Origin of the sequence: Roseibium sp. (assembly GCF_048261595.1) — a bacterium.
Classification (GTDB): Bacteria; Pseudomonadota; Alphaproteobacteria; order Rhizobiales; family Stappiaceae; genus Roseibium.
In genome coordinates, this window is the sequence record NZ_JBLXFW010000002.1 from 293,178 (window position 1) to 350,700 (window position 57,523).

The window sequence follows — 57,523 nt, forward strand, 5'->3', positions numbered from 1 at the left end:
GGTAAAGCACGATACGCTTTGCCAGTAATCCCCGGATTGCGTGTTCATAGGTCTTTGTCTTGGCAGGGCTTCATGCCTTGGATTCTGGCAGAATCTAACCAAGAAATCAGCGGAAGGCTTGGTGCGCTTGCTACCCAATGCCGCACTTTCCCACTCAGACAATCTGAGGTTTAATCGACCGCAGGCGCGGCGGACGGGGCCGCGCCTTCAGGCGGAGCGGTACGGCTTGCAAGAGCATTCCGCTCCGCCCGCCCTATCCGCCGATTTGGCGCCTGCATTGCGCCGCAGTTACGCAACTACGCGCCGCATTTTGTTGATCGCTTTCCCGAAACACGTTTAGAACCAAGGCTCCAAGCCATTCCGCCTGCACGAGTTCCGCGATGTCCACGCCCCCCAATTTCCTGATCCTGATGGTCGACCAATTGAACGGAACGCTGTTTCCCGACGGCCCGGCGGACTTCCTGCATGCACCCAACCTGAAACGGCTAGCCGCCCGCTCAACCCGCTTTGCCAACACCTACACCGCCTCGCCGCTCTGCGCTCCCGGCCGAGCCAGCTTCATGTCAGGTCAGCTTCCGCGCCGCACCCGTGTTTATGACAACGCGGCGGAATTTGCCTCCGACATTCCGACCTACGCCCATCATTTGCGCCGCGCCGGATACACCACCTGCCTCTCCGGCAAAATGCACTTTGTCGGGCCGGACCAGATGCACGGCTTCGAGGAGCGATTGACGACGGATATCTATCCGGCCGATTTCGGATGGACGCCGGACTATCGAGAGCCCGGCGAGCGTATCGACTGGTGGTACCACAACATGGGCTCGGTCACGGGATCCGGTATCGCCGAGATCACCAACCAGATGGAATATGACGACGACGTCGCCTTCCAGGCCATTCGCAAGATCCATGACTACGGGCGGGGGAAGTACGACCGCCCCTTCTGCCTGACGGTGAGCTTCACTCATCCGCACGATCCCTATGTCGCAAGGCAGAAATACTGGGACTTGTACGAGGGGTGCGAGCACCTTCTGCCCGAAATTCCGGCCATGGAGTACGACGCCCACGATCCGCATTCAAAGCGCATCTTCGATGCCAATGACTGGCGCAGCTTCAACATCACCGAAGATGACATCCGCCGCTCCCGTCGGGCCTATTTCGCCAATATTTCCTACCTGGATGACAAGATCGGCGAGATCCTGCAGGCGCTCGAAGCGATGCATTTGGCCGAGAACACCACGATCCTCTTTGTCTCGGACCATGGCGACATGCTGGGCGAGCGCGGCCTGTGGTTCAAGATGACATTTTTCGAAGGCTCTGCCCGCGTACCCCTGATGGTCGCCGCGCCACAAATGCCGGCGGGCCTCGTCGAGGCCCCGGTAAGCACCATGGACGTCCTGCCGACGCTCGCTGACCTCGCCGGAATCGACATGAGCGAAATCCAGCCCTGGACCGATGGCGAAAGCCTGGTCCCGCTGGCCAATGGCACAGCCAGAACGACGCCGGTGGCAATGGAATATGCGGCCGAAGCGTCCTATGCGCCCCTCGTCGGCCTGCGCAAGGGGCCGTTCAAGTACATTCATTGCGAGTTGGACCCGCCGCAACTCTTCGATCTGGACAAGGATCCCCACGAGTTGACGAACCTCGCGGCCGATCCGGATCATCTTGAAATCGCCGCAGATCTGGCCGGAGAAGTCGAGCGCCGCTGGGACATGACCGCCTTCGATGCCGAAGTACGTCAGAGTCAGGCCCGCCGCTGGATCGTCTATGAAGCCCTGCGCAACGGCGCCTATTTCCCATGGGACTTCCAGCCGCTACAGCAGGCGTCGGAACGCTATATGCGCAACCATATGGACCTCAATGTAGTCGAGGAAAGCCAGCGCTATCCACGCGGCGACTGAACGTCCCGACCTGCAGGATCACCGTTTGTCCCAATCCGCGCGGGTCCCGCGAACATCGACATGCACGAAGGTCCTGTAGACCCCGATACCGCCCTCGAATGCGCCGGCCGCACGCATGGCATTGAGCTTCTGCGCCCAGTCGCCGGTTGAGCCTGCTGCCGCACCAACGACCTTGAAGTCCGCTGCCGTGAAAGCCATGTGCTGGCTTCGCGACGCGCCGCCGATCTTCTTGTTGTAGGCAGGACTGCGATAGACGCTGGTCAGAACGACCGGCAAGCCGGTCTCCTCCCGCAGACTATCCAGCACCCGTACCAGCGGCAGGATGTTCTCCCAGAGCTCAGGCGGTGGATCGGTGTTCAGACCATTGCTCGCATGCGCGCCGCCCCTGACCAGGAATTCGTGCCATTCGAAGTGCCGTACGTCGGGCAGGTTCTCCTGGAAAAAGGCCTGGAACGGGTGCGAGGGCGGCACATTGTTGTCGATGTTCGGCTGGTTCTCCTCGACGACGACCGTTGCGTCCGCATCCGCATCGCTCTGCCCGCTCTCGTCCTCGGCCACCACATCGAGGCCAAGATCGACATGACCGTTCTCGTGGAGGTACTTCAGGAACGTCGCGCAACCGCATTGCTTCGACACCGCGTTCCGGTTGAACACCCCGTCGCCGATGAACTTGCCCTTGGCGTAGATGGTCGAGAAGCTCCACAGGTAAGGCGTCGGGATCCGCTTTTTTCGATAGCCCCAGCCGTTGTACCGCTCCCAGCGCCAGAGCGCCCGCGGCAGCGACCAGTCGCTCAGCCCGGCAAGCTCGTGATGCTGCAAGGCATCACGTGCACTGGCTTCCCACGAGTTCGGCGGATTCCAGACCTTTGGCCGGCCCGACGGCACGCGAAAAGTCCGGTCTTTCAGCGGGTCGCCGTTGTGAAGATGGGTCGTGAAGTTGAAACTGGATTCCAGCATGTGGATCCCGGCGACGAACCACCACGGGATTCCGAGCGGATTGCCGACCGCCTCATAGCGTGCCTTGTGCTTCAGAGCCTGCAGCGCCTGCTTCTTGATCAACGCGTCGCGGTCGTTCTTGTAGCCCGCCGCGAGGAAAAACCGCACATACTCGTCGGCGATCTGCTCATAGCCGCGTGCGGTCGAGGTTGCCGGTGCGAACAGCATTTCCTTCGGAACCGCGTCCTCCGGAATCTCGACCGGGGTGACGACCGGCGCAATATCCACCTCGTCATTGTCAATGTCCTCCACCTCCTGGTTGGAGGTGTGGGTCGTGCGCATGCCCTCGTCGTCGTGGAACAGGCGCAGCGCCTCGGAAATCCGGTCAATCAAACGGCTTAGAACCGGCGCGGCGTCAGGCTCCCGGAGCGGAGACTTGAGAACGAAAACGTCATCCAGATCGTCGATCAGCGCCTGGAACCGCTCCGTGATGTTCAGGAAGCGGCGCGTGCCTGCCCGAAAGCCGTCAATTGCCTCATCAAGACGTTCATCCGCGAAGGTGAGGCCGAAGTTGGTGATCACCTTCAGTTCCTCTTTGGACTTGGCCTCGTTCTGCATGGCCAGGATCTTGTCAACAGAGGTCAACTCGTCCTTGAGTTCTGCAATGATCGCTTCAGGTGTTGCCATGACACTTCTCCCTTCTGGGCCGGTCACCTGCCCGCGACGGCGGCGCCGGAGCGAACGTCCCGAATTTCCGCCCAGAACGCATCAGACTTTTCCCGGATTTCGGCAGCTTCAATTGCTATCCGAGTAAGGCTCTCGACCGTTCCTGGCTGCTGACCTGCAGCCGCCACCAGTGTATCCAGAGCTTTCGACGTGCTGTTCAGAAGCTGCGCATAGGCAGTCAGGCTGTCGTGAAAATCGGAAATGCTCTGCCGGATCGCATCGACCCTTTTCAAGGCCGCCGCCCGGGCAGTCGCATCCTCATTCAGACGCGCTGCATTGGCTTCGTGGTTGGCAACGATCAGATCCCGCTCACGCGCCCTCAGGAACACCTTGTAGATGTTTGGCGTATCCTCGAGCAGCGCGTCCAGCATCTCCTGCACATCGGTCTTGCTGTCCAGGATCGCCTGTCGCACCGCTGCATTGGCCCGCGCCCTGCTCAGCCGTCCATACATGTCCTTGGCAAAGGTCGCCGATGGCGGCACAAGAGCTGTCAGTCCGCCGCTCGGGACGACCCCAATGGCCGCAACAGCGTTGACCAGGGTCACCAGTTCGTCCAGCCGCTCGTTGAATTGTGCGGCAGACTTTCCTTCTGCCAGATCCACCAGAAGACTGTTGTAAAGCGTGACCACGGCGAGCGCATCCCGGCGCGCCCTGATCGACGGATCCTCGTTGCGGCGAGTGCCGTCATCGCCCAGCGCCACGGCGGGATCGAAACACTGCGGATATCCGAGGCGAGACGTGCCGCAGGTCTTGGCCGTGCCCGTGCCGGCTGAGGACACGATCGGGGAAATTTCGTCAAGCAGCAGGTCACCGGCACTGCGGGCCTGCTGGAAGGCGTCCGAATAGGCGCGCAGGGTCTCGACCGGCACGCCTGCGCAACCCGCCACCGTCAGCAGGGCAAGGGCACATACCATGACAAACGACCGTTTCATTCCCCCTCCCCGAGGCATGACACAAGGTCCGGGCTTTCCGCCGGGACTCAGGCGGAAACAGCTGTAGCCATGCTACCCCCGGACCACAGCCATGGAAAGAATTTCTTCGAAGGACAACCCTCCGGTGCACACCGACACCGCCCTGTCGAAAGCTGGCAGGAACCGGCCCTGACACGGCCAAAATTTATTTTTCGGCGCCGGTTCTTCAGTCCAAATTCCGCCGTAATCCGGGCGCTGAATCCACCTCAGCGGAATGCAACGCGCCCAGCGTAAGCCCTTCCCCGGCAAGCCGAGAATTTACGACGCCGCAATGTCGGAAAATGACGGCACCGTCGAGGACCCAAGCCGCTGACACCCTCTCGGACGGGGAGATGTGTCAGCCGCGCCAGACCGCACCATCAAAACAGTCAACGCCTCTGATCCATGAAGGGATTTTGGGATATGTACGTTCGTACACTTCTGCTTGCCGGCGGCCTCCTGCTTGCCGGTCTGGGTGCATCTCATGCCGCCGAATTCGTGACGGCAAAGGTCCAGAGCTGGGATCCGGCCAGCCGCACCATCACGCTCGAGGACGCAACCACGTTCCAGTCGGTTCCGGCCGCAATCACTCTGCCCGACACGCTCGCCGGCCAGATGGTAACCATCAACTTCAGGGCCACCGAAGACGGTGTCCAGGAAATCTTCTCCGTCGAGATCCAGCCCTAAGACAGTCCAGATCCGTGCGGAGCCCCCGTCCCCACGGAGATTTTTGCCCCCAGGCCGGTTCGCTCCCCCGCGAACCGGCTCCCCCTTTCAGTCAAGACAACCGGAGTACCCAATGAACGCTTCTTCCAAGGCCGCCCGTATTGCCGCCTGCGTTCTCGCCCTTTCCCTGTCGGTCCTGTCGCCGCTGGCGATCAGCCCGGCCAGTGCAGATGAAGCTGCTGGCGCCGTGACCGCGATCGACGCCGACAATGCCACCATCACCCTGGACGACGGCACCGTTTTCGTCCTGAGCGCCGAAGTCAGCGCGGACGGTCTTGAGCTCGGCAGCGAAGTTCTGCTGACCTACAGCGAAGGCGACAACGGCACGCTGATCGTCACCGCAATCGAGATCACCGAGTAACCAGCCTCGGAACACCTGAAAGGACGCCTGAGCCCCCGCCCGGCGTCCTTTTTGTTTTGAACGGGGGGATGCCGTCATCGACGCTTGCATTTCTTGCAGTTGCACGCATAAGCTAAATTGTTTTCAATCACTTATGCTCCTCAATGGCTCAAGCAGTTTTCTACCATAAGCCCAACAGTGACTATGACGACGTCACGGGCGCGCGATATCACTTCCCAAAGTCGTATTTGTCACGCGTCGAGCAGACTATTGACGATTGGATTGTGTACTACGGCCCACTACCACCGCAGAAGGGGCGCTTTTACTCTGGCATTGCGAAAGTGAGGCGTATCGAAGCAGATCCCGCGAAAGAAAAACATTACTATGCATTTCTTTCCGACTATTTGGATTTTGACCGACCAGTGGAATACACGGAGCAAGGCGGCTTCGAGAGAAAGCTAGTTCGGCCAGACGGTTCAATTAATGGCGGCGTTAGTGTTCAAGCTGTGCGGGTTATCGAGAACGCCGAGTTCGCAGCTATTATACGCGCAGGGCTATCGGAAGAAGATGAGTGGCCAGATCGCACTGATCCACCGATAGCTCAGCCGGACACAAGCTTGCAATTATCTGACATACCGCAAGTTCCATTGGATGGATTTCCAGAAGAGCGGAAGATAGTCCCGCAACTCGTGAATCGCCCTTTTAGAGACGCAAAGTTCAAACAGCATATCAGGATACTCTATGACCGCACCTGTGCCTTTACCGGGCTCCGCCTTATCAATGGCAAGGGACGCCCGGAAGTAGAGGCCTGCCACATTGTTCCCGTTGAAGATGGCGGCAACGACTCTGTTCAGAACGGCATAGCGTTATCTGGCACGGTGCATTGGATGTTCGACAGAGGACTTCTTTCTCTAACTGACAGCTATGAAATCTTACCGTCGCGCCAACTGAATTACGATATATCCCATCTTCTGCACGCGGATATGAAAGCCCGTGTCCCAGAAAACCCGATGCATCGGCCACACCCTGAATATCTCGCTTGGCATCGGCGAAACAAATTCAAGGCTTAGCCGTATCCTCCTGACACTCCGCTGTCAGGAAGTCTGCGCGGAAAGCGGAACAAAACCGCAACTGCCTCTTTTCCCTTCGCCGGCCATGGCCCATATTGCGGAGCATGAGCAAGAAGACCGCCTCCCCGTCCGACAAGACCTCCGAAACGCCTGAAACCGACGGCTTCGGCGAAGCCCCGCAAGCTGCCTTCGAAGGCGCGCCGCTCGGCGGTTCCATCTCCGACTGGGCCCAGGAAATCGAGGAGCAGATCGAGGCAGAGGCCGGCAAGCCCGCGCCGAAAGGGAAGGCAGGAAAAACGGCCACCATTCCCGATGGCGCGTTTCAAGAGAACTCTTCCGGCGCAGCCGGCAAGCGCGACCGCGCGCCGGCCGGTCAGGCCGCCCCCGCGGAGGCTAGCGCAAAAGCGCGCTCAGCCGTGAGCGCAAAGAAAGACAAACCTGCCAAGTCCGCCCGTGGCACCAGTATGGGCAAGGCGGAGAGCGCCCGCGAGCGCGCCGCAGGCGGGTTGAACCCGGTGGCCGGGCTGGACATGTCGCTGGAGGAAGCGGAGCAGCTGGAGCAAAAGCTCAAGCAGCACCAGAAGGACAACAAGAAGAAGAAATCGGCAGCCGACGGCCGCTTCGGCGATCTTGGCGGCAACCAGGGCGCAACGGCGACCGTCGAGGCCCTGTCGGCGCTGATCGAAAGCGGCAACCCGCTGCACAAGAACGGCGTGCTGTGGACGCCCCACCGTCCGGAACGGCCGGAGAAGTCCGAGGGCGGCGTCGAGATCGTTCTCAAGTCCGGCTACGAGCCGCGCGGCGACCAGCCGACCGCCATCGCCGAACTGGTGCAGGGCATCGAGACCGGCGAACAGACCCAGGTGCTGCTCGGCGTTACCGGCTCGGGCAAGACCTACACCATGGCGCAGGTCATCTCGCGCACCCAGCGCCCGGCGCTGATCCTCGCGCCTAACAAGACCCTTGCCGCCCAGCTCTACGGCGAGTTCAAGAGCTTCTTCCCCGACAACGCCGTCGAGTATTTCGTCTCCTACTACGACTACTACCAGCCGGAAGCCTACGTGCCCCGGACGGACACCTACATCGAGAAGGAGAGCTCGATCAACGAGCAGATCGACCGCATGCGCCACTCGGCCACCCGGTCCCTGCTGGAACGCGACGACGTCATCATCGTCGCCTCCGTCTCCTGCATCTACGGTATCGGCTCGGTCGAGACCTACACCGCCATGACCTTCGCCATCGAGGTCGGCGAACGCATCGACCAGCGCCAGCTGATCGCCGACCTTGTGGCGCTTCAGTACAAGCGCAACGACGCCGCCTTCCAGCGCGGCACGTTCAGGGTGCGCGGCGACACCATCGAGCTGTTCCCCGCCCACTACGAGGACCGCGCCTGGCGCATTTCCCTCTTCGGCGACGAGATCGAGCAGATCACCGAGTTCGACCCGCTCACCGGCAAGAAGTCAGGCGACATGAAGTCGGTGAAGATCTACGCCAACTCGCACTACGTCACGCCCAAGCCGACGCTGCAGCAGGCGATCAAGTCGATCAAGACCGAGCTGAAGGGCCGGCTGGAGGAGCTGAACGCCCACGGCCGCCTGCTGGAAGCCCAGCGGCTGGAACAGCGCACCATGTTCGACCTGGAAATGCTGGAGGCCACCGGCTCCTGCCAGGGCATCGAGAACTACTCCCGCTATCTCACCGGCCGCGCACCGGGCGAGCCGCCGCCCACCCTGTTCGAATATCTGCCCGACAACGCCCTCGTCTTCGCCGACGAGAGCCACGTCACCATTCCGCAGATCGGCGCCATGTACCGGGGCGACTTCCGGCGAAAGGCGACGCTGGCCGAATACGGCTTCCGCCTGCCCTCCTGCATGGACAACCGGCCGCTGCGCTTCGAGGAGTGGAACGCCATGCGGCCCCAGTCCGTCTGCGTTTCGGCCACGCCCGGCAGCTGGGAGATGGAACAGTCCGGCGGCGTCTTCGCCGAACAGGTCATCCGCCCCACCGGCCTGATCGACCCGCCGGTCGACATCCGCCCCGCCTCCTCCCAGGTCGACGATCTTCTGGGCGAGGTGCGCGAGGTGGCGGCCAGAGGCTACCGCACGCTGGTCACCACCCTGACCAAGCGCATGGCCGAGGACCTGACCGAATACCTGCACGAGAACGGCGTGCGCGTGCGCTACATGCATTCGGACATCGACACGCTGGAGCGCATCGAGATCATCCGCGACCTGCGCCTCGGCGCCTTCGACGTTCTGGTCGGCATCAACCTGCTGCGCGAGGGCCTCGACATACCCGAATGTGCGCTGGTCGCCATTCTGGACGCGGACAAGGAAGGCTTCCTGCGCTCGGAAACCTCGCTGATCCAGACCATCGGCCGCGCGGCGCGTAACGTCGACGGCAAGGTCATCCTCTATGCGGACGGCATGACCGGCTCCATGGAGCGGGCCATTGCCGAGACCAACCGCCGCCGGGACAAACAGCTCGCCTACAACGAGGAACACGGCATCACGCCGGAATCGGTCAAGCGCTCCATCGGCGACATCCTTGAAAGCGTCTACGAGCAGGACCACGTCACCGTCGACGCCGGCTTTGCGGAGGAAGGCTCGCTGGTCGGCCACAACCTCAAGGCCCATATCAACGATCTGGAACGGCAGATGCGGGAAGCCGCCGCCGATCTCGACTTCGAGACCGCCGCCCGCCTGCGCGACGAGGTCAAGCGCCTGAGGGAAACCGAACTGGCGGTGGCCGACGACGCCATGGTGCGCCAGTCGGACGTCGACAGCCAGACCGGCGGCTATCAGGGGACCAAGAAATTCGGCGCCGGCGGCTCAAAGGCCGGCGCGAGCGGCAAGAAGAAGGAAACGGCGCGGGACCGGGCAACCCGAGCGAAGGCCAAGGGCGCTGCCAGCACAAGCCTCTCAGGGGAAAATGCCCGAGCCGAAGGCTCGCAAGGCCGACCGGCCGCCGACGCCGATGCGTCGCCCTCGCGGAGCTCAGGCCGTCAGGCCGATACGAGCGTGAGCGAACAACAACTCGCACCTTCAAAGAAGGTGCGCAAGAACACGCTCGACGAGATGACCGTCGGCCGGACGGAGGTCCCGCTTTCCAAGGGACCGCTGCCGCAAAAGCCGACGCCCATCATCCAGGCCGAAGACGCTCCGCATCACACGCCCCGCGGCAAGATCGGCGCGGGCTCCTATGAGGACCCGGCGGATGAAAAACGACGGCGTGGACGACCGAAGAAGAGCGGTCGTCCGGGTCGGTAGAAACATTTACGCGAAACGATAGCCGCAACCGGAACCATGACTAAGAAAGTTCTCAGCCACCTCCTACCTCCTTCAGTTGAAAAATATATTGACACACCGTTCTTAACTACGAAACTGAACTTATGATTCAGTTCGCCACAGAATTTCCTGTTAAACCTATTTCAGACAAAGCTCATTTCGTAGCACAGATCATCGCTTGGCTACGCGGCACTAATTACAGCACGATTTTTGAAGGTAATAGCGAAACGGACTTCGGTGGTGAAACGGCCTACCTAAGAGCTGAGAGTAGCGAAGAATTACGCATTCGTGAGCTTAGTACCGATAATAGCCTTCAAGCAATTGGTTTCCGTCACGATTTACCCGACAAAGAAGGTCGCTTGTGGCGCACCGAAGCAGTGCTAAAGCGCAGTGCAGGTCCGGACGGACAAGACCTTGTCCGTCTTCGTACTCAATGTATTGCATTAGTCGCGGGGGCCAAATTAGGAACTCCCCGGAAACCCTTTTTGATAAAAACGCTTTTAGGAGACGGCTGGGGAGGTGCAGATGGAAGTCTTGCAGTAGGCGACCAACCAATATGGCTCGCAGACAACAAAGAATCCCTAGAACTAGCTAAAGAAATTACTTTAGGATATGCGAGTCTATATCTACCTATACTATATATATCATCTATCAACGGCACTAAATGGTCACTTTCAAGAGACGAGATAGAAAAACTCGCTTATGATCTTGGAGGCGTTGCTCATATCGCGGTCGAGCCAAGTCGGGCATTCTCTTTCAAATTAAGAGATCAAGCTGATCGCAGTAATGTTTATGGCGGCGTAATTGGACTAGCAATGCCAAAACACGGGATCTTGAGACGATTCAATCTCGGCTGGCGACTTCAAGACACCTCTGAATTGTTAGCCGATATCCGGGTTGCTGCTATAAATCTACGCAGTCTAATGCCTGCGACTGGTTGGGATTGGACGGAACTTCAGGAACAAGCATTACGCAGGCAACGCGAGCGGGATCGAAACCGCTTAACAGCAGAGGAAAAAGAAGAATTATACACCCAGGAAATCATCAATTTACAAGATAGAGTTAAGCAACTAGAGGATTTAATTCAAGCGCGGCCTGTAGATACACAAGAATATCAAGATGACAACGATCTCTTTAGCGAGACATTTGTCAAACTCGTTGGACCAGAGATTTACCCTGGTGAGTTTTCGGACCGTCTGCGCGCAGCCGTGACTATCGCTAGCGAGTATGCAGATCAGATTGGTCTCGATACTCGCTCTAAAGCCGTTCTAACTCAGATCTTACATAAGCTACCGCTATCCCCGGCTCTTTCCGAGTTACGAGAAGATTTGAGACGAGCTACCAAAGATCCGAAGAGATTAGCGGCAGAATTGACAGCTCTTCTTTCGCGACACGGCTATATAGAAAAGTCAGACAACAAACATATCAGATTGAAATCTCAAGATGGATTTATTGGCCTTGAACCAATAACCTTACCAAAAACACCAAGTGACAATAGAGGGCTCAAAAATCAGAGAAAACAAATTGAACGAATTTTAGGAATAGCAAAAATAGACAATCCTACAAAGTAAATACATTATAGAAACACAAATTTATAATAGCTAACGCCCTAGGTTTGTTGTTTCAGGCGCCATCACCCACTCTTGTCTGAGTTGATCACTTTTGCGGCGCTGAGGTAGGTCCATATCTCTGAATTCGGCCCGCGCGGCAATTAAGGTTGTACCGAGGCCGCCACCTTTACCCCAGCTGGCACCCCGGACGCAGCGCAAGCGGAGATCCGGGAACCAGTACGCCGCAGCCTCGCGGCTCCATCACCCCCGCCTGCCACTACTGGATCCCAGCCGGAGTTTATGCTCGCGAATGCGGGTGCTGGGATGACAAGAGGGGACGGAAACGCAGTGCCCACACCGATCCCTTGTGGAAACGAGTGGCTCCCGGACCCCCTCCGGCGTAACGGCGGAGGGTGTGGCATCGCCGTCTCCCCTCCAGTAAAACCGTAATACAGCACCCACTGCCCCATAAGCCGCTGAAATCATTGAGCCGAAACAATCGAACGCCCCATGACCCGGGGCGGGCGTATCCTGAGGGCGTTCACCCCATGCGGGACTGAACCGGCCAAGCCATGGAACGGCCGGGCTCGGTGGGGCGAACCGGAGGTCCGGATCCGGATCTTGAGGCGGGACAGGCGGGCGGCCAGGCGCGCGCCCCTCGCCAGAGCCGAGCCAACTGGCAAACCGGGGGCCTGAGAGCACCCTCGGGGCGCAGCAAGGGCGGCGCGGCAAGAACGGATCGGCTGCCGGCGGATCGCAACCGCCGGACCAGCAGCCCTCGGAGCTCCGGGCAGGCGCGACAGCCTTGTCCCGCGGGGCGCAAGCCCCGCATCAGGAATACCCCTCTCGCGCGACCGGCAAGGCCGCGACGCGCCTGCCATCCCGCCTTTTTTCCGAAAGGCCGCAGACTGCCCGGCCGCCGGAGCCAAGGCCCGGCGCGTCCGGTGCTGCCCGCTCCCCCGCGCCCTCCCCCAAAACAGTGAACGAGGCATCGGCGGCGAGATGCACTCCCGCCACAGCGCCGGATCATGGGTCCGCATCCCGGCACCAGGACTAAACCCTTGATTGCATGATCGTGAGAGAGCCTCAAGAATGTTCAGATACTGTTATTTTTACCAATAAGTAATCGACTTCACAAGTTAAGCAACCGGGCCACAACCTCGGTCGATTTGACAGTTGTTTCCACGATGATGCGCATTTCTGTGCATTTCCCTCGATGATTCCTGCAATTTCCACTGGCGCCACAAGTCAAAAAGTTAACAATATATTAACGTTCGTCTCCGGGCCGGGAGGAGCGGCCGAGTAATCAGTAAGGCAGGAGCTGCGGAATGGGACTGTTTTCCAAGACATCGCGTCCGGTTATCGACACGTCGGTTTCGGGCAGAAGCGGGACACCGGAAGCGAAGGGCTTTGAAGCTGACGACATGGCACATCTCGACACCACGCCGGACGAGCCGTCCAACATCCAGCACCTGTCTCCCTTCGCCCTGAAGATGCAGGAGAAGATGCACCAGCTCGACGGGCTGAAGGCGCGCCTCGGCGGCCTGGGCCAGGGCTTCGAGCAGATGCATGCCATGGCGGCCGAGTCCCGGCACTCGGTGCAGATGCTGGCCGAATTTGTCGAGACGTCGCGCGCCCAGGTCGAGGCGGAAATCCGCCTGAAGTCGGAAAACGCCAAGCTGTCGACGGATCTTCTGGATGCCAATCACAAGCTCCAGACCCAGGCCAACCAGCTGGACGAGAGCCAGGCCGAGAGCCATTCCCTGCGCAAGCGCCTGACCGAGACGCGGACCGCGCTGGAAACCGCCCGCAACGAGCTGATCTCCATCCGCGACAACAACAAGAAGGTCAACGACGAGCACCGCGCCCAGAGCGCCGACCTCGTTCTCGCCAACACCCGCATCGCCGAGCTGTCCGGCAAGCTGGACGATCTGAAGGCCAAGCACCACACCCTGCAGGATCATTCCGACGCGCTGCAGTCGAACCTCGACGAGGTCGCCAAGCGCGAGAAGGAACTGCAGCAGAACCTGTCGGAAAGCGCGGCGCTTCTGGAAGACGAGATCCAGAAGAACAACATCGCCACCGGCGAACTGGAAGCGGCCAGGCGCCAGCTTCTCGACTTCCGCAACGACAATATCGACCTGCGCTCGCATCTGGACGTGGCGAACCAGGAACTGGCCTATGCCAAGTCGCGTATGGAAGAGGAACAGCGCAAGCACGACAACGAGGTGTATGCCCTCAACGCCGAGATCGAGAACCTGTCGTCCCAGCGCCGCATCGGCGCCCAGTCGCTGCAGGAGCTGACCCGCGAGAACCAGCAGATGAAGGAGCGCAAGCGCGACCTTGTCCAGCGCATGCAGGAAATCGAGCATCACCTGGAGAACGCCCAGAAGAACCACGAGCGCGACCGCAACGAGCTGGTTTCCACCAACGCCAAGCTGCGTGAGCTGAACCTGCGCTACAACTCCGCCCTCACCGACCTCAACCACGAGCGCAACCAGAACCAGAAGTACTCCGAGCGCCTGGAAGAGATCATCGAGGAGAACAAGAAGCTGCAGAAGTACAAGATCCAGGTCGATACCGCGAACGACCAGATCGTCCAGCTCAAGGGCGTCATCTCCAACTACCAGCGCGCCATGGAAGGCCGCGGCCCGGCCGAGGACCTTGGCCTGACCCGCATGTACGATCCGGCCGACGAGGCAGGTCTGCTTGATGACGGCCTGAGCGCCGGGGCCGATACCGACGAGACGGATGCGGAGGCCGGCGAAAGCGTCACGGCATCCGGCACGGACAAGAAGAAGGACAATACCGACGACATCGTCGTTCGACTGCGAGACTGACCGCTCTCAAGCTGCCTTTCCCCGCGCCCCGGAGGTCCGCCTCCGGGGCTTTTTCATGCTCTCTGCCGTTCCGCTCGCATTCCTTGTGCAATGCGACCCCCGGCGATCCGGCCGGCCCTTCCCTGCGTATGCTGAACGATAGCCGCCTAGGTCGGCCGGTCCGCAAGGAGCCCACACCATGCAGCATTCGTTTCACGCCCCTCGGCAGGTCCATGAGACTGACGGCCTGCAGAGCGCCAGATCCGGCCGGAGCGCCCACGCAAGGGCCCGGGCATTGCCCGCGCCGACGATTGACCTCCGCAGGCTTGCGATCCTTCTCCTGGCGGTTGCCTGCCTGCTCGCCATCTATCCGGCTTTCGCGCGGGCGGATATCGGACCAGCTGGCCGCGTCGTCCCCTCCGCAGCGCTTGTCGGCGAAGGCCGGCTCACCTTCCTGGGGTTCCGCATTTTCGATGCCGAACTCTATGCGCCCGCCGGAACCTATTCGCCGGACAAGCCCTTCGCGCTGAAGCTCACCTACCTGCGCGCCTTCACCGGCAAGGCCATCGCCGAGCAAACCGCCAAGGAAATGAAACGCCAGGGCATGAAAGATGGCGAAAGGCTAGACCGCTGGATCGGACAACTGGAGGCAATCCTCCCCAACGTCTCGAAGGGACAGTCGATCACCGGAGTGCGCGACGCCACGGGCAACACGGTGCTCTATGCTGGCAACCGCAAGCTCGGCACCATTCGCGATACGGAGTTCACCCGGCGCTTCTTCGGGATCTGGCTCGGTCGCAACACGAATGACCAGGGCTTGCGCAACAAGCTGGTCGGGGCCCGTTCGTGACCCCGGTCGCGAGCGCTGATACCGGAGAAAGCATCATCGCCGCCGCGGCCACGCAGCGGATTACCCCGGCAGCGCTGGCCACCTACGGCCTGATGGCCTTTCCACTCGCCTTCGCCGGCCTGCCGATTTATCTGCACGCCCCTGAATTTTATGCCTCGACCCTTGGCCAGTCCCTCACCAGTCTCGGCCTCGCCCTTCTGGCTCTCAGGGTGGTCGACGCCTTGCAAGATCCATTGATCGGCAGCTTGAGCGACCGGTACCACACCCATCGCCGTGGCATCATCATCGCCGGAGCCTTGATGCTCGGCGGCGGTTTCTGGATGCTGTTCCATCCAGCACCGACATGCCGGCTGGCATGGTTCAGCCTCGCCGTCTTCGTCTGCACGACGGGCTTTTCCATCGTCTCCATAAACCTGCAGGCGCTTGGCGGGATCTGGGTCGCAACCGAGACCGACCGCACGAAAATCACCGGCTGGCGCGAAGGCTTTGGCCTGCTCGGACTGCTGACAGCTGCAATTGCACCGGTGCTGCTGGGCAACGCCGAAGACCCGGCCCGTGCATTCCACCTTCTGACGCTGCTCTACGTCCCCATTCTGTTCATCGCGGCAGGCCTGCTGCTGCGCTGGATGAAGCAGGCACCGCTCGCATACCACAAAGCCTCCCCGGATCTGGGCGTTGCTGGCCGGGCAGGTCTTGCGTCACTCCTGTCGGATCCGTGGCGCCGGAGCTTCTACGCGATCTTCGCGCTAAACACGTTCGCGAGCGCAATCCCTGCCGTGCTGGTGCTGTTTTTCATCAAGGATCGTCTGCAGGCGGAAGGCCTGACCGGGCTTTTCCTGTTGCTCTATTTTCTCTCCGGCGCCCTCTCCATGGCTCTATGGCAGTGGATGGCCCGGCGTACGTCCAAACTCACGGCCTGGGGCCTTTCGATGGCCCTTTCCATCTTCACCTTCTTCTGGGCGGTCTTTGTCGGCGCCGGCGATGCCACCGCCTACGGTGTCATCTGCATTCTTTCGGGCCTGGCCCTCGGCGGTGACCTCGCCCTGCCCCCTGCCATTCTCGCAGACCATATCGACCAACGCCGGGCCCAGGCAGAAGCCTCCCGGCTGTTCTCGGCAATGACGCTCCTGTCCAAGGGGTCGCTCGCGGTCGCCACCGGCCTTGCCCTGCCGCTGCTCGGTCTTGCGGGCTATCAGCCAGGCGTTGAGATGTCCGCGGACATGAACCTTGCCCTCTCGCTCACCTATGCCGCTCTGCCTTGCCTTTTGAAGCTCGTCACGCTGGCACTGCTCATCTTGAGCGCCGAGCGCATTGCTTCACCGGACCCGGCTGGTGCATGATTGCAGTGATATCTGGCCCTGCCGTTGTTGATATATTTCCCGGATCCGTCCACATGAGCGTTCGCCCTCCCCAGGCATATCTGAAGCAAAGCGCCGACAATCCGGTCGCAGCCGCTCTGGAGCAGGAAATCATTGCCGAAAAGGCAGGAACGCTCGCGCGTCTGAACAAGAAGCTGGAACAGGCGCTCAGCCGCATTCCGCCCGCTGAGGACGCGAGCAACACATCGCCGGCAGGGAACCCCGTCGACGATCCGGAGTTCGACAATCGCAAGCGGCTGAGGGCGCTGCGCATTGCCGAGGCCGGAGAAGCGTTATGGCACGTCACCATCCAGCGTGAACTTTGCGGCCTCACCCGGCACAAGGCCTTTTTCGACCATATGGGCGTACCGGCCTGCGTCCGCCTTGGCGCCGGACCGGTTCCCGAGCATCTGAAGAAGGTCAAGCCCCGCAGCTAGGGAGCAAGCCGAATTCCGGTCAGGCGTGCGAAGGGAAAAAAGTGTGCTGCAGATCACGGACGGAACACGGTCGATCGGAAACACTGCATCGAATGCGGCCGGGGCAATCGGGGGACACGAAATGGGCAGGAAAACGACTTGGCAGAGCTCTGCCGGGAAGCGCATTACAGCACCTCTCGCGGTAGCAGTGATCACGGCATTCACGGCCATAGCACTGCCAGGCCCTGGCGGCGCCGCACTTGCCGACAGCTGCTGGCTACATAACGGTTCCCTGATGCGCCTGCAGGCAAATGGAAATCGCCGCTGGATCAGCTACGAGCAACCGCGCCGTCAGCTTCACGCAGCTGGGGTCGGTCGCGGCACATTGCTGTTCGAAGGCGTAAAATCCGGCAACTGGTACAGCGGTACGTCCCGTGTGTTTTCAAAATACTGCCCCGGAAACCCCCTGGTCTATTCGGTTGAGGGGCCGGTGCGCTCCGACCAGCTGCAGGTCACCGTGAGGGGGACGCGCGAAGTCTACAACCGCTGTCGCCCGACAGGCCGCTACACAACAGACACGCTTGTCTTCACCTACTCGCACCAATGCTGATGGGGCCGCGGGCCATTCACGGAGAATTGCATGTTGAAAATATCCAGCCACGTGAGCAGTGCCGGTGCCGATCCACCGGCTTCGCCTTGAAACTACCGCTGCGGGATGCTCTTTTAGGAACCGGTCAGCGTCGAGATTCGTGCTCCTACCCCCGTGCTCAGCCAATGCGGCAAATTGCCCGGGAACGAATGATCGCGGCTTTTGTTTTATTATGTTTGCAAGGAAAGCCGTTCTGGCGACATGCGCCCTCGGAACGGAAGCTCAGGCCGATGCTTGGAATGACGACAAAACGATTGACCTTCCCCTTGGCCAGCGCTGCTCTTCTGGCGCTGATTGCCATTGCGCCGGTCGGTTCAACCACTGCGCTTGTCTCTACGGCTTCGGCCGCGTCGGCGAGGGTCGTCCCCGAAGGCAATCGCTTCCGCAAGCAGCCTGACATTCCTTTCGCGTCGGCGCGAAGGACGGGGGCTTCCAATTCCAGTTACGACGCCAAGTTCGAAAAGATCGTCGCCGTGCTCAAGCGCGACAATCGCCTGATTTCCTCGATCAAGCGCGTCGCCAACCGCTACAGCATCGACCCGATCCACATGATCGGCGCCATTGTCGGCGAGCACACCTACAACTACGACACGCTCGACAGCGCCCAGTCCTATTACATCAAGGCGCTGGCCTATGCCGGAATTGACATCAGCTTCGCTCATGACGGCGAGCACGTAGAAGAGTTTGTCGAAAGGTCCCAGTTCGACCGCTGCCGAAAGACTTCAAAATCCGATGACAGCGACAGTCGCTGGTCCTGTTACGAGCGGGTCTGGAACACCCAGTTCCGGGGCAAGCGCGTGGACGGCACCAGATATCCGCGCACCAATTTCAACGAGACTTTCTTCCAGCCGCTGTTTGCAGGCCAGAGCTTCGGGCTCGGCCAGCTGAGCCCCCTGACTGTCCTGAAGATGACCGACCGCGTCGCCCGCCAGAGCGGCAATCCGCGCCTGGATGCCCGCGAGGCCGCGAAGGTTTATCAGGCAACCATGGATCCGAATATCTCGCTGCACTACATGGCCGCGGTCATTCAGGATTCCATCGAGGCCTACAAGCGCGTCGGCAAGGTCGACATCTCGAAGAACCCCGGCCTGACCGCAACACTCTACAATCTCGGCGACCCCTGGGGCCGCGCCGCCAAGTTCCGCCGCTCCGGCGCCGCCTGGCCGCAGGAAAACTACTACGGCTGGTTGGTCAACGATCGCCTGAAAGACCTCCGCGCCGTTCTCGACTAGAACGGCGCCTTAACCTTTAGCGCAGGAACGGATTGGTCTGGCGCTCCTGACCGAAGGTGGATGCCGGACCGTGCCCGGGAAGGAACGACACGTCGTCACCGAGCGGCAACAGCTTGTCCTTGATCGAGGCGATCAGTTCGTCGTGATTGCCGCCGGGAAGGTCAGTGCGGCCAACGGATCCGGCGAAGAGTACATCTCCTGAAATCGCCAGGCGAAGCTCACGATCGAAGAAGACCACGTGTCCGGGCGCATGCCCGGGGCAATGGAAGACCTCGAAGCTGCGGCCCGCCATGTCCATCGTGTCGCCCTCGACCAGCCAGCGATCAGGCTCGACAGTTTTCACGTCCGGCATTCCGAACTGTGCAGCCTGGTCCTTGACCCGCGCGATCAGCATCCGGTCCGCCTCGTGCGGTCCTTCGACCGGCACGCTCAAGGCCTCGGCCAGATCGGCCGCGCCGCCGATATGGTCGATATGGCCATGGGTGAGGACGATCTTCTCCACCGTCACTCCCTGTTCCTCGATGACCTTGAGCAGCATCGGAACATCCCCGCCCGGATCTACAACAGCACCCGTCATCGTTGCCGGGTTCCAGATCAGCGAACAATTCTGCTGGAATGAGGTGACCGGAATCACCATGATCTGGATCGGCGGCAGGTTGGTTTCGGCTTGGCTTTCGGACGTCTGCGACACTAATCGGCCTCCGCAATGACCCAGGGGAATGGGTGAAGGGACAAATACTGGGCAAAGTCCGAGCGAACGACGCTTTATCGTCCGCACGCGCTTCACCTTCGGTTCCGCTTTTCGTACAAGAAGATCCACCTGCTGAACAGTGGCAGGCAAAAACAGGCTGTCCACGCATATGAAGCTGACACTGATCCGGTTTCTGCTCCTTGTCGCCCTCGTGGCGACCTTGCCGCTGTCGGCAAGTGCATCGGACAACCGAACTCCCCCTGTCTGGGGCAAGTGGTCGGTCGGCTGCGGAAATTCCGGCCTGTGCTACGCGTCCAGCTTCACCCGCGAGCAGTCGACATGGCTGGACATGCGGATTGTCCGCGACTGGCATGCGACCTCTGGTCCACTCCTGCGCCTGACCGCGAACGCGCCCCTGAACAACGAACGAAAGATCACGATCGACGTTGACGGCACGCCGATAGACTCCCTGCCCGTCGCACAGCTGCGCGAGATCCAGGGATCTGTCGCCACACCTCCCGGTTTCCGTCCCGTCGGAGGCGAAGGCTTCTGGCTGCCGACCGGTCCGCTGACCGACGAAATCGTTCAGGCCATGGTCGTGGGCAGTGTCATGACCGTTACGCTACCCATCGGCACGGATGATGTGAGGGTTCGGGTGCTTCTGGACGGCATGCGCTTGGCGCTGGATTGGCTTGACGACCGGCAGCAGCGCTCCGGCACGGTTTCGGCCATCGTCAACACCGGCACGGAACCCGCTGTCGACGCCCCTCACGCCCAGCCCATCCTGAATCCTGAAACCCTGCCCCCGGCCCTCAAGAGCGCATGGGACGCCAACCGCTTCTGCTCCGATATCGATCCCGCGATCTTTGCCGGTCTTGATGCGGTCGCCGCTCCGCTGGCCGACAAGTCGACCCTCTACCTTTTGCCTTGCGGCGCTCCCAGTGCCTACAACACGCCCTATGTGGTGATCCTGTCGCTGGATGGTGACAAGACCCGGCAGGTGCATCTCGCCCGCATGTCTGAACATGGTCCGGTGGCCACCGATCTTGTCTATAATGCGCGCTGGAACCCCGGAACGCTCGAGTTGATCGGCCTGTTCAAGGGCTCGGGCGTCGGCGATTGCGGCAGGTGGAGCAGATGGGCGTGGACAGGCACTGGCTTCGCACTTCGCGAGCAAGCCACCCGCCAGACGTGTGACGGAAAGGACGTCCCAATCTCTGATTGGACAACCATCTGGCCTCACGCTACGGCAGCTCAATAGTAAATTCACCAAGGATTCACTTGCGATTTTCGCCCACACAGCCTTATGATATGAGATCAGCGGACTGGATGGGGATGCGGCACCCTTGTTTCAACCCGATCCCGAAAGTGGTCACAGATGTTGCCTGCAACATCTGCAGGGAGCAGCTCGTAACAATTTACGAGCAAAATTAATGGGTTAAGTGCCATAGCGGTCGGCACTCAGGTAAGGTGAATTCATAATGCACGATGGTAATTCGGACCGGCGCTCTCGCGGACGTCGCGGCGGCAAGCGCGAGTTTGGCGGTTCGCAGGACTTCGGCAACGATTTTGGCGGCGGCGATTACGGCGGTGGATACGGCGCTCCCCGCGACAGCGGATACGATGGCGGTTACGGCGGCGGCCGTGACAGCTACGGCGGCGGACGCGACGGCGGATATGGCAACCGTGACGGCGGTCGCGATCGTTTCGGCGGCGGCAACGAAGGTGGCGGCTACGGCGGCGGTCGTCGTGAAGGCGGCGGTGGTTATGGCGGCGGTCGTCGCGAAGGCGGCGGCTACGGCGGCGGCAACCGTGAAGGCGGCGGCGGTTATGGCGGTGGTCGTCGCGAAGGCGGCGGCTACGGCGGTGGCAACCGTGAAGGCGGTTACGGCGGCGGTGGCGGCCGTGGTGGCTACGGTGGCGGCGACCGTGAAGGTGGCGGCTTCGGTGGTGATCGTCCGCAGCGTCCGCGTCGCGAATTCGGCGGCGGCGGCGGTGAGCCGGCGGAACGCGGTCCGCGCCAGGAAGGCACGGTCAAGTTTTTCAAGACCGACAAGGGCTTCGGCTTCATCACGCCTGATGCAGGCGATGCGGATGTATTCGTCCACATCTCTGCAGTTGAGCGTTCCGGCCTGACCACCCTTGAAAGCGGCCAGCGCATTTCCTTCGAGACCGAGCCGGATCGTCGCGGCAAGGGCCCGAAGGCGGTCAACCTTCAGGAACTCGGCGAAGGCGGTGAAGCTGCAGCTGACGTCGCTGACGAAGACATCTGATCGACGGATCCGGCTCAGGCTGCTCTGATCTCTCGGAGCGCTAAAGCCATCATCGATTGAGCTTCTTGAAAACGGCGCTTCGGCGCCGTTTTCTACATTTACATGACCACGCTCGGGCAGTTTGCCGGCTAACGCCTGTCGTGACCGCTTTGCGCTGCGGGACAACAACATTGCCATTCGGACCGCGGCCTCGTATAGGCGGAGCGATATCTGAAGGCGCCTAGAGCCCAGAGACGGCGCAACTCGCAAGCCCCATCGCAATTCCCGGACAGAAGACGCAAATGACTGCATCCCAGCCCGCATCCGCCGTTATCGTAAGGCAAATCCACTACGATGATCTGGCGCCGTTGGTCGAAATGAACAACCGGGCGATCCCCGCAGTCAGCGAACTGACGGTATCCTCCTTGCGGGAACTCGTTGAAGAGGCCCTTGCCTGCATCGTTGCGGAACTGGACGGCAAGCCGGCTGGACTGCTGCTCTGCCTGAAGGAAGGCACGACGTCCTACGCCAGCCCGAACTATGCCTGGGTCAGCTCCAAACTGCCTCAGTTTGCCTATATCGACCGCATCTTCGTCGATGAGGCCGCCCGCGGCCTGCGCATTGGCGAAGCCCTCTACGACGCCCTTGCCCGGCTTCAGGAGACCCGCGGCAGACCCATGGTCTGCGAAGTCAATTCACGCCCCCCCAACCCCGGCTCCATGCGTTTCCACGAGAGACTGGGGTTCAGACCGATCGGCGAAATGGACCACGGCGACAAGGCCGTCGTTTTCCTGCAGCGCGACCATACGGATGGACAGCCATCATGAACTACCGGCACGCCTATCACGCCGGCAACATCGGCGATGTTCTCAAGCACGTGGTGCTGGCCCGGCTGATCACCTATTTCCAGCGCAAGGACAAACCGTTCCGGATCATCGACACCCATGCCGGTATCGGGACCTATGACCTGACCTCGGAGGAAACCCAGAAGACGGGTGAATGGCAGGACGGGGTTGGCAAGGTTCTGGCCGCAGACATGCCGGAAGACGTCGCCGCTATCCTGGCCCCCTGGCTCGGCGCGATCCGCGCCCGCAATGCCGATGGCGAACTGAGACATTATCCGGGCTCACCCGCTCTTGCCCGCGACCTGATGCGCCCGATCGACCGCCTTACCCTTACCGAGCTGCATCCGGCTGATTTCAAGACCCTCTCGGAGCTGTTTGCCGGCGACCATCAGGTCAAGACGATCCATCTGGACGGCTGGATGGCCCTGAACAGCTTCCTGCCGCCGAAGGAAAAGCGTGGCTTCGTCATCATCGACCCGGCCTTCGAGGTAACCGACGAGTTCGACCGCATGGCCCGCGCCGTCGTCAAGGGCTGGCGCAAGTTCTCCGCCGGTAGCTTTGCCTGCTGGTATCCGCTGAAGGACATCGCCGGGCTGTTCCGCTTCCACGACGCACTGATCCAGGCCGGCGTTCGGGATGTCCTGACGCTTGAGTTGAAGGTCGGTCGCAGCGGACCCGACACGCCGATGCTCGGATCCGGAATGACATTGATAAACCCGCCCTTCACTCTCGCCGAGGAAATGCGCACGGTGCTGCCCTGGTTGACCGAGACCCTGGCCAAGGGGCCGGGAGCGGGCTGGCGCGTCGAACAGTTGATCGAAGAATAGGCGGAGCGCCCCGGCTGCGGACTTGACGGGTGTGGCAAGGTCCCCCATCGTCAATTTTGACGTTCAACGGTCAGGAGAAATGTCCCCGTGCTCCGCTTGCCCACCGCCGCACTCATCTGCTCAGCCGTTCTGGCCAGCCTCACCGTTTCTGCGATGGCAGAAAACAGGGTCTATTTCTCCCACAACCGCGACCCGCGATTGCCGGAATGCACCTCCGAGTCCGTCCAGTCCGCCGTCGCCGGCACGCTTGCACGCGCCCAGATCTCCTACGCCGATGGCCGCACCATCACGGCCATCGACCGGATCACCGAAGTCGCCTATCGCGAGAACGGCATAAGCCCGCTTGCCCGGCGCTATTGCCGCGGCACGGCAACCCTGACCGACGGCACGTCCCGCACCGTACATTACAGGCTGGAGGAACATGCCGGGTTCGTCGGCGTGCGCTGGAATGTCGAGGCGTGCCTGTCGCCACTCGACAAGTGGCATGTCTATGGTGCCTATTGCAGCACGGTTCGCCCGCGCTGATTGATCGCCACTGGAACTGACGCATGTCCCTTTTCAAGCCGACCGGCTTCCTCACCTGTCTTGTGCTGGTCGCAAGCCTTTTCCTTGGTCTGTCGGAAAGCAGCACACCCGCCCGTGCGGGAGGTTCCCCGGGCGACTTTGATTTCTACGTGCTGGCTCTGTCCTGGTCGCCAACCTATTGCGCCAGCCGTGGGCGCAATGCCGATCCTTTGCAATGCCGCGCGACGAAACCGTTCCGGTTCATCGTTCATGGTCTGTGGCCTCAGTACGAACGCGGCTATCCCGATTTTTGCCGCTCCCGCCAGGACGGCCTGGACCGCGGAACGGTCAATGACATGCTGGACATCATGCCGAGCCGATCCCTCGTTGCGCACCAGTGGCGCAAGCATGGCAGCTGTTCCGGCCTGGATGCGGACGAATATTTCGACATGACCCGGCGCGCATTCGAGAAGATCCGTATTCCGGCGCCGTTCCAGAGCCTCGATCGGACCGGCCGCATCGCTCCCGATGCCGTAGAAAAGGCATTCCGCATCTCCAATCCCGGCCTCAGGGATGCCGCGATGGCCGTCACCTGTTCCAACGGTACGCTCCAGGAAGTCCGCATCTGCCTCGACAAGGATCTGAACTTCCGCGGTTGCCGCGCCGTCGATCGCAGCGGTTGCCGAGCCGGCAAGATCTCCGTTCCCTCGCCTGCCCGCTGAAGTCCGAAACACCGCTGGTTCCGCGCTCGCGAAGTGACCGAGACCAAAGGTGGTGGCTGGGCGGAACTGTTCTTCGCAATCAACCCCTTGCCGAAATACTTCGCACGTGCACAATTGCGAAAAATGCCCGGCGCAATCCCCTGCGCCGCCAACACCTCAGGGAGTTTGTCATGCTGGTATTGCGGTCCTCGCCCGCTTCCCCGTTCGGCCGCAAGGTCAAGATCGCTGCAGACGTCCTCGGCCTCAAGCCGTTGATAAACGTGGAAGCCACCAACACAGCAGATCCGGATGACTCCATCCGCCAGCAGAACCCGCTTGGCAAGATTCCCGCCCTGATCATTGAGGATGGCACCGTTCTCTACGACAGCCGCGTGATCGTGGAATATCTCGATCACCTGGCCGGCGGCGGAAAGATCCTGCCCATCGGCGAAGCCCGCTTTCCGGTCCTGCGCATGCAGGCCCTTGCCGACGGCATGATGGATGCCGGCATCCTGCAGGTCTATGAACACCGGTTCCGGCCCGAGAAGTACCGCTTCGAGGAATGGAAGGCCTATCAGGCCGCAAAGATCACCCGCGCACTGGAGGTGCTTGAACACACAACGCCGGCAACGGTCACCTCGGCAAGCGATGCGGATGCCGGCAACATTGCCCTGGCCTGCGCCCTCGGCTACCAGGACCTGCGTTTTTCCGGCGTCTGGCGCGAGAAATACCCGAGGCTCGTTGCGTGGCTGAAAGCCTTTGAAGACGCCATCCCGGCATTCAAGACGACCGAAGTGCCGCCGGCAGGCTTTCCGACCAAGGAAGAGCCCCTGCGCTGATCAGCAAATTCAGCTTCTGAAAAGACACACGGCAGGAAGACGCATGGTCCTCCTGCCGTTTTTGTCTAGTTTCCGCCCAGCGGCTTGCGTCGCCGCAGACCGTGGCGGGACAGGCGAACTCCGGACTTGAGTGTCCTGCCGAAATCGTGCTGGACGGCCAGAAGCGCCGGTGTCACCAGCACCACCACGAAGAGACCGAAACCGAGCCCGTAGGCCAGAGTGATGACCGTCGGCATCAGGAACTGGGCCTGGCGGCTTGTCTCGAACAGCAGGGGCGCGAGGCCGAAGACTGTGGTGGCGCTCGTCAGGACGACAGGCCGCAGGCGGTCCGTTACACCATCGAGAATTGCCTGACGGAACGGACGGTCCTTCGCGTATTCATCGATGGTCGTCACCAGAACGATGCTGTCGTTGATGATAATGCCGGCCATGCCGATGAAGCCGATGATCGAGAACATGCTGATCGGAAGCTGATGCCAATGGTGGCCCCAGATCATACCGATGACGCCGAAGGGGATGACCAGCATGATGACGAGGGGCCGTGTCCAGGACGCGAAGATCCAGCACAGGGTCAGATAGATCCCGCCAAGGCAGGCGATGAAGGCAATGATCGCATCGGACAGGAACTCGCGCTCCTGTTCTGCAAGACCGGCCATCTCGCTCTGAACATCGAAACGGGCTGCAAGTTCCGGCAACAGCGTTTCTTCCAGCATGGTGCGCACGCGCACAGCCGTTTCCGGATCGTCCTCGGAAACGTCACCGCTGACCCGGAGGGTCTGCAAACCGTTTTCCCGGCGAATTGAAGCAAAACCATAGCTGCTCTCCACCTCGACGATCTCGCTCAGCGAGGCATAGGGACCGGCGGGCGACTTCAGCCGCGTATCATAGATGAACGAGGCATCTGTTTCGGCTTCAGGCAGGCTGACCTTGACCGTCACCGTTCGCCGGCCGACCGGGAACTCGGCGACCTCGATCCCTTCCAGCCGATCGCGCAGAACACGGGCAACGCTCTCGGTGGTAAAGCCCAGCGCCTCACCCTTTGGCGTCAGCCTCAGGGACAGCTCCGCCTTGTCGAAGGACAAAGTGTCTTCAAGGGCACTGACCCCGGGCATGGCGCCCAAGGCCTGCTTCAGGAATTCCGCGGCTTCCTTGAGGGACGTTGTCGAGGGTCCGTAGAGGCGAACGTCGATGGCATCGCCACCAGGTCCGGACCGCCCGCCGCGCACGGCCATCGTCTCCAGCATCGGCGTCTTGCGGATCTCCCGCTCCCATTCGCCGATGAACTTGAAGGCCGAGTAGGGCCTGAGATCCGGATCGATCAGCTCGATGGACAGACCGCCCAACTGATCTTCGTCCTTGGAGTCTGCAACGTTTAGCGAGCGCCAACCGGCATTGGCGCCAATCGTGGCAAGGGCAAACGCGACGGGCGGCGTGCCGTATTGCTCTCCGTAGCGCTTGTCGACAGCATCCAGGGCACGCTCCATTTCGGCAATCATCGCCCTGGTGTCTTCACGCGTGGCCCCGGGCATCATCGCGATATTGGCGTTGATCACGTTGCGCTCCGGCGCGTTGAAGAAGCGCCAGGGCACGGTGCCGTCGACATAGAGACTGGCCGAGATCATCAGCACCATGACCGCCAGCGCCAGAACCGTGTAGCGCGCCGTCAAAACCATGGCCATGAACGGTCGGAACAGCCGCTCCTTGAACCAGTTGAACCCCTTGTTGAAGGTCTGGTTCGGCCAGTCGTACCAGCGAGGCTGCTTGCTTGCCTTCAGCGCGTGCCGCATGTGCGCCGGCAGGATCAGGAAAGATTCAACCAGGCTGGCGACAAGCACGACCCCGACCGTGAAGGGGATGTCGGCAATCAGTTCACCAAAGCGGCCATCGATGGCGACCAACCCGGCAAAGGCGATGATCGTCGTGATGGACGCGGAGAAGACCGGTCCCGCCATGCGTTTTGCAGCAAGCACCGATGCCTCGGCCGGGCCGTAGCCGCGCCGCGACAGGAAGTCGGCATGTTCACCCACAACGATGGCATCATCGACGACGATGCCAAGGCAGATGATCAGTGCAAAGAGCGAGAACATATTCAGGGTGACGCCGAAGACATACATCAGCGCAATGGTCGCGGCCATGGCAACCGGAATGCCGGCTGCAACCCAGAAGGCCGTTCGGGCGGACAGGAACAGGAATAGGAAACCAACGACGAGAACGAGGCCGAACACCCCGTTCTCGACCAGAATTTCAAGCCGGTCGATGATGTTCTGCGCCCGCGTTTCGGTCAGCTGAACGGTAACGCCCTGGGGCAATTCGCCCTGCATCCGGGCAACCACCTCTTCCACCTTGCGCTGGATCTTGATGGTATCGCCGGCGGCATCGCGGTTCACCTGCAAGAGAACGGCAGGCATGCCCTTGTGCGAGAAGGCCTTGCCGCTTTCGCGCCCCTCGGTGACGATATCCGCGACCGATCTCAGCTGCAGTTTCTCGCCGTCCGACGGGGACCGCAGAACGATTTCACCGAGCTCTGCTTCCGAACGGCGGGTCTGCCCGGTCCTCAGGCGCGCCGATCCACCGGCCACGTCTCCGGCAGGCGTCGTTTCCATCTCCGTACCGACAACGGTGGAAATATCGCGCAGGGAAAGGTCGTGCCGGATCAGCATGGCCTCCGGCACATTGATCCGGATCACTGGATTGGCAACCCCGGTGATGGACACGCGGGTGATGCCTTCCCGGAACAGGGCCGTCTGAAGATTTTCCGCAAAGCGGGCCAGTTGGTCAGGATCGACCGGACCGAAGATGACGACGTTGGTGACCCGGTCGCTGAAGCTGCTGCGGGTCACCGTCGGCTCGTCGATACCATCGGGCAGACTGCTCCGCCCCTGGTCGACCGCGGCCTTCACGTCGTCCATGGCCTGGCCCATGTCCCAGTCGGCCTCGAACTCCAGCGAGATCGTCGCACGGCCCTCGCGTGCCGTCGAACTCGCTTCCTCGACGCCTTCCACCGCCAGCAGCTGGGGCCCCAGCAATTCGACGACGCCCCGGTCCATGTCCTCAGGACCCGCACCCGCCCATTCGACGGTCACATTGACCTTCTCGTTGACGACATCGGGGAAATATTGCGTGCGGATCTTGGTACCGGCAGCAATGCCCCCCAGAAGCATGAAGGCGAGGAGCAGGTTCGCAGCGGTTCGGTGACGAACCATGTAGTCGAAGAAGGACGTGAATTCGGACTTCAGGGACACTTTCATGGCTTACCCCCTGCCACCCCGGCTTTCGATCCGCTGCAGAAGTTCGGTCGAAACCCTTGGCTGATTCAATGCATCGATCAGGCGCGACTTGACCTCATCAGGCATCCGGCTCTGGCTGAGACGGGCGATCAGCGCCTCCCGGCGCTCCGGCTCCAGTTCGACCATGTCGTTCCCGTCCGCGGGTTTTGCCTTCGCCTGGGGAACGGCATCCCCGGCATCCTCGCCAATCACGCGCGGGACGACCTTCAGGCCAGCCCCGAGATGCGGCAGGCGCTCGCGCACATAGCGGCTGCCGAAGGGCGCGTCCGCCACAATCAGTTCATCGCCCATGCGGCGCACGACACGGACCCGGACGTCCTCAAGCCGGTCGCCCTCGCCAACGACAAGAATATCGCCGTTTTCCGTAGCCGCTGCTGCCGGGATGCGCGCGACATTGGTCAGTTGCGGCTCGCGCAGCCGGACGGTCACGAAGTCGCCGGGGCGCAGCGGCGTATCAGCGTCCAGATCCAGGCTGGCGAAGACCGACCTGCCCGCCTCGCCTTCGGCAACGACGGCTGCGGCACGTTCCAGTTTGCCCTTGGCGGTCACGACCCGCTCGCCGAGCTGTAGATCAACCTCGACCTCGGCCTTGATCAATTGTCCCCTGTCGTCCAGGAACCTGGCAAACTGACGGGTGGAGAGCGCAAACCGGGCTTCCAGCGCCGCCGGATCGATGAGCACCGCAAGGGTCTCGCTCTGGCTGACCCGCCGCCCCAGCGTTGCATTGACCTGGTCCAGCGTACCGGAGAACGGTGCCGTCACCGATGTTTCCTGCAAGGTGCGCTCGGCATCTTCCACGGCAATGCGGGCACGCGCCACGGTAAAGTCCATGCGTTCGATCTTCTTGCGTGCGGTAATGACCGATTGCAGGCGATTGGAAAGCGACTGTTCAAGAGCGGCGACAGACAATTGCTCGGTCTCGACCTGCGCTTCGGTCGAATAGCCCTTCTCGCGCAGCTGGATCTGACGCTCCAAAGCCTGGCGCCGCAACCCGATCTGCTTGCGAGCAGCTTCCAGCTCCTGCTCGGCAACGACAACCGCCTCCTCTGCTTCGGCCTTCTGGGCCTCGGCGTCGGCAAGGGCCGCCTGGGCATCCAGAAGCGAAGATTGAGCGTCCGCCGGATCGATGCGAACCAGAAGTTCTCCCTCGCGCACCACGACCCCGTCGCGGAACGTCGGTGCGGCCTCGACCAGACGGCCTTCCGAACTGGCGCGGATTTCAAGGCTCCGCCAGCTCTTGATCTGGCCGAATGTCGTCGTCACCGGATCGACGGTTTCCGGCTCGAAGCTGGAGACGTTCACCGAGTAGACACGTTCACTCACCGGCGGCTTGCGTCGCGCCTCTTCCTTGTTCAGCGCGCCAGACATCCGGTAGACGCCATAGCCGATGGCGCCGGCAGCAATTGCCAACAGAAGGATGCCCAAGAGCCCCCTGGTGAGGAACCTCATTCCATTCTCCCTCGAATATATGTCGGGCAATTATACGCCGAAATCGCGCAATCCGTTCATTCCGCAAGGCCGCTTGTCGCTAGCCCCTTACGTTCATTGTCAATTTTTATCACTGCGGTGCGGCAAAGTACGGAAAAACATGTATCGACATGTAACAAAAAACCCGGCGCACTGCGCCGGGTTTGTCATCAGGCAGATTGTCGATCCTGACCTTAGAACTTGTAGCTCATGCCGAAGCGGACAAGGTTCTCGTCCAGGTTCGACTTGTAGCGCGTGCCGTTGAGCGTGAAGCTCTCGGAACCGAAGTCCTGGTGGACATATTCCAGGCGCGCGGTGACCTTGTCGGTGACGGCACCTTCAACACCCGCGCCAGCGGTCCAGCCGAGAGCGGTAGCGCTCTTCTTGGCTCCGTTGACATTGAAGTCCTGGTCGGCGATGGCGAGGCCACCTGCGCCGTAGACCATGAACCGGTCGAACGTGTAGCCAAGGCGGCCGCGGATGCTGGAATTCCAGTCCGAACCGGTTTTCACATTGGTACCGCCGGTTGTCGCGCTGCCGTTCAGATCGGACAACTGAAAATCTGCTTCGGCGCCGAGCACGACGTTCGGAGCGATCAGGTAGTTGTAACCGGCATGGACACCGCCCTGGACGCCGTAGCCATCCGTATCCGGCGCGTTGCGGTTGTTGAAATTACCCCAGCCCCAGCCGAGGTTACCGCCGACATAGGCCCCGCCCCAGTCGAAACGGGCTGCCGGTACCTGGTCATAATAGGTCGGTGCCGGGTCTGCCGGCTGCGGAAGGTCAGCCGCAAGCACGGGGACCGACAGGGCCGAAACGGCGGCAGCGGTCAAACCTGCAAATGCAAGACGCTTCATGTGTTGTTACTCCAGATGTACTTGTCCCGAATGAAATGCGGACGGCCACCTGGCTCGTCCCCAACCTCACCCTTTTCAAAATATGGGAGGCGTTTGTGGCCTTTCATTTGGGGAATTGGGGAGTTTTCAGGGCGAATTGCGGTCTTTGTCTGGCATGGTGAACACATGGTTAACAGTGAGTTCACCCGGATACATCCGCAGCACATTGCAGCCCGATTAGAGCAAATTCCCCGCGCCATTCGGGTTGCGGGCAGCTTTTCCTGCCCCAATCTATTGCGTATAAGGCCGCAACCTGAATTGCGCGCCGCCTCTGTGACGCCATTGACCCATTTCGAACCTGAACCGGATCCCTGATGCTCTTCGACTACGTAAGCCTTGCTGGCGGCCTTGTTGTGCTGATTATTGCAGGCGACATTCTGGTTCGGGGTTCCGTCGGTGTGGCCCAGCGCCTGGGCATTCCCAATCTGGTGATCGGTCTCACTATTGTTGCTTTCGGCACATCGGCGCCCGAACTGGTGATCTCGTTGAAGGCAGCCCTCGAGGGTTCGGGCGGCATCGCAATCGGCAACGTGGTCGGCTCCAACATCGCCAATGTCCTTCTGGTCCTTGGCTTGCCCGCCCTGATCGCAACAACACCTTGCGGCGAAGACGGAGCAACTAAGAACGCGGTCTTCATGGTGGCTGTATCGGTGGTCTTCATAGCGCTATGCTACTTCACCCCGCTCTCTTTGACCGCCAGCATCATTCTTCTCGGGCTCCTGGCAGTATTCCTCGGAGATTCCGCACTTCTTGCCATCCGTCATCGCAAGGAGAAAAAGGCCGCAGCAGCCGCTGCCGCAGCCGCGGAGGAAGACGACGATGATGAACTCGATGACGTTGAAGGCGTTCCGGACGCGATCTGGATTGCGGGCGTCTATATCGCCCTTGGTCTTGTCGGCCTTCCGCTCGGCGCCCATTTCACGATCAACGGTGCCACCTCGGTCGCTCAGGCCTGGGGTGTCAGCGATGCCGTCATCGCGCTGACCGTGATTGCCCTGGGCACCTCCCTGCCGGAACTCGCAACGACCGTGATGGCCGCCATCCGCCAGCACGGAGCAGTTGCCATCGGCAACGTCATCGGCTCGAACATCTTCAATCTTCTTGCGATCATCGGGATCACCTCGGCGATCGTTCCGATCGATGTTCCCGCAGAAATCCTTCATCTGGATGTCTGGGTCATGCTCGCATGCGCCGTTCTGCTCCTTGGCATGGCGGGCTTCCGGATCTGTCTCGGTAAGATTTCCGGCGTGTTCCTGTGCGCCGCCTATTGCCTGTACATCTTCACCGTCTATTCTCTCGGCGCGGCGATCTGACAGGTCGGCGAGAGCGTATTCTCCCTGTCTCTCTCGACATGACCCGGACCAGACATGACAGGCACCTCTCCCATCGCCCTCATCACGGGCGCCTCCAGCAGGATCGGCAGCGCCATCGCCCGCGATCTTGGCGCACATGGCTGGCGGCTTGTGCTCCACGCTCATCGCAATGATGCCGCTGCACGGCAGCTTGCGGCCGAGATCGTGTCTGATCATGGTGGACCGGCGCCGCACGTGATTTCCGGCGACCTGAGGCGGCAGGATGAGCTTGCAGGGATCTTTGAGGCTGCATCTGCGCCCTTCGGGACGCCGCAAGTCCTGATCAACAATGCCTCGATCTTCGAAGACGACGGTATCGGGCGTCTCGACCCGGATCTTTTCGACGCTCACTTCGCGATCCACACCAAGGCGCCTCTGTTTCTGGCTGACGCTCTGGCAGGGGCGTTGTCACCCGAAAGCAAGGGCCTGATCGTCAACATCATCGATCAGAGGGTCTTGAAACCGACACCGCAAGCCATCAGCTACAGCCTGTCCAAGGCAGCCCTTTGGAGCGCGACGCAGATCCTCGCGCAAGCCCTCGCCCCAACTATCCGGGTCAACGGCATCGGGCCGGGCCCGAGCTTCAGGAACGAGCGTCAGAGCGAGGCGGAGTTCGCCCGGCAGGCTGGCGCAGTCCTGCTCGGCAAGGGACCGGATCCCGAAGAGTTCGGGCGTACCATCCGGTACTTGTGGGAAACGCCATCGATCACTGGTCAGATGATCGCACTGGACGGCGGCCAGCATCTGGCGTGGCGGACGCCGGATGTCATCGACGTGGGCGAATAAGCCCTGCCTGCGGCCGACTGATCAATTGCATGTGGGCGACGCGCCTCTGCTGACACAGTCTCGGCAAAAACCTGCTAGGCTTGCCGCAAACACATATCTCGGGAAATACGCCCCTCGCGCAGTCACGCATGCAAGACACGCCTACCCCAGACCAGCCTGAAGCTTCAGACGCCGACCCTGCCGCTACGCCGGAAGAAACATCCGCAAAGCCTCTCAAGGGCGTCGAGGTCATTATCGATCAGGTCAAGCGCCTGCCCATGGGGCCGGGCGTCTATCGCATGCTCGACGAGAACGGCGAAGTGCTTTACGTGGGCAAGGCGCGCAGCCTTAAGAAACGCGTCTCCAGCTACACCCGCCTGCAGGGCCAGTCGAACCGCATCATGCGGATGATCATGTCGACGGCGGCGATGGAATTCGTTGTCACCAGCACCGAGCCCGAGGCGCTGTTGCTGGAAGCCAACCTGATCAAGCGGCTGCGCCCGCGCTTCAATGTGCTTCTGCGCGACGACAAGTCTTTTCCTTACATCCTGATCACCGGAGACCACGAGGCACCGGCGATTGCCAAGCACCGCGGAGCGCGCAAGCGCAAGGGAGACTATTTCGGTCCATTTGCCTCCGCCGGCGCCGTCGACCGCACGATCAACGCGTTGCAGAAGGCCTTCCTGATCCGCAACTGCTCGGACAGCTACTACGAGAACCGGTCTCGCCCGTGCCTTCTGTTCCAGATCAAGCGCTGCGCGGGGCCCTGCACCGGAGAAATCGCACCGGAGGACTATGCCGGGCTCGTTGCCGAGGCCAAATCGTTCCTGTCCGGCCGCAGCCAGCTGGTCAAGCAGGAGCTGGCCCAGCAGATGGAAGCGGCCTCCGAGACGCTGGACTTCGAACGCGCCGCAATCTACCGCGACCGCCTTGCGGCGCTGTCCCATATTCAGGCCCATCAGGGCATCAACCCGCAAAGCGTCGAGGAAGCGGACGTCTTCGCCATCCATCAGGAAGGCGGTCAGACCTGCGTTCAGGTCTTCTTCTTCCGCACCGGCCAGAACTGGGGCAACCGGGCCTATTTCCCGAAGGCCGACAAGGCGATCGAGGAAGAAGCGATCCTGGAAAGCTTCCTCGCCCAGTTCTACGATGACAAGCCGGCCCCTCGCCTGATCCTGCTGTCGCACCAGATCGAGGAACTGGATCTTCTCGGCGAGGCCTTGAGCGAACGCATGGGCCGCAAGGTCGAAATCTCGACCCCGAAGCGTGGCGAGAAAAAGGACCTTGTCGACCACGCTCTCACGAACGCGCGCGAGGCGCTTGGCCGCCGCCTGGCGGAAACTTCCAGCCAGGCGCGTCTCCTGAAGGGTGTCGCGGAGGCATTCGACCTGCCGGCCACACCGCGCCGTATCGAGGTTTACGACAACTCCCACATCATGGGCACGAATGCGGTCGGCGGAATGATCGTCGCCGGCATGGAGGGCTTCTCCAAGGGCCAGTACCGCAAGTTCAATATCAAGTCCGAGGACCTGACCCCGGGCGATGACTACGGGATGATGCGCGAAGTCCTGACCCGGCGTTTTTCGCGCCTGATGAAGGAGCATCCGCGCGTCTTGGAAAAACCCGCAGACACACCGCAGATCGAAGGCGATGACGATGCCGGCGAGGGTAATGTTCCTGCCGCAACGGATATACCTGCCTGGCCGGATCTCGTCCTTATCGACGGTGGCCAGGGGCAGCTGACGGCTGCCCGAGAGACCCTCGAGGAACTCGGCCTGACCGATGTGCCGCTGGTCGGCATCGCCAAGGGTCCGGACCGCGACGCAGGCCGGGAAAAGTTCTTCATCACCGGCAAGCCGTCCTTCATGCTGCCGGAGCGCGATCCGGTGCTCTATTTCGTCCAGCGCCTGCGCGACGAAGCCCACCGCTTTGCCATCGGCTCGCACAGGGCCCGGCGCAAGAAGGACATCACGAAGAATCCGCTGGACGACATCGCCGGCATTGGTCCGACACGAAAGCGCGCCCTGCTCCGACATTTCGGAACCGCCAAGGCCGTATCCAAGGCAGGGATGGACGATCTGGCAGCCGTACCGGGCATCTCGGAAGCCATTGCCCGCCTCGTTTACGATCACTTCCACGAATAGGCAGACAGGCAGGTCCCGAGATGGTAGGGAGGGCCGCAAACATGACCGGGCTTCCGGTTCGCCCTGTTTGAACGGACATTTTCCTGACGATGCCCCCGATAATTCCTGAGACCGATCCGCGGAACTCCGAGCCGAAGGAAATGCCACGTCAAGCGAGTGAACCCCGGACGGTGATGGCGCGCTGGATCTCCCTCGTGGGCTGGATGGGCATCGCCGGCGGAATGGCTGTCTGTATTCTTGGCTTTTCCGCGTTTCTTGCTCCCGGCTTCTGGTTCACCGACAACATGAGCTTCTTCCAGCGCCAGTTCGTCGGCGCGGCGCTCTGCGGTCTCATTGGCGGACTGGCGGGCCTGACGGTCTCCCATCGCCTTCCGGTGCTCTACCGCAAGTCGATCCTGATCCTCGGCGTGATGATCGTGACACTCGGCGGCCTGCTCATGGCTCGCATTGATGCGGTTACGCCAGACATGCCCGAGGCAGAAGGCGCGCGCCCGGCAAAACGGATACGCCTGGTCTCCATCAACCTGGAACACCTGGATCTGCGCGACGAGATACTGATCGCCTATCTCGACAGCCTGAAGGCCGATGTGATCGTGCTGGAAGAAACGTCATTTGGCTGGCAGAGGCGACATATGACAGGCAGCGGAGGAACGTCGGAACTCACGTCGTTCGGCCCTTATCCTGTGCATGTGGCGGAAGGCACCTTGGGGGATGTGGTTGTCTTCTCCCGTTTCCCCGTCACCCGCCTCACACCGGTCACCATCACAGGCCATGACAATGGCAATCCATACGATGACACCAACCGGGAGGTGCTTTCGCTCACCCTCGATCTGGGCGACCAGCCGCTCAACCTGATTGCCGTGCACCCGAGCAGTCCGCGAACGCCCGCACGCTGGTCAGATCGTCAGGCCTATTTCGAGGCTGTCGGAACAGAAATCGACCGTCTTGACGCTCAAGCTCCCCTGATCGTCTTCGGCGATTGGAACCTGTCGCCGTGGTCAGGCCATTTCCTGCGACTTCTGACGGACAACGGGCTGACAACCGCCTTTCCGGACGGACTGCCTCAAACGACGAGATTCTTCTTCGACTACCGCCTGCACTGGCTGCTCGGCGCGATCGTGGATCATGTCGCGGTCTCTGCCGGCATTGTCATCGACAACGTTGAACTCGGCCCCGTCCTACCCACCGATCACTTGCCTCTCGTGGTTGACGTATCGGTTGCCGGACCCGCAACGGTTAACGCCAATTAACCTTTGCATAAGTCGAGATAGCGGATTGAGCCTGAGGGCTCGCCTGTAAACAATCGCCGAAATTTAAAGCGCGATTCCGGACCGGCGACCGACACATGGCAAAGCTCTACTTCAACTACTCTTCCATGAACGCGGGCAAGTCGACCGTCCTTCTGCAGGCTTCCTACAATTACGAAGAGCGCGGCATGAACACCCTGCTCATGATCGCCGCCATCGACGACCGCGCCGGCAAGGGCCGCATCGCCTCACGCATTGGCCTGAGCGCCAATGCAGGGATTTTCGGTAGCGACGACGATCTCTTCGAACATGTGAAAAAGGCCTGCGCTGAACGCGATATCCATGCCGTCTTTGTCGATGAGGCGCAATTTCTCAGCGAAGAACAGGTGTGGCAACTCGCCCGCATCTGCGACGTGTTGCGTATCCCGGTCATGTGCTTCGGACTGAGGACGGATTTCCAGGGCAAGCTGTTCCCCGGCTCGTCCGCGCTGCTCGCCATTGCCGACAATCTGAAAGAGATCAAGACCATCTGCTGGTGCGGCAGCAAGGCGACCATGGTTGCACGCATGGACGGAGCCGGAAACGTCGTCGAGGAAGGCGACCAGGTCGTGATCGGCGGCGAGGAAACCTACGTCTCCCTTTGCCGCAAACACTGGTCGGCGCGCCAGCTCAAGGCCGACTGACAGCTCTTGCGGCTCCTTTGCACTGGCTGCATGGAGCCGGGTTGCGCCTTTTTTCATTCACATTGCTGCAAGGGACGGCATCCACAAGATGCCAGATTGCAGGCTTTTGATTTTTTTCCTTTATTATTTCAATAATTTATAGCGCCTCCCGGCTTGGTATCTGCGGATTGATACACTTGATCTCAATTTCGCCACTTTTCAGCCGGAAATCCGCCGAAAAGTAAACTTCATAGTTTACCTCTAGTTTCACGGCCGCCCTCCCTCGGCCTGCTGACGTAATTGGCATAATCCATGACACCCAACGTGACCCGCCTCGCGCAGGATGCGCTCGCGCATCAACACGCAGGCCGCCTCGACATCGCAATCCGGATGTTCTCCGAGGTTCTGCAACATGAACCGCGCCATCCCCAGGCGAATTTCACTCTTGGCATCGCCGCGTATCAGGAAGGCAGGATCGGTGCAGCGGTCGACCATCTGAGGACCGCGGCCTCTCGCGCCCGAAAGCACCCGCAGGTGCAACAGCTTCTGGGATTGGCCCTGTTGAATTCCGGGGACCTGGAAGGTGCACGCGAAGCACTTCAGAAGGCCGTGGCCTTGGCTCCCAAAGTCGCCGAATTGCATGCGAACCTCGGCGACGTTTACCGGTTGATGCGCAAGCCGGTCCTGTCACGCAAGTGCTTCGAGCGCGCTTTGGGCATAGACCCTGATCACGGGCTTGCGCATCTGGGCCTCGGCCAGTTGGAGGTTTCGCTCGGAAATATCGACACCGCCACCGATCTGTTCGAAAAGGCACTCGCCACCGGCCAGGAACAGCCTGCGGCTCTCTATCGCCTCGCCTTCACCCGCACCCACAAGGAGCAGCCGGAGATCCTGAACGTGATCCAGGCCATGCTCGCGGACGGAACCGACCGGGCAGCACCCGATCTGGCAGATCTCCACTGGGCGGCAGGCAAGATTCACTACGATCTGGGCGACACGCCGATGGCCGCAGAGCACTATCGCACCGCCCGCCGCCTGCGCTACGACCCGTTCGATCAGGTCGCCCATGACGAACGCATTTCCTTCATGCGTGATATCTTCACCCCGTCCTTCTTCGATGAACGCCGTGATGCAGCAGACAGCTCCGCTCGCCCTCTCTTCATCTTCGGAATGCCCCGCTCCGGCACGACACTCGCCGAGCAGATCATTGCCCGCCATTCGGATGTCGCCAGTGGCGGAGAACTTTCCTACTTCCGCGACCTCCAGCGCAAGATCGGCTTGATGGGACCACCCTCTGCGGCCCTCGAACGCCAGTTGACCGGCATTGAGCCACGGGACTTCAGGCGGCTGGCCCGGGGATACCTGCGCGCGCTCGACAGCGTCGACAGGAGACTTCCCCGTGTCACCGACAAGATGCCCCATAATTTCGAGATGCTGTGGCTGATGGCGCTTCTGTTTCCGAAAGCAGCCTTCATCCACTGCGACCGTTCGCCCGCCGACGTTTGCGTATCGCTTCTCTCCCATGCCCTCTCGCCGGCCCACAACTACTGTCGCACCCAGGAAAGCGTCGGCGCTTATTTCCAGTCCTATGACCGCTTGATGACCCACTGGAAAAACGTGCTGCCGGTCGAAATCCACACACTTTCCTACGAGGCACTTGTGAACGATCAGGAAGGGCAAAGCCGGCTGCTTCTGGAACGCGCCGGGCTGACATGGCAGGAAGAGTGCCTGGAGTTCTATAATGGCGACGCTCCGGTCACGACATTTTCAGACCTGCAGGTGCGTCGACCGATGTTCCGCTCCTCCATTGGGCGCTGGAAACGCCACCGCGACCTGCTTGACCGGCTGTTCGAGGCGCTCGGCCCCCTGGCACCGACCGAGATCCGCGCGAAGGATCCGGACCTTCCAGAAACAGAATTTGGCGCTCAATCCGCAGCCAATGACGAAATTCGCGAGCATAGAACCGCCTGAAACCACCCAGCCGCTTGAAGGCCGGGTACCTTGCGGGATAAACCAAGCCTGAAGAAGAGTGATCAGCAGCGCGAGGAGAGGCTCATGTTAGGCAAGCTCATCAAGGGCCTGTTCGGATCGTCCGCAGGCGGACCGGCACGGTCTGCCGCCGCGGCACCGGTTCTTTACGATGGCTATGAAATCATCGCTGACCCGATGGCCTCGAACGGTCAATGGCAGGTTGCAGGCCGCATCGAGAAGGACGTCGAGGGAGAGAGGAAGGTTCATACCTTCATCCGCGCCGATACCATGCCCACCTCAGAGGAAGCTGCTGAGCACATGGTGCGCAAGGCCAAGGTGATGATCGACCAGCAAGGAGCAGGCATCTTCTCCTGACCGGTCTGCCGAACGGTGCAATCTGCGCCTTTTGGCAGCGTTGACTCACCTGCGGCCTCATGCTTGTGTCCGCCTCAAATCACTGTCCCCTGTCCGAAAGCCCTTATGAAAAGAAACGTCGTCTTCAGCCTGCCCAACATCCTCACCTACGGCCGGATTGTCGCGGTGCCTGCCGTCGCAGGCTGTTTCTACTTCGAGGGGGACACGCCGCGTTGGGTTGCGCTCGCCATCTTCATCGTTGCAGCGATCACCGATTTCTTCGACGGCTATCTGGCGCGCGCCTGGCAGCAGCAGTCCGCGCTTGGCCGCATGCTCGACCCGATTGCCGACAAGCTTCTCGTTTCCGTATCGCTGCTCATGCTCGCCGCGATCGGAACCATCGGCGGCTGGTCGCTCGTCGCCGCGATCATCATATTGTGCCGGGAAATCCTGGTTTCCGGCTTGCGTGAATTCCTGGCCGAATTGCGTGTCAGCGTTCCGGTTACTCAGCTCGCCAAATGGAAGACCACGGTTCAGCTGGTTGCTATCGCGCTCCTGCTGGTCGGCCCTGCCGGTGAAGCTGTTCTTCCGGGAACAGTCATGGCCGGTCTGATAGCGCTCTGGCTGGCAGCCGTGCTGACCTTATATACCGGGTATGACTATTTCCGTGCCGGAATCGGTCACCTGATCGAAGACTGATCGAAACGTACTTTGGGAGGACGTTCGCTTGAACATTCGATATTTCGCCTGGGTTCGTGAGCGGGTCGGCATCGAGGAGGAAACGCTCGACGTTCCGGCCTCTGTCACGACAGTGGCCGACCTGATCAGTTGGCTGAAGTCGATTGACGAGCGTCATGCCTTTGCATTCGAGGAACAGGACGCGATCCGCGTCGCCCTTGACCAGATGCATGTCGAACACGACGAACCGATTGGCGCGGCCCGTGAGGCGGCCTTCTTCCCGCCGATGACGGGAGGCTGACGCCATGAGCAGCCACGAGCCGGTGACCCCGCGCGTTCTTGTTCAGAGCGAGGATTTCGACGCAGGTGCCGAGGCAGAGCGCTTGTCGGCCGGGCGCACGGATGTGGGGGCGCTTGTGTCTTTCACAGGGCTTTGCCGGGACGAGGACGGACGCCTGTCTGCTCTCGAGCTCGAGCATTACCCCGGCATGGCGGAAGCCGAGATCGGCCGTATTGCAAAAGAGGCCTGCTCCCGCTGGCCTTTGACCGGCCTGACCGTCATTCACCGCCACGGCAAGCTTGCCCCCGGATCGAACATTGTTCTTGTCGTCGCTGCATCCTCGCATCGCCGCGCGGCATTCGAGGCGGCCGATTTCCTGATGGACTACCTGAAGACCCGTGCCCCGTTCTGGAAAAAGGAACATCCGAGAGATGGTGACAAGGGGGATTGGGTCGAGGCCAAGGCAATCGACGACGCGGCAGCCGAACGCTGGAACTGAATGGTTCCACCCGCAACCAAATCCGCCTAAGTTGTAAAAATTGTCCTTGCTCTAATTAGGTAGGCCGGTAGTATCCGCCGCTATAAGAACCGCGGGTGAGATCCTGTTTTCACCCAATAAACAATCGGCCAGGAAACGCCCCGTCCGCCAGTCCCTCGCCGCACCGCTCTTCCAGGAGGGCTGATGCCCGCTGAAAATTCCAAAACGACCTACGGCACGCACGCTTCCCCCGGGATCCCGTTTGCCGAGTTCGTCATCATGATCGCAGCCCTTATGGCTCTCAACGCCCTTGCGCTGGACGTGATGCTGCCCGCCCTGCCGGATATCGGCGCGGCACTTAACATCGAGAACGAAAACGATCGACAGCAGGTGCTTGTCGCCTACCTGATCGGGTTCGGAGCCGCACAGCTCTTCTATGGACCGATCTCCGACTGCATCGGACGGCGCGGCATTCTTCTGGGAGGTCTTGCGGTCTATTCTCTCGCGAGCATCGGCGCACTCATGTCGGATACGTTGGAGCACCTGCTCCTTGCGAGATTCATCCAGGGGGTAGGCTGCGCCGGCACCCGCGTTATCGCTGTTTCAGTCGTTCGTGACTGCTTTTCCGGCCGCCAGATGGGCAAGGTCATGTCTCTTGTCATGATGATCTTCATGGCGGTGCCGATCATCGCACCCTCGGTTGGTCAGGCGATCCTGCTCATGTCCAACTGGCACTGGATCTTCTCGATGCTGCTGGTTGCTGGGACCGTCATGCTTGTCTGGTGCTGGATCAGGCTTCCCGAAACACTGCCAAGGGAATACCGGCAACGTTTCGACATCCAGACCATCCTCCGCGCTTATGCAAAGACGGTAACGACCCGTATCAGCTTCGGCTACACGCTCGCCATCACCTTCGTCTTCGGCGGGCTGTTTTCGTTCATCACCATGTCGCAGCAGATCTTCGTCGACATCTTCGGCCTTGGGGTGTGGTTTCCGCTCGTCTTCGCAGGAACGGCCATTGCCATGTCGATTGCCTCCTACACCAACTCGCGTCTGGTGGAAGCGGTCGGCATGCGCCGTCTGTCACACATTGCCTGTCTGGTCTTCACCGCCTGTGGCATCACGCTCTACGCACTGGCGGTTGCTGGCATCGAGAACCTGATCCTCTTCACCCTTCTTTCCGGCTCGCTGATGGCATGCTTTGGCTTTATCGGCGCCAACTTCAATTCCATGGCGATGGAGCCCCTTGGCGATATTGCCGGGACCGCGTCGTCGGTGATCGGCTTCGTCACCACCCTTGGCGGGGCTTTGCTCGGCTATGCCATGGGTCAGATCTTCGACGGTACGACCCAGCCGATCGGCCTGGCCTTTTCCCTCTATGGCCTCGCAGCACTGGCCTGCATCCTTTACGCAGAAGGCGGCACCATGTTCAGGACACGCCACGAAGCGTAACACCGCCGCCCGTTTGGCTGGTACAGGACATCATATGCAAAAAGGGAGCGCCCTGCCGGGCGCTCCCTTTTTCGATTTCGGAACTTTGTGCGGACGTTATCCTAGATCAGACTGCCGCCGGGGACGGCTGCTTTGCCCGCACGAGAGCGTCATAGTCTTCCATCAGCGTCTTGGTGATCTCGCCAACCTGGAAGTTGTATGGGCCGATCTCGGAGACCGGGGTCACTTCGGCAGCCGTACCGGTCAGGAAGCACTGTTCGAAGCCTTCCATCTCTTCCGGCATGATCACGCGCTCGATCACCTCGATACCGCGGTCACGCGCAAGACCGATGACAGTGCGGCGGGTGATGCCATCCAGGAAACAATCCGGCTTCGGGGTATGGATCTGGCCGTCCTTGATGAAGAAGACGTTCGCACCGGTTGCCTCGGCGACCTGGCCGCGCCAGTCCAGCATCATGGCATCCGCATAGCCCTTGCCTTCGGCGGCATGCTTGGAAAGCGTACAGATCATGTAAAGGCCGGCGGCCTTGGACTTGTAAGGTGCAGTCTGCGGATCCGGGCGGCGATACTTGGCAAGATCCAGCCGGATACCCTTCAGACGCTCTTCCGGCTTGAAATAGCTCGGCCATTCCCAGGCGGCAATCGCCAGGTGAATGGTGTTGTGTTGGGCGGATACGCCCATCATCTCACTACCACGCCAGGCAACCGGACGCAGGTAAGCGTCGACCAGGTTCATGCGCTTCAGAAGCTCTTCCTTGGCCTCGTTGATCTGGGTCTCGGTCCAAGGAATGACGAAACCAAGCTCACCTGCCGATGCATGCAGGCGTTTGGTGTGCTCTTCGGACTTGAAGATCTGACCGCCATAGGCACGCTCGCCCTCGAACACGCAGCTGGCATAATGCAGGCCATGGCTCAGCACGTGCAACTTTGCGTCTGCCCACGGAATGAATTTGCCGTCAAACCAGATTTCGCCGTCGCGCTGATCAAAAGGCAGTCCTGCCATCGTCTCTCTCCCCGGGGCCTCATACTGTCGAGGCCTGGCTTTAAATATTTCCAAGCATAATCGGCACTGGCTCGGGAGACCGGACTTGCGCCAACCCACTCTCCCGTGTTTTGCACCCTGCCGAAACTATCGGTATCCTTCGTCTGACGGAATTGAAGGGGCGGATTCGTTTTGGGTCAATGCTCAAAACAACGCCAAACCGTTCAAAGATTTCGTTCAGAACGCTCGTTAGGTAACAATCGGCACAAAATAAGTCAATATGACTGACGTAAATTTCAAAAAGCTTTCAAACGCTGTTCTGACGGCGGGCGAGGCAGGCTCCGATGGCACGACGGGCGGGGAGATCCAGGATCTGCCCTATGACCTGATCGAATTGCTTTTTTTCGCCTATCGCGACTTCACGGCCGATCCGGACGACGAGCTCGCCGCATTCGGCTTCGGCCGGGCGCACCACCGCGTGCTGCATTTCGTCGACCGCAATCCAGGGATCATGGTGACGGATCTGCTCAGTATCCTGCGCATCACCAAGCAAAGCCTTGGACGCGTTCTCAAGCAGTTGGTCGATCAGGATTATATCGAGCAGCGGCCCGGACCAATCGACAGGCGCCAACGCTTGCTGCATACGACCGCAAAGGGGCACGACCTTGCCGTCAGCCTTGCGATCCAGCAGTCGGCGCGCCTTAAACGCGCCGTAAACAACCTGCCAGATAATGGCGGAGAGATCGTTCGCCAATTCCTTTTCCAGATGATCGACGAGGACATGCGCGGCGATGTCGCCCGACTGGTCAACAAGAAATACCGCCCGGCGGCGCCGAAACCGGCGTCTGATCCGGATCTGTGACGGGACAAAAACGTGACGACATCTCCACCGGACGACAATGCAAGCCACATCCTCCTGGTAGATGACGACAGCCGCATCAGGGACCTGCTGAGCCGAGTGCTGATCGAAAACGGCTACCGGGTCACATCTGCGCCCAGCGCGGCGGAGGCGCGCAAGTGTCTGAACGGCCTTGCCTTCGACCTCCTGATCCTCGACATCATGATGCCGGGGGAGACGGGTCTGGAACTGGCAGGATGGCTGCGAGAGCATTCGACCATCCCGATCATCATGTTGACTGCAAGATCCGATGCATCCGACAGGATCGCGGGTCTTGAAGCCGGCGCCGACGACTACCTGGCGAAGCCTTTCGAGCCTCGTGAACTCATGCTTCGCATCTCCGCAATTCTCAGGCGCGGTGGCCCACGGCTCCAGCAGGCGAATTCGGAAATCCAGTTTGGACCTTTCACCTTCAATGCTGCGCGCGGCGAGCTGAAGAACGAGGGCGTCCTCGTCCGGCTGACCGACCGGGAGAAACAGATCCTCTCGATCTTTGCCGAGCAACCCGGAGCGACCGTGCCTCGCCACAAGATCGTCGGGGATGAGAGCGGACTTGGAGAGCGCACAGTCGATGTCCAGATCAATAGGCTGCGCCGCAAGATCGAGACAGACCCGGGTAACCCTGCCTATCTGCAGACCGTGCGCGGAATCGGCTACAGGCTTGCCTGTGACTAGGGTTCGGACCCCGGTCGGGGCGAGAGAAACGGACACCCAGCCATGGCCAATCTGAATCATTTTCTCGACGTCATCCGCCTGCCCTTCCCGCTGAAGCCGCTGGTCGACGCCTATCGCCGTCTGACCTGGTTCATCTATCGCTGGATGCCCAAGGGGCTCTATACCCGCGCCCTGCTGATCATCGTGATGCCGATCGTGATCCTGCAATCGGTTCTGGTCTTCGTCTTCATGGAACGGCACTACGAACTGGTGTCCCAGCGGATGTCCGAAGCCGTCGTGCGGGAAATCGCTGCTCTGGTCTACGTTCTGGAGAACTTTCCCGCAGAAGACATAAACTCCAAGATCGAAACACTTGCGAGCAGCGCACTTGGCATGTCCGCAACGGTGATGGATCTTGCTCCCCTGCCTCCGCCAGCCCCCAAACCCTATTTCGACGTCATCGACCAGGCCTTGTCTCGTGCGATCGGACAGACGATCGGCAAGCCCTACTGGATCGACACCGTCGGCAGATCGCGTTTCGTCGAGGTCAGGATCCAGCTGAAGGACAGCATCCTCCGGGTCTTTGCAAGGCGGAGCCAGACCTTCGCCTCCAACTCGCATATCTTTCTGGTCTGGATGTTCTCCACGTCACTGGTGCTGATCATCATCGCGATGCTGTTCCTGCGAAACCAGATCCGGCCGATCATACGTCTGGCGAGCGCGGCAGAGGCTTTCGGCAAGGGCCGCAAGGCGGACGATTTCCGGGCCAGTGGCGCCCGCGAAGTCCGCCAGGCAGCACAGGCATTCATCGAGATGCGCCGGCGTATCCAGCGTCAAATCGAGCAGCGCACGACAATGCTTGCCGGTGTCAGTCACGATCTGCGGACAATTCTGACACGTCTGCGTCTCCAGCTGGCACTCTTCGGTGAAACGCCGGAAAGCGAAGCCATGCGCAAGGACGTCAGCGAGATGACGAACATGCTGGAGGACTATCTTGCCTTTGCGCGGGGCGACGGCGACGAGGACGTGAAGATCACCGACATGGCACTGATGCTGGAGGAACTGGAGGAAGAGGCCGAAATCTCCGGGACAGACATCACTGCAACCTTTGCCGGCGAGCCCGATATTCCCCTGCGCCGCCTTGCCATGAAACGCTGCCTGGCGAACCTCGTCACCAACGCAGCAAAATTCGGAACGCGCGTAGAGGTGACCGGAACAAGCGCAAACGGCTGGCTGACGGTTATCGTTGATGACGACGGCCCGGGCATTCCGGAAGACGAGCGGGAAAATGCTGTCAGGGCATTCCACCGTCTCGATAGCGCCCGCAACCAGGACCAGCACGGCAGCGGTCTCGGCCTTGCGATTGCGCGCGACATTGCCCGCAGTCACGGCGGAGATCTATATCTCGAAGATAGTCCGCTCGGGGGACTGAGAGCGCGGGTCAGGGTCCCCGCCTGAGCAGCAGGGAATACTGCTCCTCAAAACAGGCGCCCGCCAATCGGCACATCCTTGTCGGGTGCAAGAAGTACGACTTCACCTGCTTCATCCGGCACGCCAAGTGTCAGCACTTCCGAGCGGATCGGACCGATCTGGCGCGGCGGGAAGTTCACAACGGCCATGACCAGCCGGCCGATCAGTTCTTCGGGCTGGTAGTGCTTCGTGATCTGCGCGGAGGACTTCTTCACACCTATCTCGGGGCCGAAGTCGATCATCATCTTGTAGGCCGGCTTGCGGGCCTCGGCAAAAACCTCTGCTTCGACAACACGGCCGACGCGGATGTCGACCTTCATGAAATCATCAAAAGAAATCTCGTCACTCACCACACGATCCCCGACTCACTCTTCGTATCCCTGAAGGTGGCCCGAGGCGTCGCGACATTGCAAGCCGGACGAAACGTCAGGCGTCTTCTTCCATGACTTCACGATAGGCGTCTTCGGCCCGGCGTGACCGGCGACGCCTGCCTCGGCCGCTGGCCAGCGACTTCCCGAACCGGCGAAGCGAGCGGGCAAACCCCTGCGCCTTGTCGAGACGCAGCAGCCAGCTTTCGCCCTGGTCGAGTTCCTTGTCGAGGCGGGCCATCGTCCGAGGCATACCCTCGTCGTCTTCCTTGAGCCAGGTATCCACGACACGGGCGAACGCCACCGCCAGACCCTGTGCAATCGCCTTGCCCTTGAGACCGGACACTTCCACACCAGCCGCTGCCAGCATCCACTTCTGGGAGCGAACGGCGATCGGATTGAAATCGAGTGCAAGGGCAGGATCAGCGCGAACCGCATCATGCAGTGCCTGAACAGCTGCCTTGTAGGGAGCGAGATGATCAACTCGGGTCATCAGGATGTCGAAGAGACGGTCCCGGGCAGGTTGGTCGCCCATCTCCGCGTCGCGCTCGTCCAGCACCTCCTTGTCGATCGTCTCGGCAAACGCTGCGACAAGTGAAGTCTTCGACGAATAGTTTTCTCTGAGCTCGGAGAGTTTGATGCCCGCGCTTTCGGCGATCATCGGCAGGCTGACATCCGCATAGGAATGCGTCTCAAGCAGCTTGAGGAAGGTCTTGAGAATCTTGGACTGCGTCTTCACACTCGCCATTTGCGCTTCTCCAGGTCAGGACCAAATGCACGCGGGAGAAGATAGGGATCAGGTGCGGTTTCGGGAAGGGTGACCATGCGCCACATCCGCAGCAACACGCCACCCCACCGAGTTGAAAACCGTTAGCCGGCGAGTTCCCTTGCGCGCCGTGCAGCTGCCTCCACCGCACGCTCCATCAGCGGTCCGAGACCGTCGGCGGCCATGAGGACCTCCAGCGCTGCCGCCGTGGTGCCATTGGGAGAGGTGACATTCTGACGCAAGACGGTCGGGGTGTCGGGAGACTGGTGCATCAACTCGCCCGCTCCGCAGACGGTTGCCTCCGCCAGCTGACGCGAAAGTGCGTCCGGCAGGCCCGCCGCCTTGCCGGCTTCTGCCAGACACTCCGCCAGCCAGAAGACATAGGCCGGGCCGGATCCACTGACGGCAGTGACCAGGTCGATCTGGTCTTCAGTATCCAGCCAGACCACCTTGCCGACGGCCTTCAGCAGTTCATCGATGGTGGCTTTCTGATCTCCGGTGACAGCTTCGTTCGGATAGACGGCGGTGATGCCGCGGCCGACCATTGCAGGAGTGTTTGGCATGGCACGGGCAACCGCGATGTTGCCAAACTCTGCGATGAAACGCGAGATCGGCGTCCCGGCAGCAACCGAAAGCACCACCGTGTCAGCCTGAATGGCAGGTTTGAGGGCAGGAAGGACCACGTCCATCATCTGCGGCTTGACCGCCACAAGGACGATGGCAGGCTTGAGATCCGCCGTGGCGGCCGTCACATGGCGGATGCCGTTGTCCCGAAGAAAGGCAGCCATTTCCGGCGCCGGATTTGGGTCGCTCACCACCAGGGAGGCCGGATCAACACCATCGGCGATCCAACCCGACAACATCGCACCGCCCATCTTCCCCGCGCCAATGAGGAGGAAAGGCCGCTCTTTTGAAAAAATCATGCTTCGCCTGCAGTCTCGAACAAGGCCGTATCAACGGCTTCCGAGGCTGTCTTACCGGCCCAGACGACAAACTGGAAGGCCTGGTAATAGCGTTCGCAGCTTTCGAGTGCATTTGCGAGCATGGCCTCGATCTGGGCCGGTTTCGGCTCCACGCCGCCAGCAAGCACGAGGGACTGACGGAAGATCACCACCCCTTCCCTGTTCCACAGGTCGAAGTGGCCCATCCAGAGCTGTTCGTTGGCGAGGGCAAGCAACCGCACGACTTCCGTCTTGCGGACCGGCGTGACCTTGAGATCGAAGGCACAAGCCAGATGCAGGGCCTCGACTTCCTCCATCCAGGAGAACGAGATGTGATAGTCACACCAGCTGCCACCGACCGAAATGGTGATTTCGTCCTCGCTCGACCGGTCGAAGAGCCAGTCGTTGATGCTCGCAACTGTTTCGATGATATCGACGGGATTGTCCGGCCGCTCGAAGTCGAACTCGATGAGGCTCATGACTTCCTCTCCCTCTCGGGCCTGGGCAAATGATACCGCAGGTGCGTCGTATCCGAGCGACCAGGCAGGTCCAAGCTACTGAAACGATAACCCATTCATGGGTTTTTTGCACCGTCTCAAAGAATCCCTGTTGAAATTGAGTATAGGAGCAATTTTGCGCAGCGCGATACCACCCGCGCCGAGCGAAAGACCCGAAACTTGTGGAAGATGTTTTTGCCAATGAAGAGGGGCCCTGCAATCACTCGCAGGGCCCCGGATTGAGACGATATATCCGCCGCGCCGTCCGTCAGGCGTCGGAGGACTTCGCTGCCGCCTTGGTTTTCGCGGCAGGCTTCTTTTCAAGCGCTTCCAGACGGGCTTCCAGTTCCTCTACCTTGTCGAGGGCACGCACAGCGATTTCCTTCACCGCTTCGTGCTCTTCGCGCGAGACGACGTCCATATCGGACAGGAAGCGCTCTGCCTGGGCGCGGAAGGCGGTCTCGACCTCGCGGCGCGCGCCCTGGGCAACGCCTGCGGCATCATTCATCAGCTTGGCGAAGTCATCGAACAGACGATTGGGTCCCTGGGTCATGGCGAACTCCCGAAGTGCCAGTAAACTCTTGCACACACCTATGAGGGAATGCAGTCAACTTCAAGGCGGCAATCCATACAAATGCCGGACTTGATGCCACATATGTTGCCACGACTTGACCCTCACTGGCGAATAGGACAGCGTGCGCGCAATGCCGCCGGCTCGTCCAATGCGCCGCTGCTGACCGCCATGACCAGCTGCCTGCCTGCAGCCCACCGGAGCCAACTGGCACATGCCCTTGTTCGTCCTGCCCTTCCCAGCCATAGATCCGGTGATTTTCCAGGTCGGCCCCTTTGCCCTCAGATGGTATGCTCTGGCCTACATCGTCGGTATCGTGCTGGCCTGGCGCTACATGCGCCTGCTGGTCCTTAACGACCGTCTCTGGGACTCGCGCCCGCGGCCGACGGCGCTGGAGATCGATGATTTCGTGGTCTGGGGGACGCTCGGAATTATCCTGGGCGGTCGGCTCGGCTACGTGCTGTTCTATAACCCGGCCCATTACCTCGCCAATCCGGGTGAGGCCCTGGCGATCTGGTCGGGAGGCATGTCCTTCCATGGCGGATTCATCGGCACCGTTCTGGCCATGATCCTCTTCGCGCTGAAGCGAGGTGTCTCGATCTGGCGGATGTTCGACCTTGCCGGGACGGCAGCACCCATCGGCCTGTTCTTCGGCCGCCTGGCGAACTTCATCAATTCCGAACTCTGGGGCCGTGTCACCGATGTGCCCTGGGCCTTCGTTTTCCCGACCGGAGGGCCTGAGCCCAGGCACCCGAGCCAGCTGTACGAGGCCGCGCTCGAGGGTGTCGTCCTGTTCCTGGTCATGCGCCTGCTCAGCCACCGCTACGACATGCTCAAGCGTCCTGGCTTCATTGCCGGTGCCTTTGCCGCAGGCTACGGCCTGTCGCGCTGCGTCGTTGAACTCGTGCGTGTTCCCGATGCGCATATCGGATACCTCAGCGGCTTTATCACCATGGGCATTGTGCTGTCCCTGCCGATGATCCTCGCCGGGCTGGCCTTGATGATCTGGTCCGCGCGCAAGTGGCCTGTTGCTGCATGAGCGGAAAAACTCTGAAAGAACGCCTGCGCCAACGGATCGAGGCCCAGGGCCCGATCACCGTCGCCGACTACATGGCGAGCTGCCTGGGCGACCCTGAACACGGCTACTACACGACACGTGATCCTTTCGGCGTAAAGGGTGACTTCACCACCGCCCCGGAAGTCAGCCAGATGTTTGGGGAACTGATCGGAGCGTTTCTCCTCCAGGCCTACGAGCGCATGGGGTCGCCACAGCGTTTCAATCTCGTCGAGCTCGGACCTGGGCGCGGCACGCTGATGGCCGATATCCTGCGCATGGCAAAGCTGAGGCCCGCTTTCATCGACGCGGCCAAACTGACCTTGGTGGAGATGAGCCCCACATTGCGCAAGTCCCAGCAAAAGACGCTTGCGCGCTCACCGCTTGCGCCTGCCTTCGCCGACCGTTTTCAGGACATCCCCGAAGGTCCGTTGCTGCTGGTCGCGAACGAGTTCTTCGACGCTCTGCCGATCCACCAGTTCGTCAGGACTGGCAACGGCTGGCGCGAACGCATGGTGGGGCTTAACGAGGCCAATGAACTCACTTTCGGCATCGGCAACGCGCAGCTGCCCGATCAGGACTTGCCTGCATCTGTTCGCGGAGCGCCAGATGGCGCCATCATGGAAACGCAGCCAGCCTCAAACGCAAACGCCGAGGAGATCGGAGCACGTCTGAAAGCCGACGGCGGCACGGCCCTTTTCATCGACTACGGCTACCTGAAAACGGCCACCGGAGACACGCTCCAGGCGCTATACAAACACACCTATGACGACGTTCTGGCCCACCCGGGAGAAGCCGACCTGACGGCACATGTGAATTTCGAAGCGCTGGCTGCCGCAGCTAAAAGAGGGGGAGCCATTGCGTTCCCGCCTTTGGAGCAGGGGGAATTTCTGCTCCGCCTCGGCCTGCTGGAGCGCGCGGGTACCCTGGGCTCCGGCAAGAGCCATCTGGACCAGGAAAAAATCCGCGACGATGTCGAACGGCTTGCAGCGCCCAACCAGATGGGCCAGCTTTTCAAGGTGCTCGCAGTGAGCAGCAGCAGCGATCCGCTCGCCCCCTTCGATCCGCTTTCAGGACCCCAAGGATGATCCAGTCAGACGACCTCGCCCTTCCCGGTATCGCCCACGGATTTTTCACCCGTCAGGGCGGTGTGTCCAACGGGATCTACGGCAGCCTCAACATCGGACTCGGCTCGGAAGACGAGCGTGAGGCCGTTCTGGAAAACCGGCGCCGGATTGCCGAAAGCCTGGGCGTCGCTCCAGACCATCTTGTGAGCCCATACCAGATCCACTCGGCCGACGTGATCACCGTCGACGGCCCGTGGGCGGAAGATGCCGACCGGCGCGCCGACGCACTGGCAACCAACCGAAAGGGTCTGGCGCTCGGAATTGCAACGGCCGACTGCGGTCCGGTTCTTTTCGCTGACGCCGAGGCAGGGGTCATCGGCGCAGCCCATTCGGGCTGGAAGGGCGCTGTCGGCGGCATTCTGGAAAACACCATTGCCGCGATGGAACGCCTGGGGGCCAGACGCGAGCACATGGTCGCCGTCCTTGGTCCGACGATTTCACAAGCCGCCTATGAGGTCGGACCGGAGTTCCACGACCGCTTCGTGGCGGAGAATCCCGACAACGCCCGCTTCTTCATCGGCTCCGACAAGGTCGGTCACCACCGCTTCGACCTTCCTGCATTCATTCTCGCCCGACTTCAGGCCAGCGGCGTCAAATGCGCCCGCGATCTCGGTCATTGCACATACGGCGACGAGGACCGCTTCTTTTCCTACCGCCGGACCACTCACAGGAGCGAGCCGGACTACGGCCGTCTCATGTCCGCTATCGTCCTGACCGGAGAATAGTCATGGCCCTGCATTTCACTTCGGAAGAATTCGAGGCGCGCACCAGCCGTCTGCAAGCCGCCATGGAGGCCGAGAAGCTCGACGCCATGTTGCTCTTCGCACAAGAGAGCATGTATTGGCTGACCGGCTACGACACATTCGGCTTCTGTTTCTTTCAGTGCCTTGTCGTTACCGCTGACGGGCGAAAGGTGCTTCTGACCCGCTCGGCCGACAAACGCCAGGCCCGCCACACATCGAACATCTCCGATATTCGCATCTGGGTCGACCGGGGAGAGGCCTCCCCCGTAAACCAGCTCAAGGACCTGTTGTTCGAGATGGACCTGCTCGGCGCGAAGATCGGTGTCGAATACGACACTCATGGCATGACCGGCGCGGTGGGTATTCAGTTGAACGACCAACTGACAAGCTTCGCGTCACTGCGCGATGTCTCCCGCCTCGTCCCGACACTGCGCTCTGTGAAAAGTGCCGAAGAGATCGTCTACGTCCGCAAGGCCGCCGAGCTTGCCGACCTCGCCTACGAGGCCGCATTGACTGAAATTCGACCGGGGGCAGACGAGGGCCGGATCCTCGCCGCCATGCAGGGAGCGATCTTCGAAGGCGGCGGCGACTATCCGGGCAACGAATTCATCATCGGATCGGGCCGCGACGCTCTCCTTTGCCGCTACAAGACCGGACGGCGCGCTCTTGCAGCCAATGACCAGCTCACGCTGGAATGGGCAGGCACCTACCGGCACTACCATGCAGCCCTGATGCGCACGGTCATCGTCGGCACTCCGACCAACCGGCATCTCGAGATGTACGAAGCGGCAAGCGATGCCCTTGCCGCGGTGGAAGAAAAGCTGCGCCCTGGCAACACCTTCGGGGATCTGTTCGACGCACATGCAAATGCGATCGACGGCCATGACATGATGGCCCACCGGCTGAATGCCTGCGGCTACTCGCTCGGGGCGCGGTTTACTCCAAGCTGGATGGATCCGCCCATGGCCTACAAGGACAACCCGGCCGTGATCGAGCCCAACATGGTAATCTTCCAGCACATGATCCTGATGGATTCGGACACCGAGACCGCCATGACGCTCGGACGGACTTACCTCACGACACAAGATGGTCCCGAAAGTCTGTCCAAGCTGCCCCTCGACCTTGCCGTAAAGTCGGGCTAAACCGGAGTGACCTCGCAGGGCCGGTTGCGAATCCATTCGCTGGACGCAGCAGCCGACCTGATTTGATGCCGCAATAATGAGCTGACGCCGATGCCGTTTCCGAAATCCCTCCGCCTCCCGGCGGCTATCGCCTTCACGCTGGGCCTTGCCGCCTGCCAGGGAATGCCGGAACCGCCGGCTGCCATCGGAACCCCGGCGCCAACCGCACAGTCGCTGGCACCGGTCACCGCGGACGGACAGGCGACCTTTGCCTTCGAACCCTTCACCGGCGCCCCCGGCAACATCGCCGACGAGCTCTCGCGGGCCCTGGGCAGCGAAGCCCGAAGTCAGGGGCTGGTCCTGGTACGCCGCGTCGGAGCGCCGTCGACATACCGCGTCAATGGCTATCTTTCGGCATCGGGCGAACCATCATCGGCAACGGTCTTCTATGTCTTCGACATTGTCGACAATACCGGCCAAAGACTGAAAAGAATTTCAGGAACCGAAAGAATTTCCGGCGCCAGCGGCGACCCGTGGCAGGGCGCCGATTCGGGCGCTCTCAACCGGATTGCGAGCCGGACGACAGTCGAAATGGCAGCCTGGCTCAACCGCCGGTGACCCCTTCGTCGGCAAATCGACTGAGGAACGTTAATTAAATTCAAAAAATCGCATCTGCAGCACAAACGCGCTGTTGTCGGATGCCCGGTCCGTTGTTACAACGCCGCCGCCTGCTAAGGGCTGATCGAGAGGCATCACAGCGCTCGACACCATTCGCAACAGGACCCAATATCGGGCCGGTCCGGCAGATGCAGGACTGCCAACCCGGTGCCGGTGTCGCACCAGAAGGACTTGCGGCCAATGAAAATCGTCGCGGGCAATTCCAATCGCGCCCTCGCTGAGGAGATTTCCAAGTATCTGGACGTGCCGCTGGCAAAGTGTCAGGTGCGCCGGTTTGCGGACCAGGAAATCTTCGTCGAAATCCAGGAAAACGTGCGCGGTGAGGACGTCTTCGTCGTTCAGCCCACGAGCTACCCGGCCAACGACCATCTCATGGAGCTGCTCATCATCATCGATGCGCTGCGCCGCTCCTCTGCCCGCCGGATCACGGCGGTCATCCCCTACTTCGGCTACGCGCGTCAGGATCGGCGCGCTTCCGGGCGTACGCCGATCTCGGCCAAGCTGGTGGCCAACCTCATCACCGAGGCAGGTGCCGACCGTGTTCTGACGCTGGACCTTCATGCCGGTCAGATCCAGGGTTTCTTCGACATTCCCACCGACAACCTCTTTGCCGCGCCGGTCATGACCCGCGACATCAAGGAACGCTACGCGACCGACAACGTCATGGTCGTCTCGCCGGACGTCGGCGGTGTGGTTCGTGCCCGCGCATTGGCCAAGCGTATCGAGGCTCCGCTGTCGATCGTCGACAAGCGCCGCGACAAGCCTGGAGAGTCCGAGGTGATGAACATCATCGGCGATGTTTCCGGTTATGACTGCATCCTCGTCGATGACATCGTCGACAGTGGCGGCACGCTGTGCAACGCAGCCGAAGCATTGCTCGCCAAGGGCGCGAAGTCGGTGACGGCCTACATCACTCACGGTGTTCTTTCCGGTGGCGCGGTGGCACGCGTGTCGTCGTCCAAGCTGAAGGAACTGGTCATCACCAATTCCATCGAACCGACCGCCGCCATTACCGCTGCTCCCAACATCCGCGCGATCTCGATCGCACCGCTCATGGGCGAAGCGATCAATCGCACCGCCCTGGAAAAGTCGGTATCGAGCCTGTTCGTCTGATTTTCTGCCGCCTTCGCGGAATTCGAAAGCGCCCGGAACTTTCCGGGCGCTTTTTTTATACCCATGCAGCACAGGTCCAAGCGCTCACGCTGGTCGCGATCGCCATTGTTCAGCAGGTCAGAGTGACCACTCGCATGCTGCGAGCCGGACCCTGCCGTGCCCAACGAAAAAGGCCGACCCTGTGGGCCGGCCCTTTCCTGGTCTGTTTTGTCACCTTAGAAAAGCTAGGCCGCGGCAACCGCGGTCAGGAAGCGGTCGACTGTCGTGCGCAACTCGTTCGCACGCACATTGACCACCGACGAAGATTCCAATACCTGGCTGGCCGACGAACTGGTATCGCGAACCTTGTCGGAGATGTTGACCATAGTCTGCGCCACGTTCCGTGTGCCTTGTGCAGCTTCCTGCACATTGGCCGAAATCTCGTTGGTCGCAGCGCCCTGCTCCGCGACCGCCGAAGCAATCGACCCGGTATATTCGTTCACCTCGCCCATGGTCTCGGTGATGAGCGAAATGGCTTCCACGGCTTCCTTCGTCGCGGCCTGAACCTCGGCGATCTGCGAACTGATCTCCTCTGTCGCCTTGGCAGTCTGGGTCGCAAGCTCCTTCACTTCAGAGGCCACAACGGCAAAACCCTTGCCTGCGTCGCCCGCACGGGCAGCCTCGATCGTTGCATTCAGCGCGAGCAGGTTCGTCTGCTCTGCAATCGCCGAGATCAGGCTGACCACGTCGCCGATCTTCTGAGCCGCATCCGCAAGCCCCCCGATCTTGGTATTGGTCTGCTCGGCATTCTGGACCGCGCCGGCAACGATCTCGGTCGTATTGGCAACCTGCCGAGAAATTTCCTGGATGGAGGCGGAAAGCTCCTCTGCAGCAGAGGCGACCGTCTGCACGTTCCCGGACGCCTGTTCAGATGCGGCGGACGCGCCAGATGCTTCCCCTGCCGTCTGATCGGCAATGGAGTGGAGCCCTTCGGCTGTCTCACGCATCTGGTTCGAATTTTCTGCCACTGCATCCAGCATGCCGGCGACCTCGTGCCTGAAGCTTTCGATCAACTCCTGCACCTGGTTGGTTTTCGCTTCGCGAGCAGCTATCGCTGCCTGCTGCTCATCTTCAAGCCGAACCCGTTCCAGCTCGTTGTTGCGAAACACGACAACCGTGTTTGTCATGACGTCGATTTCGTCTGAACTTTCGGTACCCGGCAGATCGACATCGGTATTCCCGTCCGCCAGTTGGACCATTGCTGAGGACAGTCTGTTGATCCGTCCGGCAAGCGAACGGGAAAAGGCAAATCCAACCGCACCTGCAATCGCAGCACTCAGCAAGGCAAAGGCGATGGTCCAATTTCGGAGTGGCACCAGCGGTGCAAAGACCTCTGCAACGTCCTGCACCACAACCAGCGCATAGGATTTGGACATATAGTCGAACGGTACGATCGCCGCGTCGACATCACGCCCCTCGAAGTCCGAAAGTTCCCGGAAAACCGGCCCGCCACCGAAGCTTGCGCGCACTTCTTCCCGGTTCAGAACATCGCTCAGAAGCTCGGTCTTGTCTGGTGTACGCAGACTGTCGTTCTGCACAAGGCCATCCTGGTTCACGAGATAAACGTTGCCGGTCTCGCCCAGACCCGTGTAGCGGCCCAGGGAATCGGAAATCTTTTCGGTCGGGATTTCGTATACAAGAACACCCAGTTTCTTCGACCCGATGGCAACAGGAGTTGCCATGAACCCGGTCGGTGCGCCCTGGCGCGCGGCGTAGGGTTCCAGATCGAACAGGTGAACCCCGTCAGCCTCGCCGGAGACCGCGGCATCAAAGGCTTTTGCAAGAACGCTGCCCTGCCATTCGGCGGATGTCAGGTTCACGCCGAAATCATCGAGTTTCTTGACCGAGTAGACCACGTTGCCATCAAGATTGACGAGCATCAGATCCCGATAGCCGTTATCCTTGATATAGCGGCGAAGAACGGGATGGAACTTGGTGTGTGCCTTGTCGTAGGGCTTGCGTCCCGCTTTCTCCAGCTCTTCACGCTGGTCGGCAGGAAACT

52 protein-coding genes (1 of these 52 running past the window's edge) are annotated in these 57,523 nt (G+C 60.8%); 39 read left to right on the top strand and 13 right to left on the bottom strand.

Features of this window, described 5'->3' with window-relative positions; genetic code table 11:
* The first annotated feature begins 380 nt into the window (after positions 1-380).
* Entirely contained in the window at positions 381-1,898 is a 1,518-nt protein-coding gene (gene betC, locus ACN0SY_RS08695) for a choline-sulfatase (protein ID WP_417686382.1), read from the top strand.
* 18 nt (positions 1,899-1,916) lie between these two features.
* Here the strand turns inward: betC and ACN0SY_RS08700 are convergent, their stop codons facing one another.
* Positions 1,917-3,521, bottom strand: coding sequence for a D-Ala-D-Ala carboxypeptidase family metallohydrolase (locus tag ACN0SY_RS08700; RefSeq protein WP_417686384.1), 1,605 nt, complete (start codon positions 3,519-3,521; stop codon positions 1,917-1,919).
* A gap of 23 nt (positions 3,522-3,544) precedes the next feature.
* Positions 3,545-4,492 (bottom strand): hypothetical protein, encoded by a 948-nt coding sequence (locus ACN0SY_RS08705; RefSeq protein ID WP_417686386.1) that lies wholly within the window; start codon positions 4,490-4,492, stop codon positions 3,545-3,547.
* A 441-nt stretch (positions 4,493-4,933) separates the two neighbouring features.
* Between ACN0SY_RS08705 and ACN0SY_RS08710 the strand changes: the two genes are divergently transcribed.
* The 11 genes from ACN0SY_RS08710 (at position 4,934) to ACN0SY_RS08760 (ending at position 18,807) form a co-directional block, all read left to right on the top strand.
* Entirely contained in the window at positions 4,934-5,197 is a 264-nt protein-coding gene (locus ACN0SY_RS08710) for a hypothetical protein (protein WP_417686388.1), read from the top strand.
* Between the two features lie 112 nt (positions 5,198-5,309).
* Positions 5,310-5,597 carry a DUF1344 domain-containing protein gene (locus ACN0SY_RS08715; RefSeq protein ID WP_417686390.1) on the top strand — a complete coding sequence of 96 codons (288 nt, stop codon included), beginning with the start codon at positions 5,310-5,312 and terminating at the stop codon, positions 5,595-5,597.
* Positions 5,598-5,740: 143 nt separating this feature from the next.
* Positions 5,741-6,646: an HNH endonuclease gene (locus tag ACN0SY_RS08720; RefSeq protein ID WP_417686392.1), complete on the top strand. Its 906-nt coding sequence runs from the start codon at positions 5,741-5,743 to the stop codon at positions 6,644-6,646.
* 104 nt (positions 6,647-6,750) lie between these two features.
* Positions 6,751-9,915: an excinuclease ABC subunit UvrB gene (uvrB, locus tag ACN0SY_RS08725; protein ID WP_417686394.1), complete on the top strand. Its 3,165-nt coding sequence runs from the start codon at positions 6,751-6,753 to the stop codon at positions 9,913-9,915.
* A gap of 122 nt (positions 9,916-10,037) precedes the next feature.
* On the top strand, positions 10,038-11,504 hold the full coding sequence (locus ACN0SY_RS08730) for a hypothetical protein (RefSeq protein WP_417686396.1): 1,467 nt from the start codon (positions 10,038-10,040) through the stop codon (positions 11,502-11,504).
* 1,307 nt (positions 11,505-12,811) lie between these two features.
* On the top strand, positions 12,812-14,323 hold the full coding sequence (locus tag ACN0SY_RS08735; RefSeq protein ID WP_417686398.1) for a hypothetical protein: 1,512 nt from the start codon (positions 12,812-12,814) through the stop codon (positions 14,321-14,323).
* Positions 14,324-14,501: 178 nt separating this feature from the next.
* Positions 14,502-15,152, top strand: a complete 651-nt coding sequence (locus tag ACN0SY_RS08740; RefSeq protein WP_417686400.1) for a chalcone isomerase family protein — start codon at positions 14,502-14,504, stop codon at positions 15,150-15,152.
* The gene (locus ACN0SY_RS08745; RefSeq protein WP_417686402.1) at positions 15,149-16,492 is read left to right on the top strand and encodes an MFS transporter; all 1,344 of its coding nucleotides are present in this window, start codon (positions 15,149-15,151) and stop codon (positions 16,490-16,492) included. The genes ACN0SY_RS08740 and ACN0SY_RS08745 overlap by 4 nt, the downstream gene beginning before the upstream one ends.
* 53 nt (positions 16,493-16,545) lie before the next feature.
* The gene (locus tag ACN0SY_RS08750) at positions 16,546-16,947 is read left to right on the top strand and encodes a hypothetical protein (RefSeq protein ID WP_417686404.1); all 402 of its coding nucleotides are present in this window, start codon (positions 16,546-16,548) and stop codon (positions 16,945-16,947) included.
* Between the two features lie 43 nt (positions 16,948-16,990).
* On the top strand, positions 16,991-17,536 hold the full coding sequence (locus ACN0SY_RS08755) for a hypothetical protein (RefSeq protein WP_417686406.1): 546 nt from the start codon (positions 16,991-16,993) through the stop codon (positions 17,534-17,536).
* 278 nt (positions 17,537-17,814) lie between these two features.
* Positions 17,815-18,807 carry a DUF1402 family protein gene (locus tag ACN0SY_RS08760; RefSeq protein WP_417686408.1) on the top strand — a complete coding sequence of 331 codons (993 nt, stop codon included), beginning with the start codon at positions 17,815-17,817 and terminating at the stop codon, positions 18,805-18,807.
* Between the two features lie 16 nt (positions 18,808-18,823).
* On the opposite strand, the gene ACN0SY_RS08765 is transcribed toward ACN0SY_RS08760, so the two are convergent.
* Entirely contained in the window at positions 18,824-19,444 is a 621-nt protein-coding gene (locus ACN0SY_RS08765) for an MBL fold metallo-hydrolase (RefSeq protein WP_417687197.1), read from the bottom strand.
* A 223-nt stretch (positions 19,445-19,667) separates the two neighbouring features.
* On the opposite strand from ACN0SY_RS08765, the gene ACN0SY_RS08770 reads away from it, so the two are divergent.
* The 7 genes from ACN0SY_RS08770 (at position 19,668) to ACN0SY_RS08800 (ending at position 25,466) form a co-directional block, all read left to right on the top strand.
* The gene (locus tag ACN0SY_RS08770) at positions 19,668-20,759 is read left to right on the top strand and encodes a DUF1176 domain-containing protein (RefSeq protein WP_417686410.1); all 1,092 of its coding nucleotides are present in this window, start codon (positions 19,668-19,670) and stop codon (positions 20,757-20,759) included.
* A 220-nt stretch (positions 20,760-20,979) separates the two neighbouring features.
* Entirely contained in the window at positions 20,980-21,771 is a 792-nt protein-coding gene (locus ACN0SY_RS08775) for a cold-shock protein (protein WP_417686412.1), read from the top strand.
* Between the two features lie 281 nt (positions 21,772-22,052).
* Positions 22,053-22,577 (top strand): GNAT family N-acetyltransferase, encoded by a 525-nt coding sequence (locus tag ACN0SY_RS08780; protein ID WP_417686414.1) that lies wholly within the window; start codon positions 22,053-22,055, stop codon positions 22,575-22,577.
* A complete protein-coding gene (locus ACN0SY_RS08785; protein ID WP_417686416.1) occupies positions 22,574-23,422 on the top strand; it encodes a 23S rRNA (adenine(2030)-N(6))-methyltransferase RlmJ in 849 nt (282 codons plus the stop codon). The genes ACN0SY_RS08780 and ACN0SY_RS08785 overlap by 4 nt, the downstream gene beginning before the upstream one ends.
* Before the next feature lie 87 nt (positions 23,423-23,509).
* Entirely contained in the window at positions 23,510-23,947 is a 438-nt protein-coding gene (locus tag ACN0SY_RS08790; protein WP_417686418.1) for a cytoplasmic protein, read from the top strand.
* A gap of 23 nt (positions 23,948-23,970) precedes the next feature.
* Positions 23,971-24,648 (top strand): ribonuclease T2 family protein, encoded by a 678-nt coding sequence (locus ACN0SY_RS08795; protein WP_417686420.1) that lies wholly within the window; start codon positions 23,971-23,973, stop codon positions 24,646-24,648.
* A 170-nt stretch (positions 24,649-24,818) separates the two neighbouring features.
* Positions 24,819-25,466 carry a glutathione S-transferase family protein gene (locus ACN0SY_RS08800; protein WP_417686422.1) on the top strand — a complete coding sequence of 216 codons (648 nt, stop codon included), beginning with the start codon at positions 24,819-24,821 and terminating at the stop codon, positions 25,464-25,466.
* 65 nt (positions 25,467-25,531) lie between these two features.
* Here the strand turns inward: ACN0SY_RS08800 and ACN0SY_RS08805 are convergent, their stop codons facing one another.
* The 3 genes from ACN0SY_RS08805 to ACN0SY_RS08815 form a co-directional block, all read right to left on the bottom strand.
* On the bottom strand, positions 25,532-28,714 hold the full coding sequence (locus ACN0SY_RS08805) for an efflux RND transporter permease subunit (RefSeq protein ID WP_417686424.1): 3,183 nt from the start codon (positions 28,712-28,714) through the stop codon (positions 25,532-25,534).
* 3 nt (positions 28,715-28,717) lie between these two features.
* Positions 28,718-30,202, bottom strand: a complete 1,485-nt coding sequence (locus ACN0SY_RS08810; protein WP_417686426.1) for an efflux RND transporter periplasmic adaptor subunit — start codon at positions 30,200-30,202, stop codon at positions 28,718-28,720.
* Between the two features lie 212 nt (positions 30,203-30,414).
* A complete protein-coding gene (locus tag ACN0SY_RS08815) occupies positions 30,415-31,077 on the bottom strand; it encodes an outer membrane protein (protein ID WP_417686428.1) in 663 nt (220 codons plus the stop codon).
* A gap of 353 nt (positions 31,078-31,430) precedes the next feature.
* On the opposite strand from ACN0SY_RS08815, the gene ACN0SY_RS08820 reads away from it, so the two are divergent.
* From ACN0SY_RS08820 to ACN0SY_RS08870, 11 genes are all read left to right on the top strand, one after another.
* On the top strand, positions 31,431-32,429 hold the full coding sequence (locus ACN0SY_RS08820; protein ID WP_417686430.1) for a calcium/sodium antiporter: 999 nt from the start codon (positions 31,431-31,433) through the stop codon (positions 32,427-32,429).
* 54 nt (positions 32,430-32,483) lie between these two features.
* Positions 32,484-33,254 (top strand): SDR family oxidoreductase, encoded by a 771-nt coding sequence (locus tag ACN0SY_RS08825; protein WP_417686432.1) that lies wholly within the window; start codon positions 32,484-32,486, stop codon positions 33,252-33,254.
* A gap of 230 nt (positions 33,255-33,484) precedes the next feature.
* On the top strand, positions 33,485-35,377 hold the full coding sequence (gene uvrC, locus ACN0SY_RS08830; RefSeq protein ID WP_417687198.1) for an excinuclease ABC subunit UvrC: 1,893 nt from the start codon (positions 33,485-33,487) through the stop codon (positions 35,375-35,377).
* 140 nt (positions 35,378-35,517) lie between these two features.
* Entirely contained in the window at positions 35,518-36,627 is a 1,110-nt protein-coding gene (locus ACN0SY_RS08835; RefSeq protein WP_417686433.1) for an endonuclease/exonuclease/phosphatase family protein, read from the top strand.
* Between the two features lie 95 nt (positions 36,628-36,722).
* Entirely contained in the window at positions 36,723-37,307 is a 585-nt protein-coding gene (locus tag ACN0SY_RS08840) for a thymidine kinase (RefSeq protein ID WP_417686435.1), read from the top strand.
* A 291-nt stretch (positions 37,308-37,598) separates the two neighbouring features.
* On the top strand, positions 37,599-39,257 hold the full coding sequence (locus ACN0SY_RS08845; protein ID WP_417686437.1) for a tetratricopeptide repeat-containing sulfotransferase family protein: 1,659 nt from the start codon (positions 37,599-37,601) through the stop codon (positions 39,255-39,257).
* 84 nt (positions 39,258-39,341) lie between these two features.
* Positions 39,342-39,632: an HlyU family transcriptional regulator gene (locus tag ACN0SY_RS08850; RefSeq protein WP_417686439.1), complete on the top strand. Its 291-nt coding sequence runs from the start codon at positions 39,342-39,344 to the stop codon at positions 39,630-39,632.
* A gap of 105 nt (positions 39,633-39,737) precedes the next feature.
* Complete coding sequence (pgsA, locus tag ACN0SY_RS08855) at positions 39,738-40,310, top strand: CDP-diacylglycerol--glycerol-3-phosphate 3-phosphatidyltransferase (RefSeq protein ID WP_417686441.1); 573 nt, start codon at positions 39,738-39,740, stop codon at positions 40,308-40,310.
* A gap of 28 nt (positions 40,311-40,338) precedes the next feature.
* The gene (gene moaD / locus ACN0SY_RS08860; protein WP_417686443.1) at positions 40,339-40,590 is read left to right on the top strand and encodes a molybdopterin converting factor subunit 1; all 252 of its coding nucleotides are present in this window, start codon (positions 40,339-40,341) and stop codon (positions 40,588-40,590) included.
* A 4-nt stretch (positions 40,591-40,594) separates the two neighbouring features.
* Positions 40,595-41,068 carry a molybdenum cofactor biosynthesis protein MoaE gene (locus tag ACN0SY_RS08865; protein ID WP_417686445.1) on the top strand — a complete coding sequence of 158 codons (474 nt, stop codon included), beginning with the start codon at positions 40,595-40,597 and terminating at the stop codon, positions 41,066-41,068.
* A gap of 183 nt (positions 41,069-41,251) precedes the next feature.
* Positions 41,252-42,499: a multidrug effflux MFS transporter gene (locus ACN0SY_RS08870; RefSeq protein WP_417686447.1), complete on the top strand. Its 1,248-nt coding sequence runs from the start codon at positions 41,252-41,254 to the stop codon at positions 42,497-42,499.
* A gap of 106 nt (positions 42,500-42,605) precedes the next feature.
* On the opposite strand, the gene ACN0SY_RS08875 is transcribed toward ACN0SY_RS08870, so the two are convergent.
* Entirely contained in the window at positions 42,606-43,502 is an 897-nt protein-coding gene (locus ACN0SY_RS08875; RefSeq protein WP_417686449.1) for a branched-chain amino acid aminotransferase, read from the bottom strand.
* A gap of 259 nt (positions 43,503-43,761) precedes the next feature.
* Here ACN0SY_RS08875 and ACN0SY_RS08880 point away from each other — a divergent pair, with 259 nt between their 5' ends.
* The 3 genes from ACN0SY_RS08880 to ACN0SY_RS08890 are packed head-to-tail and all read left to right on the top strand — an operon-like array spanning position 43,762 to position 46,491.
* Positions 43,762-44,343, top strand: coding sequence for a MarR family winged helix-turn-helix transcriptional regulator (locus tag ACN0SY_RS08880; RefSeq protein WP_417686451.1), 582 nt, complete (start codon positions 43,762-43,764; stop codon positions 44,341-44,343).
* A gap of 12 nt (positions 44,344-44,355) precedes the next feature.
* Entirely contained in the window at positions 44,356-45,054 is a 699-nt protein-coding gene (locus ACN0SY_RS08885; protein WP_417686453.1) for a response regulator, read from the top strand.
* Positions 45,055-45,096: 42 nt separating this feature from the next.
* Positions 45,097-46,491: an ATP-binding protein gene (locus tag ACN0SY_RS08890; protein WP_417686455.1), complete on the top strand. Its 1,395-nt coding sequence runs from the start codon at positions 45,097-45,099 to the stop codon at positions 46,489-46,491.
* A gap of 20 nt (positions 46,492-46,511) precedes the next feature.
* Here the strand turns inward: ACN0SY_RS08890 and ACN0SY_RS08895 are convergent, their stop codons facing one another.
* The 5 genes from ACN0SY_RS08895 to ACN0SY_RS08915 form a co-directional block, all read right to left on the bottom strand.
* Positions 46,512-46,853, bottom strand: a complete 342-nt coding sequence (locus ACN0SY_RS08895; RefSeq protein WP_417686457.1) for a tRNA-binding protein — start codon at positions 46,851-46,853, stop codon at positions 46,512-46,514.
* A 76-nt stretch (positions 46,854-46,929) separates the two neighbouring features.
* Positions 46,930-47,619, bottom strand: a complete 690-nt coding sequence (locus ACN0SY_RS08900; protein WP_417686459.1) for a TetR/AcrR family transcriptional regulator — start codon at positions 47,617-47,619, stop codon at positions 46,930-46,932.
* A 122-nt stretch (positions 47,620-47,741) separates the two neighbouring features.
* A complete protein-coding gene (gene proC / locus ACN0SY_RS08905) occupies positions 47,742-48,560 on the bottom strand; it encodes a pyrroline-5-carboxylate reductase (RefSeq protein WP_417686461.1) in 819 nt (272 codons plus the stop codon).
* The gene (locus tag ACN0SY_RS08910; protein WP_417686463.1) at positions 48,557-49,057 is read right to left on the bottom strand and encodes a YbjN domain-containing protein; all 501 of its coding nucleotides are present in this window, start codon (positions 49,055-49,057) and stop codon (positions 48,557-48,559) included. The genes proC and ACN0SY_RS08910 overlap by 4 nt, the downstream gene beginning before the upstream one ends.
* A gap of 286 nt (positions 49,058-49,343) precedes the next feature.
* Entirely contained in the window at positions 49,344-49,628 is a 285-nt protein-coding gene (locus ACN0SY_RS08915; protein WP_417686464.1) for an accessory factor UbiK family protein, read from the bottom strand.
* Positions 49,629-49,860: 232 nt separating this feature from the next.
* Between ACN0SY_RS08915 and lgt the strand changes: the two genes are divergently transcribed.
* The 6 genes from lgt (at position 49,861) to ACN0SY_RS08945 (ending at position 55,482) form a co-directional block, all read left to right on the top strand.
* Entirely contained in the window at positions 49,861-50,685 is an 825-nt protein-coding gene (gene lgt / locus ACN0SY_RS08920) for a prolipoprotein diacylglyceryl transferase (RefSeq protein ID WP_417686466.1), read from the top strand.
* Complete coding sequence (locus tag ACN0SY_RS08925; RefSeq protein WP_417686468.1) at positions 50,682-51,788, top strand: class I SAM-dependent methyltransferase; 1,107 nt, start codon at positions 50,682-50,684, stop codon at positions 51,786-51,788. Before lgt ends, ACN0SY_RS08925 begins: the two co-directional genes overlap by 4 nt.
* A complete protein-coding gene (gene pgeF, locus ACN0SY_RS08930; RefSeq protein WP_417686470.1) occupies positions 51,785-52,552 on the top strand; it encodes a peptidoglycan editing factor PgeF in 768 nt (255 codons plus the stop codon). The genes ACN0SY_RS08925 and pgeF overlap by 4 nt, the downstream gene beginning before the upstream one ends.
* Before the next feature lie 2 nt (positions 52,553-52,554).
* Positions 52,555-53,712, top strand: a complete 1,158-nt coding sequence (locus tag ACN0SY_RS08935) for a M24 family metallopeptidase (protein WP_417686472.1) — start codon at positions 52,555-52,557, stop codon at positions 53,710-53,712.
* A 90-nt stretch (positions 53,713-53,802) separates the two neighbouring features.
* Positions 53,803-54,309, top strand: a complete 507-nt coding sequence (locus ACN0SY_RS08940; RefSeq protein WP_417686475.1) for a hypothetical protein — start codon at positions 53,803-53,805, stop codon at positions 54,307-54,309.
* A 240-nt stretch (positions 54,310-54,549) separates the two neighbouring features.
* The gene (locus ACN0SY_RS08945; protein WP_417686476.1) at positions 54,550-55,482 is read left to right on the top strand and encodes a ribose-phosphate pyrophosphokinase; all 933 of its coding nucleotides are present in this window, start codon (positions 54,550-54,552) and stop codon (positions 55,480-55,482) included.
* A 224-nt stretch (positions 55,483-55,706) separates the two neighbouring features.
* Here the strand turns inward: ACN0SY_RS08945 and ACN0SY_RS08950 are convergent, their stop codons facing one another.
* Positions 55,707-57,523 carry the 3' portion of a methyl-accepting chemotaxis protein gene (locus tag ACN0SY_RS08950; RefSeq protein ID WP_417686477.1) on the bottom strand. It continues 310 nt past the right edge of the window, so the window shows 1,817 of its 2,127 coding nt (coding positions 311-2,127); the start codon falls outside the window, past its right edge; its stop codon occupies positions 55,707-55,709.

What these genes read in the sequence shown, in the direction of transcription:
- ACN0SY_RS08705 (WP_417686386.1), bottom strand. Translation starts at nt 4,492, where the DNA reads ATGAAACGGTCGTTTGTCATGGTATGTGCCCTTGCCCTGCTGACGGTG.
- ACN0SY_RS08720 (WP_417686392.1), top strand. Translation starts at nt 5,741, where the DNA reads ATGGCTCAAGCAGTTTTCTACCATAAGCCCAACAGTGACTATGACGAC.
- ACN0SY_RS08795 (WP_417686420.1), top strand. Translation starts at nt 23,971, where the DNA reads ATGTCCCTTTTCAAGCCGACCGGCTTCCTCACCTGTCTTGTGCTGGTC.
- ACN0SY_RS08940 (WP_417686475.1), top strand. Translation starts at nt 53,803, where the DNA reads ATGCCGTTTCCGAAATCCCTCCGCCTCCCGGCGGCTATCGCCTTCACG.
- ACN0SY_RS08880 (WP_417686451.1), top strand. Translation starts at nt 43,762, where the DNA reads ATGACTGACGTAAATTTCAAAAAGCTTTCAAACGCTGTTCTGACGGCG.
- ACN0SY_RS08835 (WP_417686433.1), top strand. Translation starts at nt 35,518, where the DNA reads ATGCCACGTCAAGCGAGTGAACCCCGGACGGTGATGGCGCGCTGGATC.
- ACN0SY_RS08825 (WP_417686432.1), top strand. Translation starts at nt 32,484, where the DNA reads ATGACAGGCACCTCTCCCATCGCCCTCATCACGGGCGCCTCCAGCAGG.
- pgeF (WP_417686470.1), top strand. Translation starts at nt 51,785, where the DNA reads ATGATCCAGTCAGACGACCTCGCCCTTCCCGGTATCGCCCACGGATTT.
- ACN0SY_RS08945 (WP_417686476.1), top strand. Translation starts at nt 54,550, where the DNA reads ATGAAAATCGTCGCGGGCAATTCCAATCGCGCCCTCGCTGAGGAGATT.
- ACN0SY_RS08800 (WP_417686422.1), top strand. Translation starts at nt 24,819, where the DNA reads ATGCTGGTATTGCGGTCCTCGCCCGCTTCCCCGTTCGGCCGCAAGGTC.
- ACN0SY_RS08700 (WP_417686384.1), bottom strand. Translation starts at nt 3,521, where the DNA reads ATGGCAACACCTGAAGCGATCATTGCAGAACTCAAGGACGAGTTGACC.
- ACN0SY_RS08845 (WP_417686437.1), top strand. Translation starts at nt 37,599, where the DNA reads ATGACACCCAACGTGACCCGCCTCGCGCAGGATGCGCTCGCGCATCAA.
- ACN0SY_RS08850 (WP_417686439.1), top strand. Translation starts at nt 39,342, where the DNA reads ATGTTAGGCAAGCTCATCAAGGGCCTGTTCGGATCGTCCGCAGGCGGA.
- betC (WP_417686382.1), top strand. Translation starts at nt 381, where the DNA reads ATGTCCACGCCCCCCAATTTCCTGATCCTGATGGTCGACCAATTGAAC.
- ACN0SY_RS08870 (WP_417686447.1), top strand. Translation starts at nt 41,252, where the DNA reads ATGCCCGCTGAAAATTCCAAAACGACCTACGGCACGCACGCTTCCCCC.
- ACN0SY_RS08765 (WP_417687197.1), bottom strand. Translation starts at nt 19,444, where the DNA reads ATGGTGATTCCGGTCACCTCATTCCAGCAGAATTGTTCGCTGATCTGG.
- ACN0SY_RS08715 (WP_417686390.1), top strand. Translation starts at nt 5,310, where the DNA reads ATGAACGCTTCTTCCAAGGCCGCCCGTATTGCCGCCTGCGTTCTCGCC.
- ACN0SY_RS08935 (WP_417686472.1), top strand. Translation starts at nt 52,555, where the DNA reads ATGGCCCTGCATTTCACTTCGGAAGAATTCGAGGCGCGCACCAGCCGT.
- ACN0SY_RS08735 (WP_417686398.1), top strand. Translation starts at nt 12,812, where the DNA reads ATGGGACTGTTTTCCAAGACATCGCGTCCGGTTATCGACACGTCGGTT.
- ACN0SY_RS08910 (WP_417686463.1), bottom strand. Translation starts at nt 49,057, where the DNA reads ATGAGCCTCATCGAGTTCGACTTCGAGCGGCCGGACAATCCCGTCGAT.
- ACN0SY_RS08865 (WP_417686445.1), top strand. Translation starts at nt 40,595, where the DNA reads ATGAGCAGCCACGAGCCGGTGACCCCGCGCGTTCTTGTTCAGAGCGAG.
- ACN0SY_RS08815 (WP_417686428.1), bottom strand. Translation starts at nt 31,077, where the DNA reads ATGAAGCGTCTTGCATTTGCAGGTTTGACCGCTGCCGCCGTTTCGGCC.
- ACN0SY_RS08710 (WP_417686388.1), top strand. Translation starts at nt 4,934, where the DNA reads ATGTACGTTCGTACACTTCTGCTTGCCGGCGGCCTCCTGCTTGCCGGT.
- ACN0SY_RS08890 (WP_417686455.1), top strand. Translation starts at nt 45,097, where the DNA reads ATGGCCAATCTGAATCATTTTCTCGACGTCATCCGCCTGCCCTTCCCG.
- ACN0SY_RS08875 (WP_417686449.1), bottom strand. Translation starts at nt 43,502, where the DNA reads ATGGCAGGACTGCCTTTTGATCAGCGCGACGGCGAAATCTGGTTTGAC.
- ACN0SY_RS08840 (WP_417686435.1), top strand. Translation starts at nt 36,723, where the DNA reads ATGGCAAAGCTCTACTTCAACTACTCTTCCATGAACGCGGGCAAGTCG.
- ACN0SY_RS08740 (WP_417686400.1), top strand. Translation starts at nt 14,502, where the DNA reads ATGCAGCATTCGTTTCACGCCCCTCGGCAGGTCCATGAGACTGACGGC.
- ACN0SY_RS08775 (WP_417686412.1), top strand. Translation starts at nt 20,980, where the DNA reads ATGCACGATGGTAATTCGGACCGGCGCTCTCGCGGACGTCGCGGCGGC.
- ACN0SY_RS08785 (WP_417686416.1), top strand. Translation starts at nt 22,574, where the DNA reads ATGAACTACCGGCACGCCTATCACGCCGGCAACATCGGCGATGTTCTC.
- ACN0SY_RS08750 (WP_417686404.1), top strand. Translation starts at nt 16,546, where the DNA reads ATGAGCGTTCGCCCTCCCCAGGCATATCTGAAGCAAAGCGCCGACAAT.
- ACN0SY_RS08810 (WP_417686426.1), bottom strand. Translation starts at nt 30,202, where the DNA reads ATGAGGTTCCTCACCAGGGGGCTCTTGGGCATCCTTCTGTTGGCAATT.
- ACN0SY_RS08770 (WP_417686410.1), top strand. Translation starts at nt 19,668, where the DNA reads ATGAAGCTGACACTGATCCGGTTTCTGCTCCTTGTCGCCCTCGTGGCG.
- ACN0SY_RS08730 (WP_417686396.1), top strand. Translation starts at nt 10,038, where the DNA reads ATGATTCAGTTCGCCACAGAATTTCCTGTTAAACCTATTTCAGACAAA.
- uvrB (WP_417686394.1), top strand. Translation starts at nt 6,751, where the DNA reads ATGAGCAAGAAGACCGCCTCCCCGTCCGACAAGACCTCCGAAACGCCT.
- ACN0SY_RS08780 (WP_417686414.1), top strand. Translation starts at nt 22,053, where the DNA reads ATGACTGCATCCCAGCCCGCATCCGCCGTTATCGTAAGGCAAATCCAC.
- ACN0SY_RS08805 (WP_417686424.1), bottom strand. Translation starts at nt 28,714, where the DNA reads ATGAAAGTGTCCCTGAAGTCCGAATTCACGTCCTTCTTCGACTACATG.
- ACN0SY_RS08915 (WP_417686464.1), bottom strand. Translation starts at nt 49,628, where the DNA reads ATGACCCAGGGACCCAATCGTCTGTTCGATGACTTCGCCAAGCTGATG.
- ACN0SY_RS08760 (WP_417686408.1), top strand. Translation starts at nt 17,815, where the DNA reads ATGACGACAAAACGATTGACCTTCCCCTTGGCCAGCGCTGCTCTTCTG.
- ACN0SY_RS08925 (WP_417686468.1), top strand. Translation starts at nt 50,682, where the DNA reads ATGAGCGGAAAAACTCTGAAAGAACGCCTGCGCCAACGGATCGAGGCC.
- ACN0SY_RS08900 (WP_417686459.1), bottom strand. Translation starts at nt 47,619, where the DNA reads ATGGCGAGTGTGAAGACGCAGTCCAAGATTCTCAAGACCTTCCTCAAG.
- pgsA (WP_417686441.1), top strand. Translation starts at nt 39,738, where the DNA reads ATGAAAAGAAACGTCGTCTTCAGCCTGCCCAACATCCTCACCTACGGC.
- lgt (WP_417686466.1), top strand. Translation starts at nt 49,861, where the DNA reads ATGCCCTTGTTCGTCCTGCCCTTCCCAGCCATAGATCCGGTGATTTTC.
- proC (WP_417686461.1), bottom strand. Translation starts at nt 48,560, where the DNA reads ATGATTTTTTCAAAAGAGCGGCCTTTCCTCCTCATTGGCGCGGGGAAG.
- ACN0SY_RS08820 (WP_417686430.1), top strand. Translation starts at nt 31,431, where the DNA reads ATGCTCTTCGACTACGTAAGCCTTGCTGGCGGCCTTGTTGTGCTGATT.